We start from the raw sequence: 56,116 nt of genomic DNA, 5'->3' as shown, positions 1-56,116 counted from the left end.
AAAGGTATTAGTAGCACCATATTGGAATATAAATTGACTGTAACTATAGTATAAATAGGTAAATAGGGACGGTTAATGAATTTTTCAAAAGTATGATATAATAAAAACATAATTTACTTGATGAGGTATGATATGGATTTTAATGAAACAATATATAATAGAATATTAAAATTTGTTAAGGAGAATCCCGATAGTGTTTATTTGCCACAGGATTTTGATGAAGCGGGAAAGAAAGATGCATATTTTATTTTTAATGCGAAATGCGGAACGGAAAAATTTGAAATTGAAAATAGCAATAATTTAATTAAGCTTATATCAAATTATTTAAATGATGAAGCTCAATATAATGATTTAATAGAGTATATTCATGAGTTTCCAATAATAGTATATTATTTTGAGTTTTGTAGAATACTTGAAATGCAAATTAAGGAAAGCTTGTTAAGTAGGAAAAAGGTCATAGAGGTAGGAAAAAAATTTGTCACCGAAAGTAATGATAACGAACAGATAAAGCTTGGCATTGCTTTACTAGGGTTATCTGCAGATATACAAACAAAGACCATATTAGAAACTATTGCACTACATAATGAATTTACATTTTATGTAGTGGTATCAATGAAACATTGGAATCATTACAATTCATTTGTTTTTGAGCTTGCACAAAAGACAAAGGGGTATGGCAAATTGCACTGTGTGAAAAACTTAGAACCAATTAATGATGAAATGAAAACCTGGTTTATAGAAGAGAGTTGTAATAATACTGTTTTTAAAAGTTTAAGTGCAATAATGTGTGTAGATAAAGTAGATATGAGTTGGTATCTCAAAACTAGGAAAATTACTAAAATTGAATTTTCAAATATTTCTAGATTGATTTACTATATATTTTCAGTAGATGAAAATGATATCTATGAATTAGAAGATAGTTTAGAGACAGTAGAATTTTATTTGAAATATGCAGAAAAATATGCAGAAAATTTTAGGGATTTATGTGCTATTGTTTATATAAAAAGATGGATGAGACCTTATTGGGAACAATTTAATGTGGATATAGAGAAGAAAAATGGATGGACAAGCAATATTGAGAGCAAGGTAGGAGATATTTGTAAGAACTTACTAAAAGATAAGAAATGGATACCGGTTTTAAAATCAGCAATATACAATGCAGAAGAGGATGTAGAAATATATACACGTATAGCAGAATCAATTGGTTTTGATCTAACTTTTAATATGTTAGATTCAGTTTTGAAAAAAGATAAATTTAATATAGAAGTGTTTTATTTTCTATATACAAAGGATGATGAAGGCGATATAAAAAATGTTATTGATTATGCAAAAAATACACTGCCATACCAAGTTATATTTTCAGGTTCAGAGGAGATAAATGAAGATAATTTAACCGTGGAGAATAAACCAGATATATGTTTCCTTTATATTTTAAAATATTTAAATAATTGCAATTATATAGAATTTGAATTGCCTACTATGGCATTACAAGCAAGATTTCAAAAATGTAGGGAAGAGGCAATAAAATATTTAAGGAATAATAAAGAACATTGGAATGAAAAAATTGTTTGTAAGATTAGAGAGGCTATTGAAGTTGAGGTGAATGACAAGCTTTTAAGAAAATTAAAAAGGCTTATTGGTGAAGAGGTCATAGATAAAAAGAAACAGAGAAAATATGTTGACATTAGTAAACAAAGATTAAAACCTCATATAAAAGATATTTACTTATTTTCCACATATGTAGCTGGTGTATATTATAGGGACACTTCCGTTGTTGAAGACTACATAGGCGTTAATGATATATTGTTTTTAAAAGAAGAACCAGAAAATCCATACGATAAAAATGCTATACTTGTTACAAATGAAAATGGTTATGTCCTTGGTTATTTACCCAAAAGTGTAAACAAAATTCCTAAGAATTTACTTGCAGGAGGTAAGTTCTTATATACAATAATAGAAGAGTATTCGCTAGAAAGCAATACAATATCAATTGATGTGTATCTAAGTTATAAGGACGTAATTGACCTAGTGGAGGAATTGATGAAGATCTCGGAATCAAAAGTAAATTACTATAAGCAGTAATTTTCAGTTTAAATAAATAAAGGGACGGTTAATGAAAAACCACTATTATTATGATGATTTTTCATTAACCGTTCCTATTTTTCCCTGAAGAGTTTAAAGAATTAACAGAAAGATAAGAAGAAAATAAAAAGGAATAGTATAAGAAATATTATTATTAATAATTCATAAATCCATTTTTAAGTGAATAATATGTCAATATAACCATTTAATCATTGGAGGTATTTCGATGGGATACTATGTTAGAGTAGAGCCCAATGTAAAAATTTATGTAGAAGATCTTAATCCCACAGGTGATAAGACAATTGTATTTTTACATGGTTGGCCTGGAAGTCATAAATTATTTGAATATCAGTTTAATGAGCTTCCTAAAAGAGGATACAGATGTATAGGAGTAGATCAAAGGGGATTTGGTCAATCAGATAAGCCATGGAGAGGATACGATTATAATCGTTTAGCTGATGATGTTAGATGTATAGTTGAAACGCTCAAATTACAAGATTTTATACTTGCAGGTCACTCAACAGGTGGGGCAATTGCTATTAGATATATGGCTAGACATAATGGATATAAGGTATCAAAACTTGCTCTTTTTGCAGCGGCAGCTCCTAGTCTTATCAAACGTCCTAATTTCCCTTATGGTTTAGATAAAGAAACTGTGATGAAAATTATTGAAGGAACATATACTGATCGTCCTAAAATGTTAAGGGACTTTGGTGATATATTTTTCTTTCAACATATAACTGAACCATTTAATTATTGGTTTTTACAATTAGGATTACAAGCAGCAGGATGGGCAACTGCTGATATTGCAAAGACTTGGTTACGTGAAGAACTATTTTGTGATTTAGGGACAATAACTGTTCCAACATTAATTATGCATGGCATTCACGACAAAGTTGTTCCATTCGAATTAGGTAAAATACAAAAACAAGGCATTAAAAACTCAAAACTTATACCATTTGAATATAGCGGTCACGGATTGTTCTATGACCAACGAGAGAAATTTAATGGAGAATTAAGGAGTTTTATTGAAGAATAAAGTTTTTACAAGATAGAACTTGCTAATAAAAGCGTTAGAAATCAATAGTTTATTGTGCATTTTTATTCGGATATAAAACAACATTTATACACAATTATCAACAAATTTCATATTATATTTATAGAGGGTTAAGTTTTTTTATATAAATGTTGAAAAGCTGACCTAAAAATAAAAAGGGAGAAATAAATATGAGAGATTTTTGTAGAACTTGTAATGAATTTGCTAGAATACTTGGAGCAGAAATTTTAAGTACAGCTAATAACGTTTGTACAGTAATGTTTATGAGAGATATTGATGCTGAAATATTAGGAAGACGAACTAATTCTCCATTAGCTTTGATGGCGATGTTTTCATTTGAGTCTCCTGATAATCAAGGTAGAACTCTTAATTTAGGTGAGACGGTTATACTTCAAGATGAAATAAATGATTTTATATCTATTCTAAGAGAAAATGGAATATTAGTTACTGCACTTCATAATCACTGGTTATTTGAAGATCCAAGGCTTATGTATATACACTTTGAGTCAATAGATAGACCATTAGATTTTGCAAGAAAAGTAGCAGAAGCACTTCGTGTATTGAGAGACAACTGCTAGGATAACAATTTAAAATTATATTAAAGCACTTACTTATGTAGGTGCTTTTCTTATTCTGACATGATAGGCAGTGTGTAAATTAGCATATATTAAAATAAAAGAAGTGGTAATAATGTACTAATTTGAGACACAAATTTTTAAATATTTGAATATAATGATAATGAAAATACTAAAAAGGAAGATGATTTATATAATGACAACTCCACAATATGTTTTATGGGATAGGTATTGGAGAAGTTACCGTATTGATAGTGAATCGGCTATACAAATTGCACTACAACAAATTCCAGGAGAAGTAATAAAAGTTGAGTTAGATACTGAAAATGGTGTGTTAGTTTACGAAGTTACTATTAGAAATAATACAGGAATCTATGAAATAAGCATAGATGCAAATACAGGACAAATAGTTGAATTTGATTAGCTATTTGAGAAAACATATTAAATAGAGGACTAAATACAGGGGACGGTTAATGAAAATTTACTATCATCACAGTAAATTTTCATTAATCGTCCCCATTTTTGGCACTATTTTTAGCATTCTTGTTACTAGATGAAGTTTAAGATTATATCTAACAACAAGAATACTATTTATTTTAAATACTTATATAAGAATAAGGAGTTTCTTGATATACATAATAGTTTAACCAATTAGAAAATAGTAAATTAGCATGTCCTCTCCAATTTGCAATAAGCTCTTCCCTTGGATTATTATTTTTAAAATAATTTTTGGGAATTTCAATATGTTTCCCTAAGTTTATATCACGATAATACTCAGATTTTAAAGTATTTGCATCATATTCAGGATGTCCAGTTATAAAAATTTGTCTGCCATTTTTTGAAGCTATTATATAAGGACCTACTTCATTAGATTCTGCAAAAATTTCAAGCTCCGGAACTTTTTCTATGTCTTCTTTTTTAACTTCTGTATGTCTTGAATGTGGTACATAAAACTTATCATCAAAACCTCTTAATAACTTAACCGTCCCTTTGTTAATGTTAATATGATGAGAAAAAACTCCAAATACTTTTTTAGGAAGAATATTTTTATTTATATTATAATGATAATAAAGTGCTGCTTGTGCTCCCCAACAAATGTGAAGAGTTGAAAAAACATTAGTGACAGAAAAGTCCATTATTGTTTTTAATTCTTGAAAATAGTCTACATCTTCAAAAGCAATTTGTTCAACAGGTGCTCCAGTTATTATCATTCCATCAAATTTTTCATTTTTTATATCATCTATGGTTTTATAAAAACTTAACAAATGTTTTTCAGAAATATTTTTCGAATGATGTGTTTTAGGATGAATTAAGTCAATAGATACTTGTATTGGTATATTTCCTAACAATCGTAAAAGTTGAGTTTCAGTTTCTATTTTTTTAGGCATTAAATTTACAATAGCAATTTTTAAAGGACGTATGTCCTGATGAATAGCTCTGTGTTCTGTAATTACAAAAATATTTTCATTTTCAAGTGTCTCTGTAGCTGGAAGATCTTTTGGTATTACTATAGGCATATTATGCTTAACCGTCCCTTAAATATTTAAAAGAGCTTGGTTAAAGTCATTAATTAAATCTTCCGGATCTTCTATTCCGACAGAAACTCTTATTAAATCTGGATAAACACCTGAAGATATTTGTTCTTTTTCGTTTAATTGTCTATGGGTTGTGGTAGCAGGTTGAAGTACAGAGGTTCTAGCGTCACCTAAGTGTACAACCAATGCAGCTAATTTAAGATTTCTTATAAATTTGCTCCCTGCATCTTTACAACCTTTAACTCCAAAGGTTAGTATGGCACCTGAACCTTTTGATAAATATTTGTTAGCTAATTGATAGTTTGAATTATTATAGAGCCCTGGATAATTAACCCAATTAACTTTTTTATGATTTTCTAAGAATTTAGCTAGTTTTAAAGTATTACTACAATGTCTTTCCATTCTAAGATGTAATGTTTCTAATCCTAAATTATTCAAAAATGCATTAAATGGACTTAGACAAGTACCTAAGTCTCTTAAAAGTTGAACTCTACATTTTACTATATATGCTGATTTTCCAAAGGTTTTTGTATATCTTATTCCATGGTAAGTGGGATCTTCTTTCACTAAATCAGGAAATTTTCCGTTATCCCAATTAAAATTTCCTCCATCTACAATTATTCCACCTATACTAGTAGCATGCCCATCAATATACTTAGTTGAAGAGTGAATCACTATATTAGCACCTAACTCCAATGGACTACAAAGATAAGGACTAGCAAGTGTATTGTCTACAATAAAAGGAACTTCTGTTTTTTGTGCAATATCTGAAAATTTATCAAAATCCAAAATATTTAGTCCTGGATTTCCTATAGTTTCTGCAAAAATAGCCTTTGTATTACTTTTAAATTCTTTTAATATATCTTCTTTACTAGAATCTGGATTTATAAAGCTTACTTCTATTCCAAACTTTTTTAAAGTTGAAGATAGTAATGTAAAAGTTCCTCCATATATGGTGGAAGCTGAAATTATATGATCCCCACTTTTACATATATTTAATAAAGCTAAGGTAGTGGCTGATTGTCCTGATGATACGGCTAATGCGCCGGCACCACCTTCTAGACAATTTACTTTTTCTTCATAAGCGGATACTGTGGGATTACTTATTCTAGAGTATATATGTCCTTCTTCAGTTAAATCAAATAGTTTTGCTACATGGTCAGGGTCTTCATATTTATAGGTGGTACTTTGAAATATAGGAAGAACCCTTGGCTCACCAGGTTTTGGATTATAACCTCCTTGTATACAAATTGTTCCTTTTCCCCAACTGTTATTCATAAAAATAACCTCCTTTTGTTTGTGAAAAATAAAAAAACACTTCGATAAGAAGTGTTTATAGCAAAATAAACTTTTCTTATCTTTCAGGAAATTTCCTGCTGGAGTTAGCACCTTTATACTTTGTGTATAGGTTGCTGGGTTTCATAGGGCCAGTCCCTCAACCGCTCTTGATAAGATATTTTAAATTATTTATTCAATTTAAAGCATATTATATATTTAATTATTTCAAAAGTCAAGTAATTAAAAAAATATTGGATAGTTATTTTTCAAAATAGAAGAAAATAGAAGGGACGGTTAATGAAAGTTTACCATTGTTATGGCAAATTTTCATTAACCGTCCCCAAAAATTCTCCCCAAAAATTTAACAATTAACGTTTCAAATTAAGCATTTCATAAGGAGATTTTTTATTTTGTGTATATTGATTAGCCTTATCATAAGGGTTATTACCTTTGTTAATATCTTTATGTAGTTCTTGAATTGTATCCATAAGTAAATCTGCATATTGAGGATCAACTTCAGAAACTAATTGAGCTTTTATACAAGCTTGAGCAAGTATTCTTTGAGCGTGTTGTTTACTCTTAGCACTTTTTAAACTTCTTTTTAGAGCATCATTTTCTTGTTTTGCCATTTCTGCTTTTCTAAGCATTTCTGGGTCAGTACGACTTATTAATTCTTTTTCTTCTCTTGTTAATTGTTTTCCCCGAGCAATTTTTTTAGCTATTTGTTCAACTTTAGCTTTTTCTTCAAACACTTTGTTAATATCATTTAGATAAAGTGCACGGTCAAGTTGAGGGTTTTCTTTTCTAGCTATATCAATTTTTATTTGGTCTGCTTTTGTTTTTTGTGGATTGTTATGTAGATTAAAAATATTTACGAAATTTGAGTGTTGTTGAATTTTCATTTATTAAGCCCCCTTTTAATTTAAATTTAACTTCATATTTTTTATATCGTATGTTTTAGTAGAATTTATAGTATAAAAATGAATATATTTTTGAGCAAAGATATTTATAAAATTTGATATATAAACTTATAGAAATTAAAATTTACATGTATTAAATAATGATTAAATTTATTGCAAATTCTACAGTAAAAATGAAAAATATGGTATAATAATATGGATTTATGAAATTAAATGGTTAAATTTAGTAATATGCCAAAAATAATTAATTCAATAATTTATACAATAAAAGAGTTTTTAAATATATTATAAAAAATAGATAAGGATGTGCAGTATACTTGAAAAAGTTTAAGATTTTTGAAAAAAAGCCATGCTATGAAGCAGAGTGTATTATTAAATATGTAGAGGAGAGATTAGAAGGAAATAAAACTTTAGAACCTAAAGTGGAATATCCTATACATGTTAAATTACTAAAAAATTATAAAAAGCTTTTCTCTAATGAAGGAATTATGTCATCGTCAGCAAAAACATTATTAGATATAAATGCATCTTTAAGTGACTTTGATGTGCAAATGTCTAGTATTTCTTATGAACTAATTGATTTTGCAAAAGAAATGTCTGAACTCAGTGAATCAAATCTAGCAGTGGTAGAAGAAATTACAGCTAGCATGAATCAGGTTAATCATACTATAGAGGATACATCTAAAACTTTAGAGGATTTATCCATATCCTCAAAGGAATTGATAGAAGAAAACCATAAAAGTCTTGCTGAGATTGAGGATATTAATCATTTAAAAGAAGAAGTAATGAATAATGCAAATATTATGAGTAGCCAAATTGAAGAATTGGTTGAAATGGCCAACAAAGTAAGTGACATTGTAGAAGGAGTTGGGGCTATAGCGGATCAAACAAATTTACTAGCTTTAAATGCATCCATTGAAGCAGCACGTGCTGGAGAACATGGTAAAGGATTTGCAGTGGTAGCTCAAGAAATTCGTAAATTAGCAGATGACACCAAAGGCAGTCTTCAAAACATGAGAAACTTTGTAAATAATATTCAGAATACTTCTAGAGAAGGAAAAAAGAGTATGGATAATACCATATCTTCTACAGAAAAAATGAGTAAAAAAATTGATGCTATAACATATACTACAAAAAGTAATGTGGACATGCTTGAGGATTCGGTAAGAAGTATATATACAATTAATGAATCTATGGGAGGAATAAATTTAGCGGCAACGGAAATTAATAAAGCTATGGACACATCCACCCAAGATGCAGAAAAATTAAGTCTTATGACAAATACAATTCATGATAATGCATTAAAAAGTGCAGATTATGCTAAGAAAATTTCAAATATAGATGATTTATTATCAGAAGTTTTAAAACATATGATGGGAGGCCTTCAGGGAACTATAAATGCTATTAGCAATGAGGAATTTTTAGAGTATATGGAGAAGGCAAAAAAAGCTCATAAAAACTGGTTAGAAAATTTAAAAAATATTGTGAATGAAATGAGAATATATCCTCTACAAACAAATGGAGCTAAATGTGCTTTTGGTCACTTTTATAATTCTATACAAGCGACTCATCCATCAATTTTAGAGGAATGGAAGGGTATTGATAATATTCACAAAGAATTTCATAATTTAGGGGATAAAGTGTTAAAGTCCGTAAAAGAGAATAATAAGCATAAGGCACAAGAATATTACGATTCTGCTGAAAAAATATCAAAAGAAATATTTATGAGTATGGATAAAATAATTATAGAATCAAAAAAGCAAATGGAAAAAGGTGTACAGTTATTCCAACAAATAAAAAATTAGCTTTTAAAATTAAAAATATAGGGGACGGTTAATGTATTATGATAAATTTAATGGTGATAGAATCGGCTACCACCATTAAATATTTGGGAAAACTACATTTGGTAGATGCAGCTTTTATTTTTTATATTTATCTATTTATGAATCTAATCCTAATTCTTTACGTTTACCTTCTATATGATTTTTATAAATTTCTATAGTTTTTTCTGCATCCATTTCTACTACTACCTTTCCAAGACCAAGAGATTCAGTGGTTTCGGTAAGAGTTTTAACAACTAAGTCACTACCTGTAATAGATGGAACAGGAGCTATATGAACTAACCAACCTAATGCTACAGCGGTACAAGCATCTGCTACTGCCTTTTGTTCCAGATACTCAGGAGCGCCTATAACTAATGGCAGTTTATTAGTATCTACATCCAATTCATCTGCAATTTCTTTAGCTGTTTGAGACATTTTACCTATATCTACACAAGCACCATAAGTAAGCACTGGAGGAATACCTAATTGCTTGCAGACTGCCTTTAGACCTTCACCAGCTTCATCTGCTGCATTAGGATGGGTAAGACCTGTGTATTCCATAACCGAAGAAGTACATCCTCCAGATAAAACTAAGATATTATTTTCTATTAATCCCTTAGTTATTTTAAATATATTACTTCCACCTTGACCATATCTTGCAGTAGTGCATCCAACAATGGTTGCAATTCCTCTAATATTTCCATTAACTATTTGTTCTATTAAAGGTTTAAAACTTCCACCTAAAGCACCTTTAACAGATTCAGTACTAAATCCAACCATACATTCTGAAACATGAGGTGGAATATAAATTTCTTTATTAGATTTTTTACGTTCTTTAAAGGCTTCTAAAGCCATATTTAATGCTTTTTCAGCCTGTTCTTTCATCTTTTCTGGAACAAAATCTAAAGTTTCAGTTCCTTGAAGTTTTATTACAGGATGAGTACTTAAAAGTTTCGTTCCAAATTTCTCAGCATATAAAGGTAAAGTTGGTATTGTGCAGTTATAATCAAACATAAATAAGTCTATTACACCTGTAGCCAACAAATATTCCTCAGATAGCCATTCACCTTCTTGACCAGCATAAGCTTTTTGATTATGAGTTCCACTATAGTTTATTAATTGTTGTCCTTCACAAACGTGGCCAAGAATTTGGATTCCATCAGCACCTACGTTCTTAGCTTTTTGTTGCCATTCATCAGTAGAAGCTAAGTCTATAGCTACATGAGCCAGTAAAGGCATATGTCCATTTGTTATAATATTTATTCTATTTTCATTTAAAAGTCCCATGTTTTGCTTTTTCATTTCTATTTCTTGTGTTCCCATCAGTATTTCTTGAATAATATTTAAAAGGAACAGTCCTTGATACTCATTGGCAATACCTAAGCGAACGCTATTTAATAAGAATTCCACAGGATCTGATCTAAAATTTGTCATACAGCTAGTTTGAGAATAAGCAATTTCACTATATCCTCCACCAGGAAATAATCCAAGTTTTCTCCATAAATCCTTACGTTTAGTGGGAGCAAAAGCCTCCACAGTTTTGGAAGGTATATGCTGTTCACTATGAATATCGTTAATAACCCAATTAGCAAAATCTACTGCTAATTCATTTATAGATTTATTTGCATCTAATCCTGCCATATCAGCAAAGTTTTTAAGTTTTTCGCTATCTCTTATTTTAAGACCACTTTCAGGGTGCTCTCCTGCAGCTCTTAAAGTTCTGGCAGCTTGATGGGCGTGAAATATATTTGCCGAAGTACCTATAGTTACGTGTCTATACATAAAGTTTCTAGCCACCATAGTGTGAGCATCTACACCACAAGTTCCCCTTGGTGCACTAGGACTTATACGACAAGGACCATTAGCACATAGTTGACAAGATAATCCTTCTATACAAAATTTACATTGGATTGGTTGTTGTTGACTAAAACGATCAAAAACATTTGTCATACCAGCCTTATTTACAATTTGATACATCTCTCTCATAGCAGGATCTATTATTACATTTAAAGGATATCCCTCTTTAGGTTGATCTTTTTTACTAATATGCTGTCTTTGCCACTTATGTACTTCATCCATGGAAATAGGGGATTTTTCAAAATCATTATAATCAACTTTTTTCTTGTTAAAAGCATTTGTATTAATATTAGGATCGTTAAAATCCTCAGGTGTAAGCTTAGAGCCAAAGGTTGTATTATCACCACTCATCCTATTTGCGCTTTTTTCATAAGATTTTTTTATATCTTCATTGGACATAAGAAAAGCCTCCTTAAATATATTTATATTTATATTTATATTTAAAACTAGTTTTACACCTATAGAGCATTAATATACGTGTACGTGTCGAAATAAAGTTAAGAAGATGGGGACGGTTAATGTAAATAAGTAACAAAAACTACATATGAGATCAAGAAATAGAGCTGCTTTAGTTGTAATTATAGATAATATTAATAGTAATACAAATGTAAAATTTATAGCTACTGGAAGTTCTATTGAATAACTTTCACTGATAGGTATTCATATGATTTTATATGGATTAATACATTTTATTATAAATATGAATAGTATAGCTATATTCGACTTGAGATATTATCTTATATGGAGTTTAACTCAAAGTATTTTATTCATAAATGATTGGTATAAAGATGAATTTCAAGAATAAAATTATTTATATAAATATACTTTTATAATTAGTGGCATAATAAATCAAGAACACAAACCTTAAAAGAAAGGAAGATTTATATGTCAAATCATCCTAATAATGGACAACAAAAAGGCAAAAGAAGACAAAAACTTCATAACACTCAAAATAATGTAGGTGATCCTAAAAATGAATCAAAATATAAAAATTTTAAAGGAGAACCTATTGAAGAATAAAAGTTGAAGAGGGGTGTCAATATGGCAAAAGATAGTCAACCTGATAATAAAAAAGCAAGAATGGAGAAGTGTAACTATCAGATTCCTATAACTAGTGAGGAAGGAAAAAATCAAAATAGAACGCTAAAAAAACATTCTGTAAAGAGAAAAGGCTTTCAAAGTCAGCATATAAATTAGAAGGATAAAGAGTAAAAGGGACAGTTAATTGCTAGCTGTCCCTAATTTTTATGTTGATAATTATTTAAGGTTATAAAATTTAATGGTATAATTATGGTAAATTATTTGTTATTTATAAAAATAGATATGTAAATAAGGAGAAACATTATGAGTAAGTGTTTTAGTTGGTATTTTATATTATTAAATTTATTAGGTATTTTATTAATGTATATAGATAAAGAAAAAGCTAAAAGAAGTAAATGGCGAATAAAGGAAAGTACTTTGTTGTCAGTAGCAGTGTTAGGAGGAAGTATAGGATCATATATAGGGATGAAAATATTTAGACATAAGACCAAACATGCTAAATTTAAATATGGAATTCCTTTTATAATATTAATTCAACTGTTGATATTTTTATACTTGGGGAATAATAATATTTCAATATCACACTATTCCATAGAAAGTACAAAACTTCCACCTAAGTTCAATGGATATAAAGTAGTTCAAATATCTGATTTACATAATAAAGTTTTTCCTAAAAATAATAAAAAATTAATAGGAAGTATTAAGAGTCAAAAGCCAGATGTCATTTTTATTACAGGAGATATTATAGATAGAAGAAGATATGATGAAGAAAAAGCATTAATGTTAATTAAAGAAATAAAATCTATAGCACCTATTTATTATGTACCTGGAAATCATGAGACTTGGTCAGGAAGATTTTTATCTTTAGAGAAGAAATTACTAAAAAATGGAGTAATAGTTCTAAGAAATAACTCTGTGTCAGTAAAAAGAGGAGAGGATGAAATTTTTATTTATGGAGTAGATGATCCAGCATTTAATACAAAAGGCTACAGTGAGAATTATAAAGATTATAATATAGTAAAAGAAGAAATTGAAAAGATAAATAAGAAAGATTCATATAATGTACTCTTATGCCACAGATCAGAACTATTTTCACTATATGTTGATGAAAAAATAGATTTGGTTTTTACTGGTCATGCCTATGGAGGACAAGCTATATTACCTTTACTTGGAGGAGTTATAGCACCTAATCAGGGATTTTTTCCTTCATATTATAGAGGAGTTTATAATGATGGCAACACATATATGGTTGTAAGCAGAGGGCTTGGAAATAGTTTAGTGCCAATAAGACTGTTTAATCCTCCAGAATTAGTTGTAGTAAAAATGGAAAGGAAGTAAAAGAAGGGACGGTTAAGTATAGAAAGTATTGTAGCATTCATATATTGACAATATTCATCATTCGCATAGGGTATACAGTGTAAAATAAGTATGATATTATGGATTACTTCTAAGATATTTATAAAAGGATTTTAATTAGGAGGTGTACTATGATGGCTTTAATTATTGGATTATTGTTATTTTTAATATTAGTATCTATTAATATTAATAGTAAAATTAATAAATTAGAAAATAATTTGAGATATATAAATTTTAAATTAGATAAAATCATTAAACAAGACGAAGTATATGAATCTAAAATAGACAATAATGAACTACGAGTACTCGTTGAGGAAGGTAAAAGATTTGATGCAGCTAATAAGGTAATGGATGTCATGGGATTTTCAGTAAAAGAATCTCAAAAATATGTTGATGTATTAATGAAGAAAAAATTAGAATAAAAAGGGACGGTTAATTAAATAAGTGATTTTGAATAAATACTTCATTCCATGTTAATAATCAAAATGTTAATTAAGAAATGAGGTGTTTTTATTGCCAAGGATCAGAAGACAAAAATCAGAAGATGCTATATATCATATAATGATAAGGAGTATAACGGAGGTGCCCCTATTTAAAAAACATGAAGATAAAATTAGATATCTAAATAAAATGAGAGAATATCAAAAAATCTATAAATTTAAAGTATATGCATACTGTTTAATGAACAATCATGGACATTTTATAATAGATTCTAATGGGGCGGACATATCAAAAATAATGCATGGATTAAACTTTAGCTATGCAGTAACCTTTAATTTAATTCATAAAAGAAAAGGGCATTTATTTCAAGATAGATTTAAAAGTAAGATAGTAGATACACAGAGATATCTTATTATGTTATCTGCCTATATTCACAACAATCCATTAGACATAAGAGGATATGAAAAGTGTCCTGAAAAATATAAATATTCAAGTTTAAAAGTGTATTTAGGTATGGAAAGAGATGATACAGGACTTTTAGATGAAGCATTTATAATGCAATTTTTTAGTAATAATGTAAAAGAAGCAAGGGAAAATTATGCCAAATTAGTTTATATGTGTAATGATAAAAAAATAAAAGAAGAATTAGAATTTGAAGATGAAAAAACAGAGTATAGAAGTGAAAGAAAAGTAATAGCAAGGAATTTTGATCCACATGAAATAATAAAGTTTATTTCAAAAGAGACGGGAATAAATGAAATAATATTTTATGCTAAGAATAATAAAAATTCAAGGATTGTAAAAGCATTATCTTCACTGCTAATGAAAAGTCTTTGTAACTACAGCTGTAAAGATATATGTAAAGTTTTTGGAAATATCACTCAATCAACAGTATCAAGGCTTTGTTCTATAGGGGTTGAGCTTATATCAACAGAAGATAAATATAAAAACTTAATAAATAAATTTATTTCTGAAAACAGTAATTCAAAAATAGTAGGATGTACTTAATATTTTGTGTAATTCAAACTAAAAACTCCATGGAATAGATATAAATGAGCCTTTTATTTTAATCCTAATTTTAAAAGGTTTTATTTGTGTGTCTATAATAAAAATGGACAAGATATATTAAAAGGAAATGCACACATATAAAATATAAAATGAATCTGAGTATTAAATAAATCTAGTTAAAAGCTATATAAGATTAGAACATATAGTTATATTGTTTAAATTATATATATAAGTTAACCGTCCCTTAAAACCTTAAAAATATCACTTGAAAATGAAAATAAAAAACTAAACCACTCTCCAAAATCAATACATAAAATAAAGAAAATATCCCAATAATACTGTAAGAAGTATTAAAAATTAGGTAGATTTTAAGGAGGTACAAAATGGCAAAAACAATGAAAACTATGGATGGAAATGCAGCGGCAGCTTATGCCTCTTATGCGCTTACGGAAGTGGCTGCCATATTTCCAATTACACCTTCAACACCTATGGCAGAAGGAGTAGATGAATGGTCTGCCCATGGGAAGAAAAATATATTTGGTCAACAAGTAAAGGTAGTAGAAATGCAATCTGAAGCGGGAGCTGCGGGTGCAGTACACGGTTCATTAGCGGCAGGAGCACTGACTACTACATATACTGCATCTCAAGGGTTACTTTTAATGATTCCAAACATGTACAAAATGGCAGGAGAATTACTACCAGGAGTATTTCACGTAAGTGCCCGTGCTCTGGCAACCCATGCTTTATCAATATTTGGAGATCATCAAGACGTTATGGCTTGTAGGCAAACAGGTTTTGCACTATTAGCGTCATCTAATGTTCAAGAAGCAATGGATTTAGGCTTTATAGCACATTTAGCAGCTATTAAATCTAGAATACCTTTCTTACACTTTTTTGATGGATTTAGGACTTCCCATGAATATCAAAAAATAGAAACTATAGATTATGAAGATATAGCAAAGATTGTTGACTATAAGGCTATAAAGGAATTTAGAAATAGATCTTTAAACCCAGAAAGACCTACACTTAGAGGAACAGCTGAAAATCCAGATATATACTTCCAAGGAAGAGAAGTATCCAATAAGTTTTATGATGAAGTACCGGATACAGTAGAAAACTATATGAATGAAATAAATAAAATAACAGGAAGGCAATATCATCCCTTTGATTATTATGGAGCACCTGATGCTAAGCATATTATAGTTGCTATGGGATCTATATGTGATACTGTAGAAGAAACCATAGATTATCTTATGTCTAAAGAAGAAAAGGTTGGAATTATAAAAGTTCATTTATATAGACCTTTTTCAGAAAAATATTTCATGAAAGTATTTCCTAAAACCGTAGAAAAAATAGCTGTACTAGATAGAACAAAAGAACCAGGATCACTATCAGAACCACTATATCTTGATATTTCAAAATTATTCTACAATAAACAAAACAAACCTGTAATAGTTGGAGGAAGATATGGCTTAGGTTCTAAGGATACAACTCCATCGGACATAATAGCTATATTTAGAAATCTAGATATAGAAAATCCAAAAGATAACTTTACTATATCTATAAAAGATGATGTAACAAATACATCACTTAGTCCAGAGGAATTTGTGGATACAACGCCTGAAGGAACCATAAGCTGTAAGTTCTGGGGACTTGGATCTGACGGGACTGTAGGAGCAAATAAAAGTGCAGTAAAAATAATAGGGGATAATACTGATTTGTATGCACAAGCTTATTTTTCCTATGACAGTAAAAAATCTGGTGGAACTACTGTTTCACACCTAAGGTTTGGTAAAAAGCCCATAAAATCTCCCTATTTAGTTTATAATGCAGACTATATTGCATGTCACAACAGATCTTTTTTATACAACTATGATTTATTAAAAGGATTAAAAAATGGAGGGAATTTTGTATTAAACTGCCCTTGGAATGAAAGGGAATTAGAGTATAAACTTCCAGCATCTATAAAAAAATATATAGCTGAAAATAACATAAACTTCTATACAATAGATGCAATAGATATAGCAAGGAATATAGGTTTAGGTGGAAGAATAAATATGATAATGCAGGCAGCTTTCTTTAAAATTGCCAATGTAATTCCTATAGAAGATGCTATTAAATATTTAAAGGATTCCATAAATAAAACTTATGGTAGAAAAGGTGAAAAAATAGTTCAAATGAACTATACAGCTGTAGATGAAGGAGTGCAAAAACTAGTTAAAGTAAATGTACCGGAAAGTTGGACTAATGCAGAAGAAAAAACTAAAAATGAATTAACTGTCCCAGACTTTGTGAAAAACATCCAAATACCTATGGCAAGACAAGAAGGAGATGACTTACCAGTAAGTTCCTTCTTAAAAATGGAAGATGGAACATTCCCAGTAGGAACTACTGCTTATGAAAAAAGAGGTATTGCTGTAATGGTACCTCAGTGGCAAATAGAAAAATGTATTCAATGTAATCAGTGTAGTTATATTTGTCCTCATGCTGTAATTAGACCTTTTTTAGTTACAGAAGAAGAGCAAAATAGAGCTCCTAAAACTTTTGAAACTAAAAAAGCTGTAGGAAAGGGATTCGAAAACTACGGATATAGAATTCAAGTAAGCCCCCTTGATTGTACAGGATGTGGTAACTGTGCTGATGTATGTCCTGCTCTAGGTAAAGCACTTGTTATGCAACCTGCAGAACAGGAAATAGAAAATCAAGTAGATAATTGGGAATTTGCAGTAACTTTATATGAAAAAGAAAAAACTACAATTATGGACCCACATACAGTGAAGGGAAGTCAATTTAAAAGACCTTTATTGGAATTTCACGGAGCATGTCCAGGGTGTGGTGAAACAGCTTATGTAAAGCTTATAACTCAACTTTATGGAGATAGAATGATGATAGCTAATGCTACAGGATGTTCTTCAATTTGGGGAGGATCAGCACCATCTATTCCTTATACAACAAATAATAAAGGGCAAGGACCTGCTTGGGGAAACTCTTTATTTGAAGATAATGCAGAATATGGCTTTGGAATGTATTTAGGTGATAAACAAATAAGAGAAAGAATTGCAGGACTTATGGCAGAGCTAATACAAGAAGATATTCCACAAAATATGAAAGATGCCTTCTCTGAATGGTTAAAAGCTAAAGAAGATAGTGAAAAATCTAGAGAGGCTTCAGATAAAGTATTACAAATATTAAATAATCATGGCTATGAAAATAATCCAAAATTAAAAGAAATAATGGATAAAAAAGATTATTTAGTTAAGAAATCCGTATGGATAATAGGTGGAGATGGATGGGCTTATGATATAGGCTATGGAGGATTAGACCACGTATTGGCATCTGGAGAAGATGTAAATATAATGGTTCTGGATACAGAGGTTTACTCCAATACAGGAGGACAGATGTCAAAATCTACTCCAACAGCTGCAGTAGCTAAATTTGCAGCATCAGGAAAGAGAATAAGAAAGAAGGATTTAGGTCTTATGGCTATGAGTTATGGATATGTATATGTAGCTCAAATTGCCATGGGAGCCAATATGAATCAAACCATAAAAGCAATAAAAGAAGCAGAACAATATAATGGACCTTCTTTAATAATTGCCTATTCACCATGCATAAGCCATGGAATAAAATCTGGTATGGGAAGCAGTGTAGCGGAGGAAAAAAAGGCAGTTTTATCAGGATATTGGCACCTATATAGATATAATCCAATGTTAAAAGAAAAGGGAGAAAAGGCTTTCTCTTTAGATTCAAAAGAGCCTACAGATTCCTTTATGGATTTTATAAAAGGAGAAATAAGATATACATCTCTTGCAAATGTATTCCCAGAAGCGGCAGAGAAGTTATTTGAAGAGTCAGCAAAACATGCTAAGGAAAAATATGAAGTTTATAAGAAAATAAACGAAAACTTCTAAAAGTAAAAGCACCCAAAAATTTGGGTGCTTTAATTTTAGGTAGGCTTAGACTTTAAAATTATTTTTGGTTAGAATCTACCCATTCCTTAGCATTAAAGGCTTCTGTTTCGCTAGGAACAGAAACTTGGGATACAGGTTTTAGATATTCTATATTTGCCCAAGCCGCTGTATCATGTTGTTCAATTGGGGTTTTCTTACTTTCTGCTTTTGTTTTTATTGTACGCATAATAAAACCTCCCTATTATAATTAAGGTCTAAAATTATTATTGTACACAAAGCAAAAACTTATACTGATTTTTTAGAAAGTAAGAATCTATTAATTGTTAAATAAATCATATATGGCTTTTTCATACAGATCAGGTACAACTTCAAAAGAATAGGAGATATTTAGTCTTTCAGAAAACTTATGGAAATCCTTTCCAAAGCCTCCAAAGGCTATAGAAGGTATATCTAGTTGAGACAATTCTTCTACAGGTAAGTTATAACTTTTATTTATTCCAAGTATATTTGAAGCTATAGTATTAAGTCCTTCTTTATTAGTAGTTCCTGTATAACTTAAATCACAAAGAGCCATGTAATAATGGTCTTTTTCTATATTTGTATTAAATTTATCTTTGGCATATTCTAAAATATTATCTACCACTTTTAAAAGTACCATGTCATCATCTTTATGTTCTCTAAGATGTTTATCTGGATAATAGGGTGGTGCAAAACCTATTATTATTGAAGGAGATTTATCTGGATAATTTAAATAAGTTTCTTTCATTATGTTTATGGCAATATTTTGAAGATCCATATTTTCATCTGTCCATTGTTCTATTTTTTTTTCAATATATTTATCAAATTTTTCTCCCATTAGTTCCTTAACTCTTTTATAGACTTCTTCATAAGTTAACACTTTAGTTTCAAATGTTTCTCTTAATGAGTTCCTATTAGAAATTGAAGAATATTTATTTACACGTTCTTCAATTATATTTAATGTATTCTCAAATGCTTGAAAACATAATTTTTTTAACTTATCCATAAGCTCATCTATAGACAAATTAAGAGTTAACACGTTGTAATAAGAAGCTGCCATAAGAGGAGTTTGTACAGAATATAATTCTTTTAAGTCAGTATGTTTTAAACAAGTTGGAGGAGGAGTTAAATTACCACTATTATTATCACAGAAGTCAGGATTTAATTCTAATAATCTATTTAATTCTCCTGCTAACAAGTTAGGATTTAATCCGCTAAAAGATTCATATACATGTGTTTCTTTGCCTGTAAATAAAAATAGAGGCATTATTTTACCAGCAGTTCCAAGGTAAATACGTTTTGTTTCATCGCCTATTTCTTTGGGAATACAACATTCGGATACAAATAGTCCAATATATTTATAGCCAAATTTTTTATTTAATTCTAAAAGATGAGGTACTGCTGCTAACATTCCCTCTGAATTGCTCTCCTCTCCAGGCACTGCTAAAAATAATATATTTCCTTCAAAATCATCTCTTAGGGATAATTCTCTTAAAAGTTCTATATGAAGAGCTAGGCCAAATTTCATATCTGCAGTACCTCTTCCAAATATATAATCTTCAGATTCTAAATCTTCTAAGGCATCCTTATCTAAGGGTAATTCCTTAATTCTTTTCTTTAGTTCTATTGGTTTAAAGGCTAATTCTTTTAGGTGACCAAAATCCTCCACATCTACTACATCTAAATGACCAGTTAGTACTATAGTTTTTTTAGAAGGCTTTGAACTACAAAATAATGCACTAACAAAACTTCTATTTAAAGGATCTCCTTTTATTTTTATTAGGTTAAGATTTTCGGGATGTTTTTGAAAATAATGAATGTCCTCTAATATATGTAGGGTTTTTTTAGCTGTTAATCCTTCTGATTTTGTTCCAGCTATACCAGGTACTGCCACTAATTCTAATAAAGTATTCATTATTTTATCTTTTATATCCATTAAACTCACTCCTTAGTAATAAATATATATTAATCCTTATCCATTTTAAAATTTAATTATGAAAATGTCTACATATAGTTTAAATTTATTTGAATATGAAAATAGGAAAATAGGGACGGTTAAGTATTAACCGTCCCTATTTTTACCTATTTTTAATGAATTTTTATTACTTAAGAAAGAATTATAGTATTATAACAAATATTGATTATCATTTTAGATTACTTTCTGGATTGTTTGGGTTTTCTCTATATCCTTTTAAAAGTTGATCATTCTCCATAATAAAAGGTTTAGCATTTGGTTGATTCCAAGACAAATCATATTTGTTCATTAAATAATCATTTAATTCAATACGATTATCAAATTTTATTACTTGATATGGTTCATTAAAAGATAATTTTTCAATAAATAAAAGTTTTTTATCTTTAGTTGGAATCAAAACACCTGCATGTCCAATAAATAAATAACTATCTTCATGAGAATGAAAGAAAACAGAAATAAGGGAAGCCTTTTTTTTATTTGAAAATGTAATATCCTTGTTTTCCCAATCCTCTTTCACTTTATTAAGATGAATAGATATATCTTTTGTATTTTCTGTTGGGATGAAAGAAAATAAACTTTCAAAATATTTTTGTTCTACTGGATTAAATAACTTTTTTGGACTATTCTCTAAAGCATCCTCATCCATAAATAAATTATTAGAGTTTTTCGTATTAGGGTTACCAATGGAAATCAAATCTTTCATTAAAGCAAAAGATGTGATTCTGCAATTATAACCAATAAATTTGGGATTTTTAGCATTCCATATTTCTTGAATGGCAACCTCATCGTATTCAGGTTTAAGATTATCAACAGTAATAAATCCATCCTTTACCAAACTTTTTTTCTCTATGGTGGTATTAAAATCGTTAACGCTTTGAAAGAAAAGATCAATATTTTCTTGTGTGATTCCAGCCGATTCCATAGCTTTTTTTACTTCATCTTGACTTAATGAATCTACCAAATTTGAATATGTTAAACTCTTTTTATATTCTTCTTTCTTATTTACTGGCTGACTAGAGCAACCTGTTAATGCTATCAAGAAAATTAAAATGATTGGTAAAATATTAGATGCTTTTTTCATAATTATACTCTTTTCATCTCCTTTTTATAAATATATCCTTATCTATCTTTTCTTTTATTTTAACATAAAGATGAAAAAAGTAATTTACAATATAGTTACACTGTCAAACATATATGTAAGAAATATATAGATAGAAAATTAAGATAGTATGCACATAAAATAAATTAAGAATATAGTTATTTTTTCATTTCTTCAATTTTTTCAGCTAATTCATTAAGATATGTCCATCTCTCCATCTTTTCTTCTAAAAGTTTTTCTGCGTCTTCTTTTTCATTTAATAATTCTTGAAGTTTTTGAAAATTTGAAGTGTTTTCAGCTATTTCTTCATCTAACTTAGCTATTCTTTCCTCTAAACCTTCTATAACTTCATCTATTTGTTCATATTCCAATTTTTCTTTGTAGGAGAATTTTAAAGCTTTATCCTTAGATCTTGATTTAGCATTCTTTCCTTCATTAGAATTTTTATTATCATTATCTTTTTTTAAATCTTTCTTAAATTCTTCATAATCGCCCTCTTTTATTTTCTTTATCTTTTCCCAGCATTCAGAATAGTTTCCAGTGTATTTTTGTATAATTCCATTTCCTTCAAAGACAAATATTTTATCTGCTATTTTATCTAAAAAGTATCTATCATGGGAAACTGAAATCACCGAACCATTAAAGTTTTCAAGATAATCTTCTAGTATGGTTAGAGTTTCTGTATCTAAATCATTAGTAGGTTCGTCTAAAAGTAGTACATTTGGAGCTTCCATAAGTACTTTCAAAAGATATAATCTTCTTTTTTCTCCACCAGAAAGCTTATTTATAAGGGACCATTGCATTTCTGAAGTAAATAAAAATCTTTCTAACATTTGAGATGCAGATATTTTACTTCCATTAGAAGTAGTTATAAATTCCGCAGTTTCTCTAATGTATTCAATAACTCTTAAATCATTTTGTACAGACTTCCATTCCTGTGAGAAGTATCCTATCTTTACGGTTTCACCTATTTCTATGGTTCCTTTATCAGGAATTAAATCTCCACTTAAAATCTTTACAAGAGTTGATTTGCCAAGTCCGTTAGATCCTACGATACCTATTCTATCCTTAGGTAAAACTATGTAGCTAAAATCTTTTATAAGAGTTTTAGCTCCAAAACTTATACTTATATCTTTAAGTTCAATTACTTTTTTTCCAAGTCTTGTAAAGGAAGTGGAGATTTCTACTTTATTATCATCTAAATCTATATTTTCTTCTGACAATTTATTAAATCTATCAATTCTAGCCTTTTGTTTAGTAGATCTAGCTTTAGCACCTCTTTTTATCCACTGAAGTTCTCTTTTTAATAAATTTTGACGTTTTGCCTCAGAGGATCTTTCTAATTCTTCTCTTTCTATTTTTTTTTCTAAGAAAATACTGTAATTTCCTAAATAAGTGTATAACTGTCCCTTGCTTATTTCGAATATTTTATTGGTTACTCTATCTAAAAAGTATCTATCGTGAGTAATCATAACAAGAGCACCTTTTCTCTTGTTTAAATATTCCTCAAGCCAGCTTATTATTTCATTGTCCATATGGTTAGTAGGTTCGTCCAATATTAAAAGATCACAAGGATTTACAAGGGAAGAGCATAAAGCTATTCTCTTTTTTTGTCCTCCAGATAAATTTTTTACTTTTTCATAAAAATTTGTAATGCCAAAGGTAGTCAATATAGCTTTTGCTTCACTTTCTATTTGCCAAAGGTTTAAATTATCCATTTTCGAAGTTAAATCCATAAGCTTTTTTTGTAGAGTTTCATCTTCAGGATTTAATTCAACTTCTTCTAGTAAATTTTCATAATCTCTTATGGTCTTCATTATAGAAGAAGTTCCCTTAAAAACTTGTTGAATTACGTTAGAATTCTCATCAAAATAGGGGTTTTGAGGAAGGTATTCAACCACCATATTATTTTTTGTTATTATATTTCCATTATCATAACTTTCAATTCCAGCTATTATTTTAAGCAATGTGGACTTTCCAGTACCATTTATACCTATAATTCCTATTTTATCTCCTTCATTTATACTAAAACTAATGTTATTAATTAGTGACTTTTCTCCATAACTTTTACTTAAGTTTTCTACAGATATTAAATTCATTATATTACCGCCTTCACAATATATTACATGAGATAATTTTATATTATTAAAGATAAAAGAGCAAATTAGAATTTCAAGAATTGGAGATTTAATGTGTTTTTAATGTTTTTAAACATATTATAGTGTATAATTAATAGTAAAAGTATGGTAATAGAGGTTAATATAATAAATTTTAATAAAACTATTAAAGAGGGTTTAGAATAATATATATAAAGGGGAGTATAAAATATGAAAGACTATTACAACTCAATTTTAAAAAAATCCATATTAATTTTATTTTTTTCTTTTGGATTATTATTTGCAGTAGGCACAGTAATAGTATGGAAATATGACTTAAGTTTATGGTTTGCCATAGGATTTTCTGTTTCTATAGCATTAATTCAATTTTTGCTTGGACCTTTCATAATAGAAACGTTTTATGGGATATTATTTGACGATTATGATAGCTATATAAGTGAGGATGTACTAAGATTTATAGAAAAATCTTGTGATGGATACAATATATCACATCCTAAGATTGGCATAATTGAAGATGGAAATCCAAATGCTTTTACCTTTGGACATATTCCAAGAAATGCAAGATTAGTTGTTACTACAGGACTTTTAGATATATTAAATGAAGAAGAACAAAAGGCTGTAATAGCTCATGAATTAGGACATATAAAACACTATGATTTTATTACTATGATGATAGTATCATTAATTCCTATGATATTGTATCAGATATATCTAAGGACTAAAGAGAAAAAAGCCGATGCTAAATACATTGTTGGATTAGGTGCTTATGCAGCATATTTATTAAGTGGATTTTTGGTTCTAGGTTTTTCGAGAATGAGAGAATATTATTCGGATAATTTTGCAAAAGAGGTAATGGGAGACGGGGAACATCTAAGAAATGCTTTAGTAAAGATAGCTTATGGAACAGCTAGTAGAGAAAAAGATAAAAATCCTAAGGCGTCTTGTATGGCTTTTACAAACAATGTACAAAATGATTCATGGATGCTATCAACTTACAAATTGGATGATAATAACAAAATGAAGCTTAATTTAATGAAGTGGGACTTAAAAAATCCATGGGCAAAATGGTACGAAATAAATAGTACTCATCCATTAACAGGGAAGAGAATAATGGCATTAGACCATGTTGAAATAGAAGATAATGAATCTTCAACCAAGGGACTAGGAAGTTTTTTATTAGATGCAGCAATTAATATGCTACCTTATATTTTGGTAATAGGTGTATTTGTAAAAAGTTCTCTAAATAAAGATACAAGTTTTATTGATTTTATGATAGAAAACCCATTATATATAGTACTTATAGGAGTGAGTATGCTTTTAAGATATTATTATTCCTATGGAAGAGGCTATGAACAAAGAACTATAGAAGAACTTTTATCAAGAGATGATGCATCTCCTGTAAAGGATTCCTACAATATTAAAAGGAAAAGTTATAGGAAAGGGTATACCAGGTTTATTTTATAGTGAAGATTTAATGCTAGATGATGGAACAGGAATAATGTTAGTAGATTATAGACAACCACTTAAAATATTTCAATGGGCATTTGCATTATTTCAAGTAGATAAATTTCAAGAAAAAGAAGTTGAAGTAATAGGCTGGTATAAAAGAGGTATGAGACCTTATTTTGTATGTAAATATATAAAGAGATATGATGATAAATATCAATGCTATAACTATATGTTAACTAAAATAGTGGCCTTTGGTCTTGTAATTTTAGGATTATGTATAAAATTTATTTAGGGCTAAATTTTAGCCCTATTTTTCTAAGTAGATATATTAATAATAGGAGTTATTTATAGTATGGAAGAAAAAATATTATTTAAAGTGAAGACAAAAATGGACAAAGAGGACTACCGAAAGTTTCTATATTTAGCCACCTTTAAAAAGTCACCAATTATTATTCCAATGATATTATTTATAGCTGCAATTGGGGCAGGTATTATAGCTTTTGAAAATGGAGTCTTTAATATTGTTGCTTTTTTAATTGCATGGGTATTTATGACATTACTTGCTTTTGGCACTATATGCTTTAAAGTTGAATATAAAAATAAAAAGAGAGTTAAAACAGATAAAATAGGAACTTTTAATACATATCAAACACTATCATTTTATGAGGACTATGTTATTGTAGTTAATGACAGTATTGAAGGGAAAGGTAAAATACGGTATGACCAATTTTATGGTTTACTTGAATCTAAGGAATACTTAATTTTTTACTATGATGCTAATATGGCATCATTAATACGTAAAAAAGATATTAATGATGAATGTAAAAATAAAATTATTGAATTATTACAAGAAAAATTGGGAGATGCTTTTAAAACTATATAATACACCAAAATACCGTATCATTCATAACTGAATTTCACGGTATTTTTATGAATTGATTCAAATAGATTGTTCAAAATTACTGTTATTTAAACTCCAATAAAATTTTTGAAATCAGGTACAAATTCCTCTGAAGATGATCCATTTTCTTGTATAAAGGCATTCTTAATTCCTAAATCCAAAGCGTAATTTATAAGTGTATCATAATGTTTTTCATTTAAACGTCTATTAATTTCTGCATAATCTGAAGCTTTAAACATAGGGGTATACTGATTCATAATACTTATATATACATTGTCACCAAAGGATTTATATATAAAATCTATTATCTTTTTAGAATCAAATAATAATCCTGGAAGCATAAGATGTCTTATTATAACACCTCTTTTAATTATGCTATTTTCATCAAAAATAGGTTTTCCAACTTGTCTATACATTTCTTCTATAGCAATAGATGCTTTTTCAAAATAGTCTTTAGCCATTGAATATCTTAAAGAGTATTTAGAATTATAATATTTTAAATCTGGAAGATATACATCAATATATCCAGCTAAAGCTTTTAATGTATTCAAACTGTCATAACCATTAGAATTATAAAGTATGGGAATATTTAATCCATTGGATTTTGATAGCTTTAATGCTTCAATTATTTCAGGTACATAATGGGTAGGGGTCACAAGGTTTATATTATTAGCTCCTTTTTTCTGAAGTTCTAAAAATATTTCACTTAATCTTTCTATTGAAATTTCTACTCCTAAATTCTCTTGACTAATACAATGATTTTGACAAAATACACACTTTAAATTGCAATTTGAAAAAAATACAGTACCAGAGCCACTTTTACCAGAAACACAGGGTTCTTCCCAAAAGTGAAGGGCAGCTCTGGATATCATAAGTTTATTACTAGCTCCACAATAGCCAATCTCACCTTCTAATCTATTTACATTACATTCTCTAGGACATAATCTACATTGATTTAACATGTTTTTCTCCTTTTATCTAACTCAATAATATTATTTTGATTTTCATATTTATTTGCAAGTTTCTGATATAATAAAAAGAAAATAGGGGACGGTTAATGAATATTAACTAAATTTTATTATATAATAAGAAAATATAATAGGGAAGAATTATTAAAAATTAAAGATATACATATTTAAAAAGGAGAATTTTATGCTTAAAATAGAAGATTTGTTGAATAATAATTTTTCATCATATCCACATCAAGTTAGAGATTATTTGGAGAATTTTTCTGATAATTTAAGAGAAGCTTTAAAAGAAGAATTAGTTAATTGTACAGTAGAAAAAATGCTAACTGATGCAAAAGAAAATAAAGAAAATTTTAAAATACAACTTAGCAATATATTAAATAATGGTCATAAAGGATATAATGCTAGATCTACTAAAGCATTATTATATCTATATTTAGAATTTAAAAAAGAAGCGGACTTTACAGATTTATTAGAAAGAGTCAGTGATGAATCATAAAAAAATAAAATAAAAATTAATTATGGGGGATGGCACTACATATGAAAAATGTAAATTATTATTTATGGAAATTGGGATTATTGGATAAATTTATAAAGGATAAAAATGCCTATAATCTTAATATAATAAGAATTTGTATAGTAATTTGCACCATATTTTTAGGGATATTGGTGTTTGTTAATAGTAAATAGGAAAAGGAGAAACAAGTATTGAATTGGCATGTAAAGAAGTTTAAAGAATTGAAATGTGAAGAAATATATAAAATTTTACAAATAAGAAATAAGATATTTATTGTAGAACAAAAGTGTGCATATCAGGATTGTGATGATAGAGATAAAAAATCCTATCACGTATATGTAGAAGACAAGGGCGAAATTGTCTCTTATTTAAGAATTCTTCCAAGAAAGGTTTCCTATAATGAAGTATCCATTGGAAGAGTATTAGTAAATAAAAATTATAGAGGTAAGGGTATAGCAAGAGAAATGATGATAAAGGCAATAAACTTTATAGAAAAAAATTTAGGAGAAAAAGAGATTAAGATACAGGCACAATGCTATTTGATTAATTTTTACAAAAGTCTTGGATTTAAAGAAATATCAAATGAATATTTAGAAGATAATATTCCACATATAGATATGTTATATAAGAAAAGTTAATAAAATAAACTGTGGATTAAACATTAATCCACAGTTTACATAAAAATTATTTTTTCATATCTGTATAAATTAAAATTGTATCTCTTAAAAACTTAGCTGTTCCAGGCTGTTCTTTATCATAATATGATGTAAATCGTTCATCACTTACATACATTTTAGCAAGACTAGCATGTGCTTCTTTGGTGTATTCAGGCCAATAATAGGTAAGCCATTTTTTGTGTAGCTTAGCTGATTTTTGAGCTATATCACTAGCTGGATCATGAGTTTTAAAAGCCTTAGATAAAGTTTTTTTAAATTCTTCTTCAATTTTCATTAATTCATAATATTGTTCCTTTGTCATATTCATGATTTTTGAATTTGACTTTTCAATTTCATGATTTCCGTACTTTCCTCTTATTTCCTTACCAAATTTATTCTCATTATCATCCACCATTTTTTTCTTAAAGCCTTGAAACTTTTCTCTATCCATTATTTTTACTCTCCCTTCGGTTGAAGCTATAGTTTTTTCAACATTAGATATTAAAATATCTAATTGATTTCTTTTTTCTAGGAGTTTTTTATGATGACTATTAAGTGCACAAAGTTTATCAAAAGAAGGTGAAGTTAATATATCCTTTATGTTTTTTAAATTAATACCTAGTTCCCTATAGAAAAGTATTTGTTGTAACATATCAACTTCGGTTTTTCCATAAATCCTATATCCTGATGAATTAATTCTTGCCGGCTTAAGAATTCCTATTTCATCATAATATCTAAGGGTTCTGCTACTAACACCTGCTAATTTAGCTAATTTTTTTACTGTGTATTCCATCTGTTTATTCCTCCTATAAGATTAATATACACATTTACGCAACGTTAATGTCAATAGCGAATTTATTTTTGTTATTAATTGTGTTCTAAAAGTAAAAAAGCAATAACCGTCCCTGAGAACTGAGAATTAAGAAATACATGTACAATAATATATAAAAATATAAAATAATATGTATCATATCGAATATTAAGATTGATTTTTATAAAAAAGTTAGTATATAATAAATGTATGGCCAATATAGGAAATAAGAATATAAAATTTTAATTTATAGGAGTGGTTTCATGAACGTTGTTTATAAAGGTAAAACAAAGGATGTATTTCTTTTAGAAGATGGTAATTACTTACTTAAATTTAAAGATGATGTAACAGGAGAAAATGGAGTTTTCGATCCAGGTGCAAATAGTGTTGGATTAACTATGGAAGGAGCGGGTAGGGCAGCTCTTAGGTTAACTAAATTATTTTTTGAAAGATTAAAAGAAGAAAAAATACCAACCCATTATATAGATTCAAATGTAGAAGAAGGCACAATGAAGGTAAAACCTGCTAAAATATTTGGAAATGGACTTGAAGTAATTTGTAGATATAGAGCAGTTGGAAGTTTTATGCGTCGTTATGGTATGTACGCAAAAGAAGGACAAGTTTTGGATGCTTTTGTGGAAGTTACTCTTAAGGATGACGAACGTCAAGATCCACCAATTACTAAGGATGCACTTGATATGCTTGGAATACTTTCTTTGAGAGAATATGATATATTAAAAGACCTTACTAAAAAAATAAGCGGTATAGTGAAGGATGAGTTATCTAAAAAAGGTATAGAACTATATGATATTAAACTTGAATTTGGAAGAATAGACGAAGATAATCATATTGCATTAATAGATGAAATTTCTGGTGGAAATATGAGAGCATATAAGGATGGAGAATATATAGAACCTTTGGATTTAGAAAAATTAATCATTGAATAATAGTGTTTTAAAAGCTAACTTTAATATGAATTAATTACAATTAAGTAGATATTATTAAAAAACTTGTTATTTTCTAAGCCGTACACTTAAATTTAATTAGTGTACGGTTATTTAGTTTTGGTTGAAAAAAGTATTGAAGATTGTTTAAGTTCATGGAATATTATGCAGTTATGTTGAAAAATATTACTGAATAGTATATAATTTTTAAATATATAATAATTTAAGATGAAATTAATAAGGTTTCCATGAAATATCCAATAAAGATTATAAGGAGGAGAATTAATGATGCTAGCACAAGAGAGATATGAACAAACCCTTAGCATATTAAACAGAGAAGGATCTGTTAAGGTTTCAAAACTTACAAAACTTTTTAATGTATCTATAGAAACAATAAGGAGAGACTTGGAATATCTAGAAAAGGAAGGACTTCTTAAGAGGGTATATGGTGGAGCAGTTCTAAAAAAGATAGACAACAATCAACTAAAATTTGAAAACAGAGAAAAGGAATTTAGTAGTGAAAAAAAAGAAATAGCTAATATTGCAACTAGATATGTTATTGAAGGACAATCGCTGGCTATGGATGCAAGTACTACAAATTTAGAAATAGCAAAGGTATTAAAAACTAAATTTAAAAAATTAACTATATTAACTAATTCGCTAGCTATAGCTAATGAACTAATTGATATGGATAAGTACACAATAATTCTCACTGGTGGCATTTTGAAAAATGATGAATTTTCTTTAGTTGGAGATATGGCTCAAAAATATATTGAAAGTTTTAACATACATACTGCTTTTATAAGTGTAAGTGGTGTTTCATTAAAAGAAGGACTTACGGATTATATATTAGATCATCTACAAATTCAGAAAAAGTTTATTGAAATATCACAAAATGTAATTGTATTAGCTGATAGTAGTAAATTTGATTCTGTTTCTTTATTAAATGTTTGTAATTTAGAAGATATAAATATGATAATTACTGATTCTAAAATTAAGAAAAATGTTTTAGAAAAATATTTGAATAATGGAATAGAAGTGATAAATATATAGATATGAAAGGAGAAATTTCATGAAATTTCTAGAGGAATTTTTTAGAAACTTCTCAAATTTAATTTGGGGAAATTGGCTTATAATTACCTTAATTAGTATTGGCATATATTACACTATCATGACAGGATTTATTCAGATAAGAAAAATTCCTTTTATTTTTCGAGAAACTATTGTTAAATCATTTATAAAGAAAAATAAGAAAAAGTTAACTGGGGAAGGGACCCTTACACCATTCCAAGCCTTATGTGCAGCTTTGGCAAGTTGTGTGGGAAATGGTAACATTGTAGGAGTAGCTACAGCTTTAGTATCAGGAGGACCGGGAGCTATATTTTGGATGTGGATTGCTGGAATTTTAGGAATGGCAACAAAGTTTGGAGAAATAGTTATAGGAATGATATATAGGGAGAAGTCTGAAGATGGAACTTATGTTGGAGGTCCTATGTATTATATTTCTAAAGGGTTAAAAATGCCATGGTTAGCCAATTTATATGCAGTTTTGATGGTACTTCAAATCTGTGGTGGAAATTTAATACAATCTAATGCGGTGGCGGGAGTAGTTGAAAATATTATAGGTATTCCTCCAGCAATTACAGCAATCATTCTTGTTTTTTCTGTTGGACTTGTTGTTATAGGAGGGATTAAAAGATTAGGATCCTTTGCAGAAAGAGTAGTGCCTTTTATGGCTGGGATTTATATAATATGTGGTATAATTGTAATCATTTTCAACATAAAAACAATTCCCATTGTGTTTGCAAGCATATTTAAAAGTGCTTTTAATATAAAAGCTGGAGTAGCAGGTGTAGTAGGTTATTCTATTAGACAATCTATGAGATATGGAGTAGCTAGAGGGCTTTATTCCAATGAAGCAGGAGAAGGATCTGCTCCAGTTTTACATGCCTCAGCAATTACAGATCATCCAGTTAGACAAGGACTCTATGGTATTACAGAGGTACTAATAGATACCATAGTTGTCTGTACTATAACAGGTTTATCTATTTTAAGTACTGGTGTTATCGAATCAGGACATCAGGCTTCTATACTTACTAGTATGGCATTTGGTCAGGTTCATCCTATATTTAAAGATATAGTTGGAATATGTATGATTTTATTTGCTTATTCCACTATTCCAGTTCAATGTTATTTTGGAACAGTAGGAGTAAATTATTTATTAGGAAGTAAAAAAGCTTATTATTTTAGATATCCATTTATCTTTTTTACGGCACTAGGTTGTATTAGCAGTTTATCATTGGTTTGGCACATTCAAGACTGCATTTTAGGATTGTTAATTATTCCTAATCTAGCTGCAATTGTATATTTAAGTCCACAAGTATTTAAGTTAACTAGAGAGTTTTTTAATCCTGTAAATGAATATATATTTGATGATAATGAAGAATAATAGAATGAGTTTTTATATGAAAATATCTCTTAAAGCACCTATAGAGGGCTGTAGGAGATATTTTTTTACTTTCACATAATTTCCAAATTTGAAGATACTTTTAAATAAACATAAAAACACAAAAACAGACATAATTCAAAAATAATGCTTGAAACTCCAAAAAAAATATTATATACTTGTAACATAATTAATTATACGTTTTCAACTAAACAGAAGGAGGTTTTCATGTGAGTAAGAAACAGGAAAGAATGAAATGGATAAAGCTTATTGTATTAATCTTAGGAGGAGGTACAATTTTTAAGCTTTCATCTTTGAAAGATGCATTTTACGTACCTATGCAAGAATTTCTTAATTTAACACACACTCAAATTGGTGCAGCTATGTCTGTTTATGGAATGGTACAAACTATAGGAAATTTTGCTTCTATATATATAGCAGATAGATTTTCTAAGAAAAAATTAATACCTTTATCATTAATTGGTGTTGGACTTATAGGATTATATTTAGCTACTTTTCCAAGTTACTATGAAATATTAATAATTTGGGGATTATTCTCTTTATTTGCAGAGGTAATTTATTGGCCAGTTTTATTAAAAGCTGTAAGATTATTAGGAAATGAAGATGAACAAGGAAGAATGTTTGGATTTCTTGAAGCTGGTAGAGGTGTAGTTGATACTATTGTGGCTTTTAGTGCACTTGGAATATTCGCATTATTAGGAAAAGGTGCACTAGCATTAAGAGGATCAATAATATTTTATTCTATAGTACCTATAGTTGTCGGAATTATTTCATATTTTATGCTTGAAGATGACGCAATAAAAGATGTAGATGAACAAGGTAATAAAATCAGTAAAAACAAAGCTGCTTTTAATGGAGTTGTAAAAGCTATTAAAACACCAGAAATATGGATTGTATCACTTACTATATTTTCAATTTACTCTGTATATTGTGGACTAACATACTTTATTCCTTTCTTAAAGGATATTTATGCAATGCCAGTAACCTTAGTAGGAGCCTATGGTATTATAAATCAATATGGCTTAAAAATGGTAGGGGGACCTGTTGGAGGAATCCTAGTCGATAAAAAGTTTAAATCTGCTACAAAATATTTAAGAGGTGCATTATTAATATCAGCATTAGCAATGACTGGATTTATATTATTACCTCATGAATCAATGAATATATATGTAGGGATGGCTCTAACACTTGGATTTGGAGCAATTATATTCTCAATGAGAGCTGTATTTTTCGCACCAATTGAGGAAATAAAAGTTCCAAGAGAAATAAGTGGAGCAGCTATGTCAATAGCCTGTGTATTAGGATATTCTCCTTCAATGTTTGCTTACGCAATATATGGTAGCATGCTTGATAGAGCACCAGGATTACAAGGATATAAACATGTATTTATGACTATGATAGCATTTTCAATATTAGGATTTGTTATATCAACTATATTACTTAAAATAATAAAGAAGAAAAACATGGTATTAGAACAGGGGAAATAAACGCACAATAGCCTTTCTAATATTAAATTAGAGGAGGAAATATCATGAAAATTGGATTAGAGACAGAAAGTTATCATTTGCATTTTCAAAATAATAGAATGGATATATTTGATTTTATAAGAAAAACAGCAGAACTAGGATTAGATGGAGTACAAATAAACATAATAAAAGATAAAAACTTAGATCCAGAATGGGGAACTCTTGGTTCAAATGATCCTGAACATTTAGCTAAAGTAAGAAAAGAAATAGAAGAATATGGGTTATTTGTTGAGATTGATGCTAGGGGAACAGAACCTAATAAGTTAAAAAAGGTTATAGATGTTGCTCATAGATTAGATGCAGATGTTATTAGAACTTATGTTAGCTGTGGCGGAGATCTTCAAGAGGAAATAAGAAGAGCTCCAGAAGATATTAGAGAAGTATTACCTTTACTTAGAAAATATAGGATAAAACTTGCACTAGAGAATCATGAATATGAAACAGCAAATGATATGATAAATATAGTAAAGGAAATAGGAAGTCCATGGGTAGGAATTACCTGTGACACTGGAAATGGAATGATGGTTTGGGAAGAGCCAAAGGAAACTATTGAAAAACTTGCCCCATATACTTTTACAACACATTTTAAAGATCATATTATTATAAAAGATGGAGATGACTACAGAGTTTGTGGTATTGCCATAGGTGAAGGTAGTATGAATGTAGAAGAATGCTTTAAAATGTTAGTAGACAATACAACATTGACAAGAATAAATATAGAAATGTGTCATCCTTATGTTGCTACATTTAAAAAAGAAGATAATGTAAATGGAGTATCGAAGCTAAATACAGGAGTATTTACAGTTGAAAATCCACCACTTGATCCAGAAATCATTAAACCTAGTGAATATTACTATCCACCAGAACATTTGATAGATATGATGATTAAGTATCAAGATGAGGAAGTAAAAAAATCTGTAAAAAAAGTATTAGCTCTGAGGGATAAGTACTGCAGATAAAACTATAAAATAATTAGTGTATACTATAAAAGCTGTTGATAAATATAAATTGTCAACAGCTTTTACTATATGATATAGCAATGGACTGAAACTATACAAATGCAAAGCTTTTAAAATTTACTAAACCTTTTTAAATATGTTATAATTATTAAAAGTAAAATAAGAATTTTCAAAGGATGATTATATGTCAATGAATGAAATAGATGAATTGATAAAGAAAAGGCAGGGCAAAACAGAAAGTAAAAAAAGTAACCAGATTTTATATGCAATTATAGTAATTATAATAGCAGTCATTACTTTTCTATTTATTTGGAAAAATAATGAAAAACATGCATATAGTTGGATATTAGGTGTATCTATTGGAATTGTTTTAAGATATTCAAGATTTTGTTTTGCAGCTGCATTTAGAGATCCATTTCTTACTGGAAATACAAAGATATTACGAGGAATGTTACTTGGAATAATTATAAGTACTTTGGGTTTTGCTATAATTCAGAGTTACTATATTAAAAATAACGGTATAAATTATAATTATATTCCTGGAAGTATTGGATCTGTGGGAGCACATGTAGCCTTGGGGGCATTTATATTTGGAATAGGAATGATACTTGCAGGAGGATGTGGCTCAGGTGTACTTATGAGAATTGGAGAAGGACATGCTCTTCAGTGGATTGTTCTCTTAGGATTTTTAATTGGAACTGCTATGGGGGCTAAGGATTATTCCTTTTGGTATCAACATATTATAAGAAAAGCTAAGACTGTTTATTTTCCAGAGTATATGAATTTTAAAGTAGCTGTTGTAGTACAAATTACAATTTTAATAATTTTATATAAAATAGTAACTAAACTATCAGATAAAAAAAGATAAGGAAATAATGGAGGAGTATTTATGTCAGTAAAAGAGGTTGATTGCTTGTATGAAGCATGTCCAATTCCTATAATAAAGGCAATAAAAGAATTGAAAAAAATGAAATCTGGAGATATATTGATTTTACATTCAGATCATAGTTGTGTTGGAATAAGTATGGAAGAATGGGGAGGAAAAAATAATTATCCAGTAAAAGTTGTTGAATTGGAAGGTGGATATTGGGACGTTTATATCCAAAAACCTAAATAAAAAGGAGTAAAGGTATGGAGAACATTAAAAAGTGGATAAAAAAGCCATGGCCTTATTGGGTAGGAGGCGTACTACTTGGAATTCTAAATATAATTTTATTATGGACAACTGGTACTAGTTGGCATATAACTAGTGGCTTTTTATTATGGGCTGTTGGAGTTTTACAATGGCTTGGTTTAGAGCCTTTAAAATGGGAATATTTCACTTACCTTCAACATAATTATCAATCAATAATTGAAAATAATAATTTATTTATAAATAAATATACTATTTTAAATATGGGGACGGTTATAGGTGCATTGATTGCCACTTTATTAGCATCACAATTTAAATGGAAAAAGATAAAAGATAAAAAACAGGTTTTATTTGCACTTTTAGGAGGAGTTATGATGGGATATGGCACCAGACTTGCTTTTGGTTGTTCTGTAGGTAGTTTTTTTAGTGGGGTTCCATCCTTTTCTCTTCATGCATGGGTTTTTGGTATATTCATTACCCTTGGAGCATGGATAGGAGTTAAAATAATAATAAAATTTTTATCATAGGAGGACTTGGTCCTCCTTAAGTTTTAACAAAATCCTCTTTTATTAGAAATGATAAAGTCCACAAATGTTTGTTCATAAGAGGTAAGTCTATAGTTTTTTCTGCAAACAATATAATAATTAAAATCAATTTTAAGTTCATCAAGTTCAATTTTTTGGAGGTAGCTTTCTTTTAAATCTTTTTTAATTATAAGTTTAGGTAAAAAAGAAAAGCCTTTATCTGAAGAAACGGAAGATTTAATGGCTTCTGGGGAATTTAAATTGTATATAACATTTAAATCCTTTAAATTAATATTTTTATTATGCAAGGATTTTAAAACTAAATCTCTTGTACCAGAACCTTCTTCCCTTAGTATTAATGGTAAATCCTTTAGTTCTTCTAAAGAAATTTTACTTTTATCATTATATGGGCTTGCAACTAAAACTAACTCATCTGAAATTATAGTTTTTGTGTCTATATTGCTATTTTCAGGATGTCTTTGAACAATTCCAATGTTAATAGTATGATCACATAATTTTTTTATAACTTCATTGGAATTATCTATTTGCATATGTATATTTATTTCTTTGTGAAACTTTTTAAAAGTATAAATGCTACAAGGAAGAGCATATTCTCCCACACTTTTACAAGAACCAATAATTAGTGTTGGAACGTCTTCATGTAAGCTTTTAAGATCTCTTTCTATATTCCCCTTTATATCTAAAATTGTATGTGCGTAATCGAAGACAACCTTACCTTCTTCAGTCATTTCTACACCTTTATTACTTCTATTTAAAAGAGTTACACCCAACTCTTTTTCTAAGTTTTTAAGTTGCATACTAAGACCTGGTTGAGTTAGGTGAAGGTTTTCTGCGGCTTTTGATATACTATTAGATTTAACTGTAACATAAAATGATTGGAGATATTCAAGATTCACGTAATCCCTCCTTAATTTTAAAAATATCTATTTGAAAATATACTTGTATATTGTAATTATTATATCATAAAATCTTACAATAAGAACAAATATAAAAAATGCGACGCAGTTTTTTAATGAATAAGGAATAATGAATGATTATTAAGGATTTTTTTCGCTTCATTGCAAAAAAAACCTTTATTTATGCAAATTTTTACATTTAACTAAAAATAAATTATTCAATGGAATTTTATAGCTTAAAAGATTTTCAGGTGATAGCCTAGCTTTGATTTATTTTACGAGCTTAATAGGGTATATATTTAACAATAAAATGTCATAGATGATTCCATATACATCATAATTAGAAGCCTATCTTAAGTAAAAAATCTCTTTTGTCAAAAAATAATCAAATGTTCATCATGGTAAAAGCCTTTAAAACTAAGGTTTATAATAAAAGCTTATAGTACATAACACATGTTTATTATGAAAGATAGACAGCTTGTACTATAATTGACATTGAAAGAAATTTAACAAACGAAATTAAATAAATAAAAAATAATGATTGTAAAACTGCAGTTACAATTGCAATTATTTCTGTAAATGTTTTAGATTTGTTTATTTTATAATTTACAAAAAAATATAGCATTAAATAATATAATGGAGGGATATGCCATGAGTAAAAAATATTTAATAGTAGGTGGAGTTGCCGGAGGTGCGTCCACAGCAGCAAGATTAAGAAGACTTAGTGAAGAAGACGAAATAATAATGTTTGAAAGAGGTCCTCACGTATCATTTTCAAACTGTTGTCTACCATATCACTTAGCTGGATTAATTAAAACAGCTAACCAACTAGTACTTATGTCACCAGAACAATTTAAAAAACAATACAATATCGAAGCTAGAGTAAACAGCGAAGTTATCGATATAGATAGAGCTAAAAAAGAAATAACAATTAAAGATACATTAACTGGAAAAGAATACACTGAAAACTATGATAAATTAATATTATCACCAGGTGCAAAACCAATAGTTCCACCAATTAAAGGAATTGAAGACATAAACTTATTCACAGTAAGAAACGTTATAGATATAGATAAATTAAACAAATTCGTAAGCACTATGAAAACTAAAAACGCTACAGTAGTAGGTGGAGGATTCATAGGAATCGAAGTTGCAGAAAACTTAAAAGAAGCTGGATTTAACGTAACTTTAGTAGAAGCTATGCCCCAAGTTATGAAAATATTTGACTATGACATGGTTCAAATTCTACACAAAGAATTACACGATAAAGGAATAAATTTAATCGTTAACGATAAAGTAGCTTCATTTGAAAAAGATACAGTTGTATTAGAATCAGGAAAGAGAGTTGAAGCTGAAGCTGTAGTTATGGCTATAGGTGTTACTCCAGAAACAGATCTTGCAGTAAAAGCTGGTCTTGAACTTGGAGAATTAGGAGGAATAAAAGTAGACCAAAACTACAGAACTAAAGATGAAGATGTTTATGCAGTAGGGGATGCTATTGAAGTATACCATGCATTAACTGGAAAAATGACTAAACTTCCATTAGCAGGACCTGCACAAAAACAAGCAAGAGAAGTTGCTGACCATATCCACGGAAGATTAGTACCAAACACAGGATATATTGGATCATCAGTAGTAAAATGTTTTGAATATAATGGAGCTTCCACAGGACTAAACGAAGGAATGATAAAAGCTCTTAACTTAGATATACAATATGAAACAGTTAAAGTAATCCCTGGAGACAAGGTTGGATTAATGCCAGGATGTGAACCACTTCACTTCAAGTTATTATTTGAAATACCAACTGGAAAAATATTAGGAGCTCAAGCAATAGGTAGAGGAAACGTAGATAAGAGAGTAGACGTTATAGCTACAGCTATCAAATTTGGAGCAACTATAAACGATCTAAGAGATCTAGAATTCTGTTATGCACCACCATTTGGAACAGCTAAAGACGTTGTTAACTTTGCAGGATACGTTGGATCAAACTTATTACACGATGAGTTCAAACAAGTTCATGAATATGATGTAAGAGATTTAGTTGAAAGTGGGGCTTGCATAATAGACGTAAGAGAAAAACACGAATATGAATTAAGCCACATAATCGGAGCTAAAAACATACCTTTAAGTGAAATAAGAGATAGAGTAGCTGAAATTCCAAAGGATCAACCAGTTTACTTACACTGTAGAAGTGCTCAAAGAAGTTACAATGCAGCAAAAGCATTAAAACATTTAGGATTTGATAACATTTATAATGTATCTGGTGGATTTATGGGAATATCCTTCTATGAATATTTCAATGATCAAACAACAGGAAGAGAAAAAATAGTTACAGACTACAATTTCTTATAATATTAAAAAATAGGGGCTTTAATTGCCCCTTTTATATGAAATAATAATGAGAATAGGAAGTGAGCAAGGTATTATGAGTAAAAAGGAGACATCTGGATTAGAGTTGGCAGAAAACACTAGTAAAGTTGAATTGGTTTCTACAGATAAGAAACAAACATATATAGGACTAGCACTTTTAATAGCATTAAGTATATTCGGATCATTCCAATATGCAAAAGATTCTAAATTGGCATTATTCTTAATTACAGGACTAGCAGTTGGATATGTTATGCAAAGATCAAGATTTGGTTTTGCAGGTGGCGTAAAGAAAATATATGTAACAGGAGACGGTACCTTAACAAAGGCCCTAATGTTTTTATTTGCTATAACTTTATTAATTACGGCAGCAATTCATTATGGAGCTTTTATGGCAGGAGCAAAAATTCCAGGAGCATCTTCTGTTAAACCAACAAACTTAGGGACAGTAATTGGTGGAGTATTATTTGGTATCGGTATGATGTTTGGGGGAGGATGTGCTTCCGGAACATTAACAGACTCAGGTGAAGGTGAAATAAGAGCATTTATAGTATTATTTTTCTTTGTAACTGGATCATTAATTGGTGTAAAACACATGCCATGGTGGGAACAAAGTATATTCTTTAAATTAGGAGGAAAAGTTTATCTTCCAGATACATTTGGATATTTAGGATCTATTATAGTATCACTTTTAGGATTTTTACTAATTTATGTTATAACTATGAAATATGAAGCTAAAAGAAAAAGAGAAAACACTTATACAAAGGAAGAATACAGTGACTGGGAAAAACCATTACCAGAAACTACAGACTACAAATTCTTCAGTGAAAGAACTTATCACAAATTCTTTATACAAAGATGGTCTTTCTACACAGGAGCAGTATGTTTAACTATTATGTTTATTGCAATACTTGTTACAACAGGAAAGAGCTGGGGTGTAACCTCAACTTTCGCAGATTGGGGAGCTTGGTTATATCAAAGCGTAGGAATAGTTGATGTTTCAAATTGGCCATGGTTTGCAAGCAGAATGAAGAAAATAAATGGAGGATTCTTAAATGATCCATCTTCCATGAGAAATATAGGAATATTATTAGGAGCAACATTATCATTATTATTAGCAAGAAGATTTTCCTTTAAGAAAAACTTCAAATTTAGAGATGTAGTATTCTATGCAATTGGTGGATTAATAATGGGATATGGAGCTAGAGTTGGATTAGGATGTAACGCAGGTGCATTATATTCAGCGATATGTAACTTCTCTCTATCAGGATGGGTATTCCTTCCAGCAATGACTGTAGGAGGAATAATAGGAGTTAATTTAGTTAAAAAATTCAATGTAACAATTTAATTAAATATATAAAAAGATAGGTGAATAGTTAAGGATGATTTTTAGATGAAAATTAAGAGAAACATCCATAACTATTCATTATTTATTATGGGAAAATAACTTAACCGTCCCCTATAACTATAACTCTACAACTACAGAAGTTTTTTAATTATAAAATTATCTGCAAGTAGAGTCCAATTTTGTGGAAATGGGAATCCTAAAGCCCAATAACTTATTCCAGCCAAATCATATTCCTTTACTAAATCAAATTTTGCTTGAGCACTTCGAGGATCTTCAAACCACACTTCATGCATTACACCATTATTATCTCTATATCTATAAAATGGAGACTGAGCCACAGGATCATATTGAATTACTGCATTGTATCTATTGGCTCTTCTGATAGCCTCTTGAATACTAAAGGTTTGCGCTTCTTGCCCTTGAACATGAGGAATAACCCAGTCCCTTGCATATATTTGGAATCCAAAATAAATTTTATCTTTAGGTATTACAGTTACAGCATAGTCAAGTACTTCCCTTATTCTATTAATTGGAGAAATTGCTTGAGGAGGACCTAATCTATAGCCCCATTCATAGGTCATTAAAATTACAAAATCCACAATTCTACCATGAGCTTCGTAATCGTGAGCTTCATATAAAAGACCTGTTTGTTCTCCGCTGGTTTTTGGAGCCAGGGCAGTGGATACAAAAAAACCCTGTGGATGTAGACGATCTACTGTACGTTGAAGAAAATTATTATAGAGTTCACGATCTTCTGGAAGTACATTTTCAAAGTCTATATTTACACCTCTATAGTCTTTCTCTCTTAGGACATTAATTATATTTGTTATTAAATTTTCACTTATTTCAGGGCTAGAAAGCACAACATGAGCAAGATTTTGTCCAAGTTCTGTAGAGGTAAAATTAGTTATAGACATCATAGGAACTACATTTTTTGAATAAGCTGCATTAATTGCAGGAACATCATCTATTGGTTCAAGACTACCATCCTCTTTTATTCTGTAAGCAAAGGGACTTAAGTAAGTTAGAAAATCACCATCTTCCATAACAATGGGTACAGCATTTTCTCCTAAATCATAGATATATCCATTTACATAAACCTCTGGTCTTTCTTTAATAACACCTGGAATAAATAATTGAAGTCCTGGAGAAATATTAGAGGGGTTAGGAATATTATTACTATTTACGATGGCTTCAACAGTGGTGTTATAATTTTGAGCAATTTCCCATAACGTTTCTCCCTGACGTACAATATGAAAAACTCCCTCTACAGGAACAATAATAGCCTGACCAACTTCTAAATCATTTGAATCAGGGAGTTTATTAGCCTCTATTGTTTCTTCAAGGGGCACACCATAATAATTTGATATTTGCCAAAGGTTTTCTCTTGGCTTTACTATGTGAATGATCATTAAAATCCTCCTAAAAAAGTATACACATAATTAGTTTATGAAATGTTTTATAGGTGGTGAACAAAAGTTTGTAATATTAAATTATCCTTATATTATAAAAGGATTTTACATAATATAAAATCTAAATCTATGGATTTTAATAAGGCTACTTGTTTTTAAAAAGAAATATGGTATAATGATTATGAAGTTATGGTTAATATTTTAACAAAGTAAAACTTATTGCTAAATAGTACGTATATATTCCCTCAAATATATATGATTTAGAAGAAATAGCCTAGTGAATTTAACAAGGCTATTTTTTGTGCAAAATTTTAACAACTTTAAAATTGTTAACTGGAATGCTTGCATAAATTTAGAAGATATATTATAGTTAATAATAAGTATTAATTAATAATAAATAAAAGTAGGTGAAATTATGAATTACTTATTTATACAATATCCTAAATGTAGTACTTGTAGAAAAGCTAAAAAGTGGTTAGAAGATAATAATATTAATTTTGAAGATAGACACATTGTAGAAGATAACCCTAGAAAAGAAGAATTAAAACAGTGGATTGAAAGAAGTGGATTTCCAATAAAAAAGTTTTTCAATACAAGTGGTATTCTCTATAGAGAAATGAATTTAAAAGATAAGATTAAGACAGCAGAGTTTGAAGAACTAGTTGATATATTATCAACAAATGGAATGCTAATAAAAAGACCATTCCTTATAGCAGATGGATTCGTATTATTAGGATTTAAAGAGGAAGAATGGAAGGAGAAATTATTATAATATTTTTAAAAGAAAAAATCATTACCATTATAAATATATAAATGTGAATTATTTTTACTAAATTTGGTAAGACTTTATAATGTTAATATATTTAAAACTAAAATATTATATGAGGTGATTTTATGTCAGTAAAAAATGCAATGACTGCTGATTTTTTAAGATCAGCATATGGCGGAGAAAGTATGGCGCATATGAGATATTTAGTTTGGGGGGAAAGTGCGAAGAAAGATGGTTTCCCAAATATAGGAAGATTATTTGAAGCTGTAGCTTATGCAGAAAGAGTGCATGCTTCAAATCACTTTACAGTACTTAAAGAACAAGTTGGTGACTTTACAGTTCCAGCAGGAGCAGTATTTGGTAAGACTAATATAGTAGAAAACTTACAAGGGGCTATTAATGGAGAACTCCACGAAATAGAACAAATGTATCCCGTATATTTAGAAACTGCAAAATTTCAAGAGGAAAATGATGCAAAAAGATCCTTTCACTATGCAGTAGAAGCAGAAAAACAACATGCTGAATTATTTAAAAAGGCTCAAGAACTAGCAAAACAAAACAAAGATATGGAAGACAATAAATTCTACATATGTCCGGTATGTGGATTTACTATAGAGGTAGAATCATTAAATGAAGTACCAGATAAATGTCCAGTATGTGGAGTATCAAAGGATAAATTTAAAGAATTCTAATGTTTATTGAATGTAGATATTTAAATTGAATGAAAAATTGGTGTGAACCCAAATAAGTAGATCTTTTTAAAAGAAGTTACTTATTTCTAAATCGCACTTCAGTATTCAACTGAAGTGCGATTTTTGGTTTTTATTGGAATTTTCTTCTAGATATACTCTAAGTTATTTTATATTTAGTGTGTACACCTAAGAGAGGGTACATAAATTTAATGAAAAGACGGACTTTTACGACTTTTGGGAAAATGTTGTATGAACTTGAAATATATGATAAACTATGTAAATAGAAAACTTTACACAAAGTTCAACACAAAACCAAATATAAAAGGAGATGTACTATAAATGGATCCATTAAATTTTATCTTAAGTTTAGCAATTATACTGTTAAGCACTAAATTATTGGGGATTTTAGCACAGCGTTTTCATATGCCTCAAGTAGTAGGTGCACTTTTAGCAGGTCTTATCTTAGGACCTTCTTGTCTTGCTATAGTTAATAAAACAGCTACAATAGCTGAATTATCACAACTTGGAGTGATTCTTCTTATGTTTAGTGCAGGACTTGAAACAGATTTAGAGGAGCTTAAAAAATGCGGAAAAGCTTCTTTTATAATTGCACTTTTAGGATTAATAATTTCATTAATTGGTGGCTTTTTAATAGCAGGTATATTTAATAATCCAGGTAAAATTTTAACTGGTGATTTTCATAAAGTATTAGAAAACATATTTATTGGAATAATACTTACAGCTACATCTGTTAGTATTACAGTAGAAACTCTTCAGGAAATGGGTAAATTAAAAACAGCCTCTGGTACTGCAATACTTGGAGCAGCTATAATAGATGATATTTTGGGAATAATAGCTTTAACTATAGTAACTAGTTTAGCAGATTCATCTGTAAAATTATCTTTTGTTCTTTTAAAAATAGTAGCTTTTTTTATTATTGCTTTTTTTATAAGTTTTGTTTTTGTTTCACTTTTTAAAAATATGTGGAATAAAAAGGGCGAGGCAAGAAGAGTTCCTATATTAGCTTTAGGATTTTGTCTTATAATGGCATTTGCAGCTGAACGTTTTTTTGGTGTTGCAGATATAACAGGTGCCTATGTAGCTGGAATTATTATTTCAAGAACACCTGCTTGTGAGTATATTGAGAAAAAGATAGAGGTAGTATCATTTTTGTTCTTATCTCCAATTTTTTTTGCCAATATAGGTATAAGCACTACTATAGATCATATGAATAGTACCATGATTATGTTTACTATAGCATTAACAGTTATTGCAATAGTAACAAAGATATATGGATGTAAATTTGGAGCAAGAATTTGTGGATATACCAAAGAAGAATCTCTTCAAATAGGTATTGGAATGGTATCTAGAGGCGAAGTTGCTTTAATAATTGCAAATATAGGAGCTTCTACGAATATATTAGAAAGTAAATTCTTTGCTCCTGTTATATTAATGGTAATTATTACAACTCTTATTACTCCGGTACTTTTAAAATTAGTATATTCGAAAGATGTAGAGCATAAAAATGTTTTACATAAGGCTTCCTAGAATAAAAATGTACAGTATCTATTTAAATACTGTACATTTTTATTTTAGTGTGCCCAGCATGGGCAACAACTTGATGGTGAAAGTCCGTTGTGGCTTGTAGTGGGAACCACTAGCTGATGGGCAAGAGTGTCCACCGCGAGGTGGAATCTGAATGAAGTCGAAGGCAAAATCTCGGTCTGAGAAACAAAACAAAGTTCAATACTACCCAAGTCCCTAGGAGTAAATATAGCAGATATATGAGATGAAGGTTGTTGTTCTTACCTGGGGAGCTTTGATAGATATATCACCAGGTGATGTAATTCATGAATGATAACCTACATAGTGATATGTGGCTGAATTATCAGAAGTCAGCAGAGGTCATAAGTTTTGTAGATATGCTGATGATTGTAATATCTACGTTAAAAGCTAGAGAGCAGGCAAACCTACCAATATGAGACATTGGAACCTGAAATGTGATAATAATCGAAAATGTTCAAGTTGTAGAAAGACAAGGCAGAAATTAGAGATGTACATTACAGGGGCGGAGATATTCGTAGTAGTGATGAAGCTTCCGTAAAGGATGTTAATTTAATAAAGCTGCATAAAGTTCACCATAATAACATGAAATACCATAAAAACCCCATGAAATACATGGGGTTTTTATTAATCTTGCATATTTAATTTTGAATGTACACATTTACATATTTTAATCCCCAGTTACAGGCTTCTTTGTGAGTATCAAAGTAAACATCGATGAAGTTTCCCTTAACTGAAGTGCCAGTATCAGCAGCTATTGCGTATCCATAACCTTCAACATAAAGTTTTGTTCCAAGTGGAATAACTCTTGGGTCAACTGCTATAGTGCTGTAACCATTTGGATTTCTTACAGCCTTTCTTCCAGAGTAAGTATAGGTATTATTTACTCCATGAACTGCCCAATATGCAGTAGCTTTCACTCTAAGCACACCTGAGTTTGCAAAGGATGTAGTAGTTCCTCTAGAAACAGGGATAGGTGATAGAGTACCTTGGGCTATAATTTTGTCCTTAGGTTTTTTAGTAATGGTTTCTTTTATTACTTTCCTTGAAATTTCTTTACCATTCTCATAAACTACATTTGTAGTAATTTGCTTTTCTCCTTTTTGTCCTTCTTGTAAAACCTTCTTTTTAGATTTTAACATACTGCTGTCATTTTTAAACACAGTATTGAAATTAACAGGAGCAGATTGAGTAATGGTCTTTTTTTCAACCCTAGTTATATCAACTTTCATACCATCAGATAGGGTTGTATCTTTTCCTGGTAAAATTTTATCTTCAGAGCCTAAAACTATTTTTTCTGCTTCTAACATAGATGCTATATCTTTTTCAGCAGATTTTATAGCCAATTCCTTGTTGTCTACATTGATTTGTACATTTACAGCTCTTTTAATATTTATAACATCCTTATTAGATAGTTTACTATCCATGTCTTTATCAATTTTGTCCTTTGGATTTAATTTAATATCTTCTTTTGCTAAAAAGTTTTGGACATTATTTTGATAGGTTGCAAGCTTCTTTTCTTCTCCATCTATAACTAGAGTTATACTTTTTCTAGATAGAGCAACAAAAGTGATTACTACAATTATAGATAGTATTATTAAAGTTTGAGCCGTAAGTTTTTTGCTATTATTTCTTTTACAAAAATCTTTTAAATTAGAAATCATAGTCATCTCCTCTCTACATTGACACTGTGGAAAGAATAACGTCAAATATTAATTTTTCAAACCTCCATATATAATTTTAATATTAATCATATGAAGCAAAAACCATTTTTATGTAAGTTTTATCCTTATTAATCCTAGAGAATAAATTTGTACCTATTATGGCGATAATTATATCATTACCAAAAATAAAATACAAGGCATAATATGGAAATGAATTGAAATAGATATTAATATAGAGGAAATCTAAGGAAATAAGGAATGCTTAAATATGGAAAAGATTGTTGATATAAAAAATGTTGAAAACTTAGGTTATATGTAGAATAATGATATAATAAGATAAAATACCGATATGATATAATATTAAGGAAGTGAATTTTAATGAAAAGAAGACATAAAATTATAATGACTATATTAATAGTAGCATTGGTTTTACCTGGATTTTTAAATCATTCTCATTCAAAAACTGAGAATGATTTTTCTATACCAGTATTAATGTATCATTCTATATCTAATGAGGAAAAAGGTTTATTCAAGGTTCCAAAGAATACCTTTTATGAACACATGAAATATCTTAAAGATAATGATTATAAAACGCTAACTTTAGACGAACTATATGATCATTTAATAAATGGAATACCTTTTTCTGAAAAATCTGTAGCTATAACCTTTGATGATGGATATAGTGATAATTATAAAAATGCTTATCCAATATTAAAAAAGCTTGGGCTTAAAGCCACTATTTTTACTATAACAGACTATATAGCTGATAATTCTTATTTTATGAGTAAAAATCAGTTAAAAGAAGTAGCTTTAAATGGAATAGATATAGAAAGCCATACAACTAATCATCCAAAGTTGGACAAACTATCACAGGAAGATAGAGTGAAAACCTTGAAAAAGTCAAAAGATGCCATTGAAAAATTATTGGACAAAGAAGTGAAATATATAGCATATCCTTTTGGAAGATGCAACCAAGAAGTAATAGATGATGTAAAAAATGCAGGATATAAAATGGCATTCACTACAAAAATGGGGTTTGCAAATATGAGTAGCGGTATATATGAATTAAAAAGGGTATTTATAAGTGGATATGCTGATGTAAAAAGATTTGAGAAGAAAATATGCAATTAATTAAAAAAAGTGAGTGGAAAATTTATTCCCTCACTTTTTTTATATAGATTATAATTTTTCTGTTTCGTTTTTAGTATTTAAAAATTCAAATTTTTCTACTCCTTTAAAGGTATCATTCCAACACTGAACTTTACCGAGTCCTTTAATATTTTTAGCATTAAATACAGGATTGTCACCTGCTTTTAATTGTTTCATATAATCATCAAAGGTAGCAAATGCAATAGGACCAAGTTTCCAAATTACAATTAAGTTTATAACTGCCATAGTGCCCATAAATACATCTGCAGCATCCCAAATTAGTCCAAAACTTGCAATAGAACCTAAAAACACCATAACTAATACTAATACTCTGTATGCTGTTAAAAACCCAGGACTTGATTCTATAAATTCAATATTAGATTCTCCATAATAATAGTTACCAATTATAGAACTATAAGAGAACAATAGAATACAAACTGCTAAGAAAGTATTTCCCCAGTTTCCTACTTGTAAGCTAAGAGCTGCTTGAGTAAGTTGTACACCTTCTAAACCAGCAGCATCAGGAGTATTAAGGATTCCTGATAATAATATAATAAAGGCAGTAGTGCTACAGACTAAAATAGTATCTACATATACTCCTAAGCTTTGGATAAGACCTTGTTTAGCTGGATGAGATGTATCGGCAGTAGCTGCAGCATTAGGAACACTACCCATACCAGCTTCATTTGAAAATAGCCCTCTTTTTACCCCATTCATTACAGCAGCACCAAGAGTACCTCCAAAAGCTGCTTTAACCCCAAAAGCATTAGAAAATATCATACCAAACATATGTGGTACTAGTGTAATATTCTTAATCATAATAAATAGGGCAACAAAAATATAAATAGTAGCCATAATTGGAACTATAGTAGCAGAAACGTTAGCGATTCTTTTAACTCCACCAAAGATTACATAACCTGTAACTATAGATAAAAGAATTCCTATATATACTGGTTTAATTCCGAAAGCCTTTGAAAAAGAACTAGCTATTGTATTAGCTTGCACAGAATTGAAAATAAAACCGAAAGTAACAGCAGTAAGTATTGAGAAGAATACACCTAATTTTCTTTTACCTAAAGCTTGTTCAATGTAGTAAGCAGGACCTCCTCTAAAGGTATCTCCATCTCTAACTTTGTAGATTTGACCTAGTGTACTTTCAATAAAACTTGTAGCACCACCTATTAAGGCAATAATCCACATCCAAAATACTGAACCAGGCCCGCCGGCAGCTATAGCAACTGCAACACCGGCAATATTGCCAGTACCTATACGTGAAGCAGCAGAAATACAGAAAGCTTTAAAAGGAGAGATACCTTTTTTTTCACCTAAACTATCTGTTGATTCACTCATAAGTTTAATCATATGACCGATTAATTTAAACTGGCCGAATTTAATTTTAAAAGTAAAATAGATACCAAGTCCTATTAGTAATACTATTAGGATGTAAGAATACAGCCAGTCGCTTAAATGACTAATAATTGTTTCTAAAGTTTGCATATTAACGTCCCCCTTTAATATAAAGCCTAAATTCTAATTTTAGTGTAATGCATTACATTGAAGTAATACATATAAATCTATGAGAAATTTAGAAAAGTATATCTATATTATACCGTTTTTTACTAATTTCTGATAGTCTTTTGCTTAATAAATTTAAATATTCAGAAGAGGGGTATGATTAAGAATAATTTAATTCATAGCTTATATGTAAGTAATATTGTACTTATTATTGATAAAATACCTTCTATAGCAATAAATTCATAGTTTCTGTTGTTAATATTATTAAAAAGCCATAGCAGCGGTTCGTTCAATATTAAAGTACTTAAAATCTGCTTCGATAGTGAAACTTGACCGAATTCTTTGATTTCACATAATAATTCAGTAAACTAATCACTGTAGATATATTGAAATTCTTTATAGTATTCAATTAAATTAACATTAGGATTTTTATTTAGCTCTTTTAATATTACTTCAATAATACTCTTTTTAAGTTCAGCTTGGAAAATATCATGCAATGAAGTTTTTCCATTGTTAAGTTCTTTTATTTTAGAAATTGGAACGTCAAGCTTACGAAGAATTTTTATTCTTCGTAATTCATCAATATTCTTACCATCATATTTACGATATGTATTTGAATTTCTCTTAACACAAATTAAACCCTCACTTTCATAAAACCGAATTGTCTTTGCTGATAAACCTGTTAATAGTTTAGCCTCTTTTATCAGTGATTCGTTGTACATACATTAAATTTTTAATATAAAAGTTTTTCATAGCAATTAAATTTATATGGTTTGTTTAAAAGATTTATTTCACCAACTTTTTCATAGCCACATTTTTGGAAGAGTGCATTCATTTTTGGATTTAAGGAATAAGTATCAGACTTTATCAAATGAATTTTTTTATCTTTTGCAAGTGTTTTAATATATGATAATAGTTTAGTGCCTACTCCTTGATGTCTATAAGCTACAGATACGGCCATACGATGAACAACTAAACACTCTCCACTATCACTCCACATTACATCTCCATATTCATTTGGTTCCACATCATTTATACAGATAAATCCGCACAAATTCTTGTTTTCTTCCATGACATAAAGGCTATGAGCATCAATATCACATTGAAAATTTTGACGTGAAGGATAATTTTTGTCCCACTGAGTATTGTTATCCAAAGCCATAAATTCTATTGTTTCAGAAATAATTTTCATAATATTATCCAAATCATCGTGAACAGCATGTCTAATCATAAATTTTTCCTCCTTAATAATGCATTTAGTTAACTAAATGTGATTTTATATGAAAATTGTATCATATTATTTTAATTTTTGGACAATCTCTAATAAATTAGATATAATTAGATAGTAGTTTAGGGTATTTATGAAATTTTAAAATGAAGTAGAGGAATTTAAAAATTAAAAATGAATTGTGATATTTCACTTAAAATGTTGAAATATCACAGTTTTTTTCTATTGATTAGCTAAAAAGTGGGATAAAACATTAGATAATAAAGATTATAATATACAAGGGGGCGTATTATGAAAAATAATAGAGATAGTTTTGAATCCAAGATTGGTTTTATTTTAGCATGCATAGGTTCAGCAGTAGGTATGGGAAATATTTGGTTATTTCCTTATCGTGTAGGGCAGTTTGGGGGGGCGGCATTTTTAATACCTTATATTATATTCGTTGTGGTTATTGGATTTACAGGAGTTATTGGGGAAATGTCCTTTGGTCGTGCAATGGGAACAGGACCAGTTGGAGCATTTAAAAAGGCATTAGAGAAAAGGGGAAAAAAGCATGGAGATCTTATTGGACTTATTCCAGTAATAGGTTCTCTAGGCATTGCCATAGGATATTCAGTAGTTGTAGGATGGATACTTAGATTTACCGTAGGAACTATTACTGGTTCAATGATAAAAGCACCAGATAGTGGTGTGTATTTTGCTTCTATTGCTGGAAAACTAGGAAGTCTTAGTTGGCATCTTTTAGCATTGGCATTAACCTTTATCATTATGACTATGGGTGTTTCTAAGGGAATAGAAAAGGTTAATAAGATTATGATGCCTGCTTTTTTTGTGTTGTTTTTAATTCTTGCAATCAGTGTTGGAGCATTACCAGGAGCTATAGAAGGATATAGATATTTGTTAGTTCCAAAATGGGAATTCCTTGGAGAGCCTAAAACTTGGGTGTTTGCTCTAGGGCAGGCATTTTTCTCTCTTTCATTAGCGGGGTCAGGAACTGTAGTATATGGAAGTTATTTAAAGAAAACTGAAAATATTGTACAAAGTGCAAAGTATGTGACTCTATTTGACACCTGTGCAGCAATGTTAGCAGCACTTGTAATCATACCATCAGTATTTGCCTTTGGTATGGATCCCACAGCAGGACCACCGCTTATGTTTATTATAATGCCTAACGTATTTAAGCAAATGCCTATGGGACAATTATCTGCAATTATATTCTTTTTAGCAGTTTTATTTGCAGGAATTACATCTTTAATGAATCTATTTGAAAGCCCAATAGAGGCATTACAAGAGAGATTTAACTTTTCTAGAAAAGCTTCAGTTTGTATTATTGCAATGATTGGGGCAGTTACAGGGATAATACTTGAAGATGCAAACAAACTTGGTATTTGGATGGACGTAATATCTATTTATGTTATTCCTTTGGGGGCACTTCTTGCTGGCATTATGTTTTTCTGGATTTGTGGTTCAAAATTTGCAAGAGAACAGGCGCAATTAGGTAATAATAAGGAAATAGGTTCTTGGTTTGAACCTATGACAAAATATGCATTTTGTGGACTTACAATTATAGTTTATATTCTTGGAATATTTTATGGAGGCATTGGATAAATTTATTTAATGAAGAATTAATAAAAACACCTCATTTCATGTTAATAGTTGAAATATTAACATGAAATGAGGTGTTTTTATTGCTAGTAGAAAAATAAGACTTAACCGTCCCTTATTTTTGTGATACACCCCAAGAGTTTAAGTTATTACAATTTCCTATCCAAATAGGGCAGTTCATTGGAATAAAATCAAATAATTCCTCAACATCGTTATTAAACATGCGAATACAGCCTAAAGATACATTAGTTCCGATGGACCAAGGATTATTGCTACCATGTATTCCATACATAGAACCACCATCAATTGATAGCCCAAGCCATCTTTTGCCTAAAGGATTTTGTGGGGTTCCGCCTGATATAACTTGTCCTGTTCTTGTGCTGATCCAAGTAGGATTTATAAGTTTCGATACAATAGTAAATTTACCTTCTGGTGTATAAGAAGGTGAGGCACCTGCAGCTACTGGATACTTTTTGTATACTTTGCCATCTAAATATACTGTTAAAATTCTCTTATCCTTATTTATAACCATAGAATAGCCATGTTTTAAAGTTTCAGGAACAGAATCAGAGGGATTATTATTTTCATTCATTAAATATTTTGAAGTTTCAGGGCCTACAATACCATCACAATTTAAGTTCTTAGAACTTTGAAATTGAAGTACTGCATATCTAAAATCTAGATTTTCATCGTTAAATCTATTCTTATATAGTCCAATTTCCTTTAGTTTATTAAAATAGTCTTCATAACTGTAATTTTTATTTTCTATATTTGAAGGTTTAGTTTTCTTAGGGATTTCTTTCTTTTTTTCATCATTATTTTTATTCTCATTAACTTTGTCTTCTTTCTTCTTATTAGGATTAGGTTTATCCTTTTTTGTATCATTATTTTTAGATTTAGTATCTGTTAAAATAACTTTACTAGTTGTTGGACTTTTATAGGTCTCTGCACTAAATTTTTTATAGCTTATTTTATAAGAGGTATAAAAACAAAGTACAATAGCTATAAGCAATGTAGTAATTATTTTAGCTTTTTTATTAAACATAATATACACCTCCTTTTGATAATATCAATATACATCTACACTAATAATAATATGTATTTTTTTTCATAATGATACCAATAGTTTAGTTTATATAGGATGAATTGGAAGTAATCATAAAAATCATTGACATTGATAATCAATAATAGTTGAAAGTGGTTATCGATGATGATATAATGAACTAGGATTTTGAATTCGAGGAGTGATATTATGAAACTTTACCCAGATATAAATAAAAGAATAAGCATTGCAGTAGCAGGTTTTTTACTAATGAGTGGTACACACTATACTGTAAAAGCTGCATCAAGTGTGACAAATTTACCAGGATTGGAAATTAATCATGGTTACAATAAAGTTGAAGCTAAGAATAAAAGTGGACTATATGAATTAAATGTAAAAACCTTAAAGGAAGATAGTGATGAAGCCTCTATGGCAGGTGGTTATTTAGAAAAGGCAAATTATGAAATAAAGGACGATAAGAAATATTTCATATTAACATTAAACAGAACAGATTGGATGAAAGACATAACAGCAACAGTGGATGGAACTCAAGTTAAACCATCGGTTCAAACTATTGAAAAAAATGATAAGGGAGAAGAAAAAGGAGAAATAAGATTTGAAATAGGAAATTTAGATTCAAAAGTAGTATTAAGTATTAATGTAGTACCAATGGGTGATTCTAAGGTTAGCTTTAAAGTTGTACCGGAAAAAAATACAGTTAAATTAATACAGGAATATAAAGAAGATACTTCAAAGGAAACACAAAACACAAAACCAGAAGCACAACCAAATCCAAGCTCAGATGTAAAAACAGGAACAAAACCAGAAGCAGAACCAGACTCAGAGGTAAAGCCAGAAGTAAAACCAAACGTGAAGCCAAATTCAAATTCAGAAGTAAAAACAAGAACTAATATAGAAGTTGTAAAAGAAGGATTATATGAATTAAAAGGAAAGGCGTTAAAGGAAGATTCAGATGAAATATCAAAGTCAAATAGTTATATAGATAAGGTAGAGTATGAAATAAAAGATGGGAAAAAATATTTAATAACCAATTTTACTTCCTTTGATATTATGAAAAATATTAAAGTAATAGTAGATGAAAAAGATGCAACAGCAGAAATTGAAAAAACAGGTAATGGTAAAAAAGGAAAGGTAAAATTTGAAGTAGAAGATTTAGATTCAAAAGTTAAATTTAAAATGACTATAAACCCATTTTTATTTGTTAATAGAGATGTATCATTTGATCTTTCTTTAGAAAAAGATACTGTTAAGTTAATAAAGGAATATAATCAAGATAAGCCAGATTTAAAGACAGAAGAAAAACCTGATGTAAAACCAGGAACGGGAAATAAAGATAAAAATGAAGTATCAGAAAGTGTGAAGAAAGACATAAATGTAACAGTTTTAAAAGAAGATTCAAATGAACCATCTATGGCAGGACAATATATTGATAAAAATGTTGTTTATACAGAAAAGGATGGTAAAAAATATTTCAAAATAACAGTAAACAAAATAGATTGGATGAAGGATATAAAAGTCTCAGTAGATGGACAAAGTGTTAATTATGATCAAAAACAATCTGGTGAAAATGCTGATTTAACTTTTGAAGTAAATGGTGAAAATTCAGAGGTTTTGTTAAATATGAACATAGTACCAATAGGAAATACTAAGGTAGGATTTAGAATAGTAAATTCAAATTCAATAAAACCAGAGGAAAAACCCGTGGAGAAACCAGAAGAAAAGCCTACAGAAAAACCTGATATAAAGCCAGGAACGGGAAATAAAGATAATGATGAAACAGTAGAGAGCATAAAGAAAGACATAAATGTAGCAGTTTTAAAAGAAGATTCAAATGAACCATCTATGGCAGGACAATATATTGATAAAAATGTTGTTTA

Annotated in this window: 51 protein-coding genes, 1 pseudogene and 1 riboswitch; of the genes and pseudogenes, 35 read left to right on the top strand and 17 right to left on the bottom strand. The window is 29.2% G+C overall.

Annotated elements, in window-relative coordinates; genetic code table 11:
• Window positions 1-132: 132 nt before the first annotated feature.
• The 4 genes from B5D21_RS08075 (at window position 133) to B5D21_RS08060 (ending at window position 4,138) form a co-directional block, all read left to right on the top strand.
• A complete protein-coding gene (locus B5D21_RS08075; RefSeq protein ID WP_035124903.1) occupies window positions 133-2,082 on the top strand; it encodes an HIRAN domain-containing protein in 1,950 nt (649 codons plus the stop codon).
• A 226-nt stretch (window positions 2,083-2,308) separates the two neighbouring features.
• Window positions 2,309-3,121: an alpha/beta fold hydrolase gene (locus tag B5D21_RS08070; protein WP_011099386.1), complete on the top strand. Its 813-nt coding sequence runs from the start codon at window positions 2,309-2,311 to the stop codon at window positions 3,119-3,121.
• A 188-nt stretch (window positions 3,122-3,309) separates the two neighbouring features.
• Window positions 3,310-3,717: a DUF1259 domain-containing protein gene (locus B5D21_RS08065; protein WP_011099387.1), complete on the top strand. Its 408-nt coding sequence runs from the start codon at window positions 3,310-3,312 to the stop codon at window positions 3,715-3,717.
• Window positions 3,718-3,898: 181 nt separating this feature from the next.
• Complete coding sequence (locus B5D21_RS08060; RefSeq protein WP_242651266.1) at window positions 3,899-4,138, top strand: PepSY domain-containing protein; 240 nt, start codon at window positions 3,899-3,901, stop codon at window positions 4,136-4,138.
• A gap of 172 nt (window positions 4,139-4,310) precedes the next feature.
• Here the strand turns inward: B5D21_RS08060 and metA are convergent, their stop codons facing one another.
• The 3 genes from metA to B5D21_RS08045 all read right to left on the bottom strand — a co-directional run bounded on the left by metA (window position 4,311) and on the right by B5D21_RS08045 (window position 7,429).
• A complete protein-coding gene (gene metA / locus B5D21_RS08055; RefSeq protein ID WP_011099388.1) occupies window positions 4,311-5,231 on the bottom strand; it encodes a homoserine O-acetyltransferase MetA in 921 nt (306 codons plus the stop codon).
• An 18-nt stretch (window positions 5,232-5,249) separates the two neighbouring features.
• Window positions 5,250-6,527, bottom strand: a complete 1,278-nt coding sequence (locus tag B5D21_RS08050) for an O-acetylhomoserine aminocarboxypropyltransferase/cysteine synthase family protein (RefSeq protein ID WP_035109971.1) — start codon at window positions 6,525-6,527, stop codon at window positions 5,250-5,252.
• A gap of 73 nt (window positions 6,528-6,600) precedes the next feature.
• Window positions 6,601-6,704, bottom strand: a riboswitch (SAM riboswitch).
• Between the two features lie 191 nt (window positions 6,705-6,895).
• Window positions 6,896-7,429: a hypothetical protein gene (locus B5D21_RS08045; protein ID WP_011099390.1), complete on the bottom strand. Its 534-nt coding sequence runs from the start codon at window positions 7,427-7,429 to the stop codon at window positions 6,896-6,898.
• Window positions 7,430-7,764: 335 nt separating this feature from the next.
• On the opposite strand from B5D21_RS08045, the gene B5D21_RS08040 reads away from it, so the two are divergent.
• Window positions 7,765-9,252, top strand: a complete 1,488-nt coding sequence (locus tag B5D21_RS08040) for a methyl-accepting chemotaxis protein (RefSeq protein WP_011099391.1) — start codon at window positions 7,765-7,767, stop codon at window positions 9,250-9,252.
• Window positions 9,253-9,387: 135 nt separating this feature from the next.
• Here the strand turns inward: B5D21_RS08040 and cooS are convergent, their stop codons facing one another.
• Window positions 9,388-11,526, bottom strand: a complete 2,139-nt coding sequence (gene cooS, locus B5D21_RS08035; protein WP_011099392.1) for an anaerobic carbon-monoxide dehydrogenase catalytic subunit — start codon at window positions 11,524-11,526, stop codon at window positions 9,388-9,390.
• 486 nt (window positions 11,527-12,012) lie between these two features.
• Between cooS and B5D21_RS14405 the strand changes: the two genes are divergently transcribed.
• The 7 genes and pseudogenes from B5D21_RS14405 to nifJ all read left to right on the top strand — a co-directional run bounded on the left by B5D21_RS14405 (window position 12,013) and on the right by nifJ (window position 18,884).
• Window positions 12,013-12,147, top strand: coding sequence for a clostri-philic family protein (locus tag B5D21_RS14405; protein WP_274542136.1), 135 nt, complete (start codon window positions 12,013-12,015; stop codon window positions 12,145-12,147).
• Between the two features lie 21 nt (window positions 12,148-12,168).
• Entirely contained in the window at window positions 12,169-12,324 is a 156-nt protein-coding gene (locus B5D21_RS14175; RefSeq protein WP_023438026.1) for a hypothetical protein, read from the top strand.
• Window positions 12,325-12,471: 147 nt separating this feature from the next.
• Window positions 12,472-12,726: pseudogene (locus B5D21_RS14525) on the top strand (DUF1294 domain-containing protein); the annotation flags it as partial.
• Entirely contained in the window at window positions 12,709-13,506 is a 798-nt protein-coding gene (locus tag B5D21_RS08030) for a metallophosphoesterase (protein ID WP_338121909.1), read from the top strand. The pseudogene B5D21_RS14525 and the gene B5D21_RS08030, both read left to right, overlap by 18 nt.
• 149 nt (window positions 13,507-13,655) lie before the next feature.
• Window positions 13,656-13,946: a hypothetical protein gene (locus B5D21_RS08025; protein ID WP_035109970.1), complete on the top strand. Its 291-nt coding sequence runs from the start codon at window positions 13,656-13,658 to the stop codon at window positions 13,944-13,946.
• Window positions 13,947-14,028: 82 nt separating this feature from the next.
• On the top strand, window positions 14,029-14,973 hold the full coding sequence (locus tag B5D21_RS08020) for a transposase (RefSeq protein WP_011099394.1): 945 nt from the start codon (window positions 14,029-14,031) through the stop codon (window positions 14,971-14,973).
• Window positions 14,974-15,356: 383 nt separating this feature from the next.
• The gene (nifJ, locus tag B5D21_RS08015; RefSeq protein ID WP_011099395.1) at window positions 15,357-18,884 is read left to right on the top strand and encodes a pyruvate:ferredoxin (flavodoxin) oxidoreductase; all 3,528 of its coding nucleotides are present in this window, start codon (window positions 15,357-15,359) and stop codon (window positions 18,882-18,884) included.
• 58 nt (window positions 18,885-18,942) lie between these two features.
• Here nifJ and B5D21_RS08010 read toward each other — a convergent pair whose 3' ends face one another.
• From B5D21_RS08010 to B5D21_RS07995, 4 genes are all read right to left on the bottom strand, one after another.
• On the bottom strand, window positions 18,943-19,110 hold the full coding sequence (locus B5D21_RS08010; RefSeq protein ID WP_071193306.1) for a CDIF630_02480 family spore surface protein: 168 nt from the start codon (window positions 19,108-19,110) through the stop codon (window positions 18,943-18,945).
• A 90-nt stretch (window positions 19,111-19,200) separates the two neighbouring features.
• Window positions 19,201-20,838, bottom strand: a complete 1,638-nt coding sequence (locus tag B5D21_RS08005) for a M20/M25/M40 family metallo-hydrolase (RefSeq protein WP_035124901.1) — start codon at window positions 20,836-20,838, stop codon at window positions 19,201-19,203.
• Window positions 20,839-21,046: 208 nt separating this feature from the next.
• Window positions 21,047-21,958, bottom strand: a complete 912-nt coding sequence (locus tag B5D21_RS08000; RefSeq protein ID WP_011099397.1) for a DUF4300 family protein — start codon at window positions 21,956-21,958, stop codon at window positions 21,047-21,049.
• 176 nt (window positions 21,959-22,134) lie between these two features.
• Complete coding sequence (locus tag B5D21_RS07995; RefSeq protein ID WP_011099398.1) at window positions 22,135-24,075, bottom strand: ABC-F family ATP-binding cassette domain-containing protein; 1,941 nt, start codon at window positions 24,073-24,075, stop codon at window positions 22,135-22,137.
• Between the two features lie 228 nt (window positions 24,076-24,303).
• Here B5D21_RS07995 and B5D21_RS07990 point away from each other — a divergent pair, with 228 nt between their 5' ends.
• Genes B5D21_RS07990 through B5D21_RS07980 form a run of 3 tightly spaced genes read left to right on the top strand, consistent with a single transcriptional unit; the run spans window position 24,304 to window position 26,425 of the window.
• Window positions 24,304-25,557, top strand: coding sequence for a zinc metalloprotease HtpX (locus B5D21_RS07990; protein WP_011099399.1), 1,254 nt, complete (start codon window positions 24,304-24,306; stop codon window positions 25,555-25,557).
• A 10-nt stretch (window positions 25,558-25,567) separates the two neighbouring features.
• Window positions 25,568-25,834, top strand: a complete 267-nt coding sequence (locus B5D21_RS07985) for a hypothetical protein (RefSeq protein WP_035124899.1) — start codon at window positions 25,568-25,570, stop codon at window positions 25,832-25,834.
• Between the two features lie 60 nt (window positions 25,835-25,894).
• On the top strand, window positions 25,895-26,425 hold the full coding sequence (locus tag B5D21_RS07980; protein ID WP_011099400.1) for a YcxB family protein: 531 nt from the start codon (window positions 25,895-25,897) through the stop codon (window positions 26,423-26,425).
• Window positions 26,426-26,511: 86 nt separating this feature from the next.
• Here B5D21_RS07980 and B5D21_RS07975 read toward each other — a convergent pair whose 3' ends face one another.
• A complete protein-coding gene (locus B5D21_RS07975; RefSeq protein WP_011099401.1) occupies window positions 26,512-27,405 on the bottom strand; it encodes a radical SAM protein in 894 nt (297 codons plus the stop codon).
• A 190-nt stretch (window positions 27,406-27,595) separates the two neighbouring features.
• Between B5D21_RS07975 and B5D21_RS07970 the strand changes: the two genes are divergently transcribed.
• The 3 genes from B5D21_RS07970 to B5D21_RS07965 are packed head-to-tail and all read left to right on the top strand — an operon-like array spanning window position 27,596 to window position 28,566.
• Window positions 27,596-27,910 carry a hypothetical protein gene (locus B5D21_RS07970; RefSeq protein ID WP_011099402.1) on the top strand — a complete coding sequence of 105 codons (315 nt, stop codon included), beginning with the start codon at window positions 27,596-27,598 and terminating at the stop codon, window positions 27,908-27,910.
• Between the two features lie 41 nt (window positions 27,911-27,951).
• A complete protein-coding gene (locus tag B5D21_RS14065; protein WP_155274220.1) occupies window positions 27,952-28,101 on the top strand; it encodes a hypothetical protein in 150 nt (49 codons plus the stop codon).
• An 18-nt stretch (window positions 28,102-28,119) separates the two neighbouring features.
• Window positions 28,120-28,566 carry a GNAT family N-acetyltransferase gene (locus tag B5D21_RS07965; RefSeq protein ID WP_011099403.1) on the top strand — a complete coding sequence of 149 codons (447 nt, stop codon included), beginning with the start codon at window positions 28,120-28,122 and terminating at the stop codon, window positions 28,564-28,566.
• A gap of 46 nt (window positions 28,567-28,612) precedes the next feature.
• On the opposite strand, the gene B5D21_RS07960 is transcribed toward B5D21_RS07965, so the two are convergent.
• The gene (locus B5D21_RS07960) at window positions 28,613-29,377 is read right to left on the bottom strand and encodes a MerR family transcriptional regulator (protein ID WP_035109963.1); all 765 of its coding nucleotides are present in this window, start codon (window positions 29,375-29,377) and stop codon (window positions 28,613-28,615) included.
• Window positions 29,378-29,658: 281 nt separating this feature from the next.
• Here B5D21_RS07960 and B5D21_RS07955 point away from each other — a divergent pair, with 281 nt between their 5' ends.
• The 8 genes from B5D21_RS07955 to B5D21_RS07920 all read left to right on the top strand — a co-directional run bounded on the left by B5D21_RS07955 (window position 29,659) and on the right by B5D21_RS07920 (window position 36,950).
• The gene (locus B5D21_RS07955) at window positions 29,659-30,342 is read left to right on the top strand and encodes a phosphoribosylaminoimidazolesuccinocarboxamide synthase (RefSeq protein ID WP_011099405.1); all 684 of its coding nucleotides are present in this window, start codon (window positions 29,659-29,661) and stop codon (window positions 30,340-30,342) included.
• Window positions 30,343-30,624: 282 nt separating this feature from the next.
• Window positions 30,625-31,392: a DeoR/GlpR family DNA-binding transcription regulator gene (locus B5D21_RS07950; RefSeq protein WP_197538930.1), complete on the top strand. Its 768-nt coding sequence runs from the start codon at window positions 30,625-30,627 to the stop codon at window positions 31,390-31,392.
• Window positions 31,393-31,411: 19 nt separating this feature from the next.
• Window positions 31,412-32,788, top strand: a complete 1,377-nt coding sequence (locus tag B5D21_RS07945) for an alanine/glycine:cation symporter family protein (RefSeq protein WP_011099407.1) — start codon at window positions 31,412-31,414, stop codon at window positions 32,786-32,788.
• A gap of 227 nt (window positions 32,789-33,015) precedes the next feature.
• Window positions 33,016-34,293: an MFS transporter gene (locus tag B5D21_RS07940; RefSeq protein ID WP_011099408.1), complete on the top strand. Its 1,278-nt coding sequence runs from the start codon at window positions 33,016-33,018 to the stop codon at window positions 34,291-34,293.
• Window positions 34,294-34,337: 44 nt separating this feature from the next.
• Window positions 34,338-35,291, top strand: coding sequence for a sugar phosphate isomerase/epimerase family protein (locus tag B5D21_RS07935; protein WP_011099409.1), 954 nt, complete (start codon window positions 34,338-34,340; stop codon window positions 35,289-35,291).
• Window positions 35,292-35,475: 184 nt separating this feature from the next.
• Complete coding sequence (locus tag B5D21_RS07930) at window positions 35,476-36,159, top strand: YeeE/YedE thiosulfate transporter family protein (RefSeq protein WP_011099410.1); 684 nt, start codon at window positions 35,476-35,478, stop codon at window positions 36,157-36,159.
• A gap of 21 nt (window positions 36,160-36,180) precedes the next feature.
• On the top strand, window positions 36,181-36,408 hold the full coding sequence (locus B5D21_RS07925; protein WP_023438051.1) for a sulfurtransferase TusA family protein: 228 nt from the start codon (window positions 36,181-36,183) through the stop codon (window positions 36,406-36,408).
• Between the two features lie 14 nt (window positions 36,409-36,422).
• Entirely contained in the window at window positions 36,423-36,950 is a 528-nt protein-coding gene (locus B5D21_RS07920; RefSeq protein WP_011099411.1) for a YeeE/YedE thiosulfate transporter family protein, read from the top strand.
• A gap of 23 nt (window positions 36,951-36,973) precedes the next feature.
• Here B5D21_RS07920 and B5D21_RS07915 read toward each other — a convergent pair whose 3' ends face one another.
• Window positions 36,974-37,864: a LysR family transcriptional regulator gene (locus tag B5D21_RS07915; protein WP_011099412.1), complete on the bottom strand. Its 891-nt coding sequence runs from the start codon at window positions 37,862-37,864 to the stop codon at window positions 36,974-36,976.
• A 651-nt stretch (window positions 37,865-38,515) separates the two neighbouring features.
• On the opposite strand from B5D21_RS07915, the gene B5D21_RS07910 reads away from it, so the two are divergent.
• A complete protein-coding gene (locus tag B5D21_RS07910) occupies window positions 38,516-40,216 on the top strand; it encodes an FAD-dependent oxidoreductase (protein WP_023438053.1) in 1,701 nt (566 codons plus the stop codon).
• Between the two features lie 73 nt (window positions 40,217-40,289).
• Window positions 40,290-41,579, top strand: coding sequence for a YeeE/YedE family protein (locus B5D21_RS07905; RefSeq protein WP_078688093.1), 1,290 nt, complete (start codon window positions 40,290-40,292; stop codon window positions 41,577-41,579).
• Between the two features lie 131 nt (window positions 41,580-41,710).
• Here the strand turns inward: B5D21_RS07905 and B5D21_RS07900 are convergent, their stop codons facing one another.
• Entirely contained in the window at window positions 41,711-42,991 is a 1,281-nt protein-coding gene (locus B5D21_RS07900; RefSeq protein ID WP_011099415.1) for a glycosyl hydrolase family 18 protein, read from the bottom strand.
• A gap of 415 nt (window positions 42,992-43,406) precedes the next feature.
• On the opposite strand from B5D21_RS07900, the gene B5D21_RS07895 reads away from it, so the two are divergent.
• From B5D21_RS07895 to B5D21_RS14400, 4 genes are all read left to right on the top strand, one after another.
• Window positions 43,407-43,763, top strand: coding sequence for an arsenate reductase family protein (locus B5D21_RS07895; RefSeq protein ID WP_011099416.1), 357 nt, complete (start codon window positions 43,407-43,409; stop codon window positions 43,761-43,763).
• 122 nt (window positions 43,764-43,885) lie between these two features.
• Complete coding sequence (locus tag B5D21_RS07890; RefSeq protein ID WP_011099417.1) at window positions 43,886-44,452, top strand: rubrerythrin family protein; 567 nt, start codon at window positions 43,886-43,888, stop codon at window positions 44,450-44,452.
• Window positions 44,453-44,791: 339 nt separating this feature from the next.
• Window positions 44,792-46,000: a cation:proton antiporter gene (locus tag B5D21_RS07885; protein ID WP_011099418.1), complete on the top strand. Its 1,209-nt coding sequence runs from the start codon at window positions 44,792-44,794 to the stop codon at window positions 45,998-46,000.
• 302 nt (window positions 46,001-46,302) lie between these two features.
• Complete coding sequence (locus B5D21_RS14400; protein ID WP_274542137.1) at window positions 46,303-46,434, top strand: hypothetical protein; 132 nt, start codon at window positions 46,303-46,305, stop codon at window positions 46,432-46,434.
• Between the two features lie 222 nt (window positions 46,435-46,656).
• Here the strand turns inward: B5D21_RS14400 and B5D21_RS14395 are convergent, their stop codons facing one another.
• Entirely contained in the window at window positions 46,657-47,679 is a 1,023-nt protein-coding gene (locus B5D21_RS14395) for a G5 domain-containing protein (RefSeq protein ID WP_035109959.1), read from the bottom strand.
• Window positions 47,680-48,057: 378 nt separating this feature from the next.
• On the opposite strand from B5D21_RS14395, the gene B5D21_RS07875 reads away from it, so the two are divergent.
• Window positions 48,058-48,810: a polysaccharide deacetylase family protein gene (locus B5D21_RS07875; RefSeq protein WP_011099420.1), complete on the top strand. Its 753-nt coding sequence runs from the start codon at window positions 48,058-48,060 to the stop codon at window positions 48,808-48,810.
• Between the two features lie 48 nt (window positions 48,811-48,858).
• Here the strand turns inward: B5D21_RS07875 and B5D21_RS07870 are convergent, their stop codons facing one another.
• The 3 genes from B5D21_RS07870 to B5D21_RS07860 form a co-directional block, all read right to left on the bottom strand.
• Window positions 48,859-50,325 (bottom strand): alanine/glycine:cation symporter family protein, encoded by a 1,467-nt coding sequence (locus B5D21_RS07870; RefSeq protein ID WP_011099421.1) that lies wholly within the window; start codon window positions 50,323-50,325, stop codon window positions 48,859-48,861.
• 386 nt (window positions 50,326-50,711) lie between these two features.
• Window positions 50,712-51,065 carry a MerR family transcriptional regulator gene (locus B5D21_RS14170; RefSeq protein ID WP_052042374.1) on the bottom strand — a complete coding sequence of 118 codons (354 nt, stop codon included), beginning with the start codon at window positions 51,063-51,065 and terminating at the stop codon, window positions 50,712-50,714.
• Between the two features lie 11 nt (window positions 51,066-51,076).
• The gene (locus B5D21_RS07860; protein WP_011099422.1) at window positions 51,077-51,574 is read right to left on the bottom strand and encodes a GNAT family N-acetyltransferase; all 498 of its coding nucleotides are present in this window, start codon (window positions 51,572-51,574) and stop codon (window positions 51,077-51,079) included.
• Between the two features lie 288 nt (window positions 51,575-51,862).
• Here B5D21_RS07860 and B5D21_RS07855 point away from each other — a divergent pair, with 288 nt between their 5' ends.
• On the top strand, window positions 51,863-53,179 hold the full coding sequence (locus tag B5D21_RS07855) for a sodium-dependent transporter (protein WP_011099423.1): 1,317 nt from the start codon (window positions 51,863-51,865) through the stop codon (window positions 53,177-53,179).
• 112 nt (window positions 53,180-53,291) lie between these two features.
• Here the strand turns inward: B5D21_RS07855 and B5D21_RS14265 are convergent, their stop codons facing one another.
• Window positions 53,292-54,221 (bottom strand): L,D-transpeptidase family protein, encoded by a 930-nt coding sequence (locus B5D21_RS14265; protein WP_052040365.1) that lies wholly within the window; start codon window positions 54,219-54,221, stop codon window positions 53,292-53,294.
• A 207-nt stretch (window positions 54,222-54,428) separates the two neighbouring features.
• Between B5D21_RS14265 and B5D21_RS07845 the strand changes: the two genes are divergently transcribed.
• A partial coding sequence (locus tag B5D21_RS07845) for an NEAT domain-containing protein (protein ID WP_200809739.1) occupies window positions 54,429-56,116 on the top strand: 1,688 nt, incomplete at its 3' end.

This window comes from Clostridium tetani (assembly GCF_900167265.1).
GTDB classification, from domain to species: Bacteria; Bacillota; Clostridia; order Clostridiales; family Clostridiaceae; genus Clostridium_G; species Clostridium_G tetani.
Note: the sequence above shows the minus strand (reverse complement) of the source record. Positions and strands in the feature narration are given on the sequence as shown.

Excerpts from the sequence above, each read along its gene's own strand:
- B5D21_RS07995 (WP_011099398.1), bottom strand. The coding sequence starts at position 24,075 with ATGAATTTAATATCTGTAGAAAACTTAAGTAAAAGTTATGGAGAAAAG.
- B5D21_RS07900 (WP_011099415.1), bottom strand. The coding sequence starts at position 42,991 with ATGATCATTCACATAGTAAAGCCAAGAGAAAACCTTTGGCAAATATCA.
- B5D21_RS07990 (WP_011099399.1), top strand. The coding sequence starts at position 24,304 with ATGAAAGACTATTACAACTCAATTTTAAAAAAATCCATATTAATTTTA.
- nifJ (WP_011099395.1), top strand. The coding sequence starts at position 15,357 with ATGGCAAAAACAATGAAAACTATGGATGGAAATGCAGCGGCAGCTTAT.
- B5D21_RS14265 (WP_052040365.1), bottom strand. The coding sequence starts at position 54,221 with ATGTTTAATAAAAAAGCTAAAATAATTACTACATTGCTTATAGCTATT.
- B5D21_RS07860 (WP_011099422.1), bottom strand. The coding sequence starts at position 51,574 with ATGATTAGACATGCTGTTCACGATGATTTGGATAATATTATGAAAATT.
- B5D21_RS14175 (WP_023438026.1), top strand. The coding sequence starts at position 12,169 with ATGGCAAAAGATAGTCAACCTGATAATAAAAAAGCAAGAATGGAGAAG.
- B5D21_RS14065 (WP_155274220.1), top strand. The coding sequence starts at position 27,952 with ATGAAAAATGTAAATTATTATTTATGGAAATTGGGATTATTGGATAAA.
- B5D21_RS07855 (WP_011099423.1), top strand. The coding sequence starts at position 51,863 with ATGAAAAATAATAGAGATAGTTTTGAATCCAAGATTGGTTTTATTTTA.
- B5D21_RS07930 (WP_011099410.1), top strand. The coding sequence starts at position 35,476 with ATGTCAATGAATGAAATAGATGAATTGATAAAGAAAAGGCAGGGCAAA.
- metA (WP_011099388.1), bottom strand. The coding sequence starts at position 5,231 with ATGCCTATAGTAATACCAAAAGATCTTCCAGCTACAGAGACACTTGAA.
- B5D21_RS08045 (WP_011099390.1), bottom strand. The coding sequence starts at position 7,429 with ATGAAAATTCAACAACACTCAAATTTCGTAAATATTTTTAATCTACAT.
- B5D21_RS08005 (WP_035124901.1), bottom strand. The coding sequence starts at position 20,838 with ATGGATATAAAAGATAAAATAATGAATACTTTATTAGAATTAGTGGCA.
- B5D21_RS07895 (WP_011099416.1), top strand. The coding sequence starts at position 43,407 with ATGAATTACTTATTTATACAATATCCTAAATGTAGTACTTGTAGAAAA.
- B5D21_RS07985 (WP_035124899.1), top strand. The coding sequence starts at position 25,568 with ATGCTAGATGATGGAACAGGAATAATGTTAGTAGATTATAGACAACCA.
- B5D21_RS07925 (WP_023438051.1), top strand. The coding sequence starts at position 36,181 with ATGTCAGTAAAAGAGGTTGATTGCTTGTATGAAGCATGTCCAATTCCT.
- B5D21_RS07975 (WP_011099401.1), bottom strand. The coding sequence starts at position 27,405 with ATGTTAAATCAATGTAGATTATGTCCTAGAGAATGTAATGTAAATAGA.
- B5D21_RS08065 (WP_011099387.1), top strand. The coding sequence starts at position 3,310 with ATGAGAGATTTTTGTAGAACTTGTAATGAATTTGCTAGAATACTTGGA.
- B5D21_RS14400 (WP_274542137.1), top strand. The coding sequence starts at position 46,303 with ATGAATGATAACCTACATAGTGATATGTGGCTGAATTATCAGAAGTCA.
- B5D21_RS14405 (WP_274542136.1), top strand. The coding sequence starts at position 12,013 with ATGTCAAATCATCCTAATAATGGACAACAAAAAGGCAAAAGAAGACAA.
- B5D21_RS07885 (WP_011099418.1), top strand. The coding sequence starts at position 44,792 with ATGGATCCATTAAATTTTATCTTAAGTTTAGCAATTATACTGTTAAGC.
- B5D21_RS07960 (WP_035109963.1), bottom strand. The coding sequence starts at position 29,377 with ATGGAATACACAGTAAAAAAATTAGCTAAATTAGCAGGTGTTAGTAGC.
- B5D21_RS08050 (WP_035109971.1), bottom strand. The coding sequence starts at position 6,527 with ATGAATAACAGTTGGGGAAAAGGAACAATTTGTATACAAGGAGGTTAT.
- B5D21_RS07870 (WP_011099421.1), bottom strand. The coding sequence starts at position 50,325 with ATGCAAACTTTAGAAACAATTATTAGTCATTTAAGCGACTGGCTGTAT.
- B5D21_RS08010 (WP_071193306.1), bottom strand. The coding sequence starts at position 19,110 with ATGCGTACAATAAAAACAAAAGCAGAAAGTAAGAAAACCCCAATTGAA.
- B5D21_RS07945 (WP_011099407.1), top strand. The coding sequence starts at position 31,412 with ATGAAATTTCTAGAGGAATTTTTTAGAAACTTCTCAAATTTAATTTGG.
- B5D21_RS08060 (WP_242651266.1), top strand. The coding sequence starts at position 3,899 with ATGATTTATATAATGACAACTCCACAATATGTTTTATGGGATAGGTAT.
- B5D21_RS07875 (WP_011099420.1), top strand. The coding sequence starts at position 48,058 with ATGAAAAGAAGACATAAAATTATAATGACTATATTAATAGTAGCATTG.
- cooS (WP_011099392.1), bottom strand. The coding sequence starts at position 11,526 with ATGTCCAATGAAGATATAAAAAAATCTTATGAAAAAAGCGCAAATAGG.
- B5D21_RS07890 (WP_011099417.1), top strand. The coding sequence starts at position 43,886 with ATGTCAGTAAAAAATGCAATGACTGCTGATTTTTTAAGATCAGCATAT.
- B5D21_RS08000 (WP_011099397.1), bottom strand. The coding sequence starts at position 21,958 with ATGAAAAAAGCATCTAATATTTTACCAATCATTTTAATTTTCTTGATA.
- B5D21_RS07980 (WP_011099400.1), top strand. The coding sequence starts at position 25,895 with ATGGAAGAAAAAATATTATTTAAAGTGAAGACAAAAATGGACAAAGAG.
- B5D21_RS07950 (WP_197538930.1), top strand. The coding sequence starts at position 30,625 with ATGATGCTAGCACAAGAGAGATATGAACAAACCCTTAGCATATTAAAC.
- B5D21_RS07910 (WP_023438053.1), top strand. The coding sequence starts at position 38,516 with ATGAGTAAAAAATATTTAATAGTAGGTGGAGTTGCCGGAGGTGCGTCC.
- B5D21_RS14395 (WP_035109959.1), bottom strand. The coding sequence starts at position 47,679 with ATGATTTCTAATTTAAAAGATTTTTGTAAAAGAAATAATAGCAAAAAA.
- B5D21_RS14170 (WP_052042374.1), bottom strand. The coding sequence starts at position 51,065 with ATGTACAACGAATCACTGATAAAAGAGGCTAAACTATTAACAGGTTTA.
- B5D21_RS07935 (WP_011099409.1), top strand. The coding sequence starts at position 34,338 with ATGAAAATTGGATTAGAGACAGAAAGTTATCATTTGCATTTTCAAAAT.
- B5D21_RS08025 (WP_035109970.1), top strand. The coding sequence starts at position 13,656 with ATGATGGCTTTAATTATTGGATTATTGTTATTTTTAATATTAGTATCT.
- B5D21_RS07905 (WP_078688093.1), top strand. The coding sequence starts at position 40,290 with ATGAGTAAAAAGGAGACATCTGGATTAGAGTTGGCAGAAAACACTAGT.
- B5D21_RS07955 (WP_011099405.1), top strand. The coding sequence starts at position 29,659 with ATGAACGTTGTTTATAAAGGTAAAACAAAGGATGTATTTCTTTTAGAA.
- B5D21_RS07970 (WP_011099402.1), top strand. The coding sequence starts at position 27,596 with ATGCTTAAAATAGAAGATTTGTTGAATAATAATTTTTCATCATATCCA.
- B5D21_RS08075 (WP_035124903.1), top strand. The coding sequence starts at position 133 with ATGGATTTTAATGAAACAATATATAATAGAATATTAAAATTTGTTAAG.
- B5D21_RS07920 (WP_011099411.1), top strand. The coding sequence starts at position 36,423 with ATGGAGAACATTAAAAAGTGGATAAAAAAGCCATGGCCTTATTGGGTA.
- B5D21_RS08070 (WP_011099386.1), top strand. The coding sequence starts at position 2,309 with ATGGGATACTATGTTAGAGTAGAGCCCAATGTAAAAATTTATGTAGAA.